A 41,992-nucleotide genomic window follows, 5' to 3' on the forward strand; every position below is an offset into this window, starting at 1 on the left:
GGCGGAGGCGGGGCATGCCCCGCCTCTTACACCACATCTCTGCGCGCTACCCGCTCGGCCGCCTCGATCACGTGTTTGGCGAGGATCGCCGTCGTCACAGCGCCCACGCCGCCCGGCACGGGCGTGATGGCGTTAACAACCGGCTCCGCAGCATCAAAATCGACGTCCCCGACCAGCTTGCCAGCGGCCTCGTCCCAATTAATGCCAACATCGATGATCGTCTGGTCCTCGCGAATGGCATCCACGCCAATCGTGTGCGCGCGTCCAACGGCGGCAACCACAATGTCGGCAGCACGGCACTCGGCAGCAAGGTCGCGCGTATGCGTATGGCACGTCGTCACGGTCGCATTGCGCGCCGTAAGCATGGCGGCAACAGGACGCCCGATCACCAGCGAGCGCCCGACCACAGCAACCTTAGCTCCATCCAGCTCAACGCCGTAATGATCCAGCAAAGCAAGCACGGCTTCGGCTGTGCAGGGGGCAAAACCCTCGCCGCGCCCCGAAAGCGTGGTGAGCAGCGAAGCCGGCGTCATGGAGTCAACGTCTTTGGCAGGATCGAGTGCCGCGGCAACCGCGTCCTCGTCAAGGCCGGCGGGCAGCGGGCGGAACATCAGGCAGCCATGAACAGACGAATCGGTATTGATGTCCTCGATGGCCGCCAACAGCTCGTCCTGCGAAACATCGGCGGGAAGCAAAACGCGGCGAGCTTCAATGCCAACCTTCTCGCAGCGCTTGAGCGCACCGCGCTCGTAGGATAGGTCGTCCTCGCGTTCACCCACACGCACGATAGCCGACGTCGGAACAACGCCCCGCTCGCGCAGGGCTGCGCAGCGAGCAGCAAGTTCCTCAGTCAACGCGCGGGCGACGGGAGCACCCTTCAGTAGCTCAGCCATGGCTATCCCCTCTTCCTTGCGGCGTCGGCGGCGCGGCGCGCCAGCGCATCGGCGCGCGGCAACCACATGTCGAGCAACTCATCACACGCCGTCTCGAGCTCCTCAGCACGAGCGCGATCCTTCATAGACGTGGTGTTCGCAAAGAGCGTCAAGCTCGCGCCCTGCATAGCAGAACGGCAGAACACGGCGCCGCACGCCACATCGGACAGCAGCTGACGCGAACCCTTGTCGGCCATGTCCTCGAGCAGCGCCAGTGCACGCCCGCAGGCATCCATAATGCGATACGGCGGCATAGCGGCCACATGCAGCGCATCCTGAATCGCGGTCGCTCGAGCCGGATCGTCACGCGGAATACCGTACGCCGCGGACACCTGCCCATAGGCACGAACGTCCTCGGCAACCAACTCGACAAGCTCCTGGGCCAGCTCATCAGCATGGGCAAACGCACGCGTCAGGTCATCCGCACGATCAGCAAGCGCGGGATTGGTCGCACCGTAGCGGGCAACCATTCCGCACAGCGAGGCGCCCAGCGCGCCCACAAAGGCGCTCGCGCTGCCACCGCCGGGAACCGGCTCGCGCGCGGCCAGCGCCTCGGCAAACCCGCGGCAGGTCTTGTCCATCATCTCTTGGCTCATGCACATGCACCTTCAAGTCATATACATCGGTCGGGTGGCAACCGCCGACCGACCGCATCGATCACGTAATGGTGCTAAGTCTAGCCCATAAGCACATGGGCGTCAGCGCACCTGGCCATCGCGGATTTCTATGGCACACGATAGGCGGCAGCGACACAAACATGGGACACATGGCCCACCTTTCGAGACTCCCGGGCAGCACAAGCTGGGGCATATCTATAAGTAAGGAACCCGTTGGGGCACGGCCGGGCAACGGCCACAAGCAATGAACGGAGGCATAAGCCGCACAGCACACAGAGACATCCGCCGCCAGCGCAATCAGTACCCCAACAGCATGCGGCGCCGTGATGTCATCGGCAGACAAGGAGGACGCCACCATGAAGAAAAAGACCCTATCGATTCTTTCCCTTTGCATCGCCCTCTTTGCCGCATTTGCCCTTGTCGGCTGCGGCGGGAGCGCATCGGGCGGAAGCGGCAGCACCGCCAAGAGCGAGAGCAAGGAAAAGGCCCCCGTCGCCAAGAAGACCGACTTTATCTGGTTTAAGGTCGAGATGCCCGAGGGCGTCGGCGTAAGCGACTCCGCCGGCAAGAATGCCGACAGGGTCCAGCTCACCTTCCCCGAGAACGAGAACACCACAGTCGACCGTTTCATCCCCGTTTGGCAAGAGAAGATGACGGCCGAAGAGTCCTTTGCAGAGCAGGCCGAAAGGCACACTGGAACGTTCCAGTGGGAGGATGGCGACCCCGTCGAGTATAACGGCAGGACGTGGCTCGTCGGAACGTACGAGGACAACAGTGGCATCACAACCCTCCTCTTTACCGACGTTGAGCCGGGAAGCATCTATGTCCTTATCTCGAACTTCGACCTGCACAAGAAAGAAGCCGAGGCGCTCCTCAACTCCATCGAATTCCCCGATGACATGGCAGAGGCAGTTTCCGAGGCGCGCGAAGTCGAGATTTCGAGCATCGAGCTCAAGTAACGGGACACCCGCACGCGCCTACGCGCACCTGCGCACATGCGCCCCATTAAAGCAACGGGCACCCAACCCCGGGGAGGGCCGACAGGCATCGGCCCTCCCCTCTTTTGGACCCGCGCATATTGCCACTTGTCGGCGCAAATCCGGCCCTCAGAATGGGACACATGGCCCACCCTAGCGAGCCGTCCACGCGTACAGTAAAGGCAGGTAATCCATGGGCGGTTACAGATCGAGGAGGACACGACCATGAAAAAGAAGGCCTTTGCGATTCTCACACTCTGCATTAGTCTCCTTGCCGCGGTTGCCCTGGTGGGTTGCGGCGGAAGCGGCGGCGCTACCGGCAGTGGCGGTGGCGGCGGCGCAGAAAAGCCAGCCGTGGATATGAGGACCGACTTCATTTGGTTTAAGGTCGAGGTCCCCGAGGGCGTCGAGATTACCGACGTCGCAGGCGACACGGCCGACAGGGCCCAGTTTAGGTTCACCGAGAGCGAGCACGTCAGCGATCGCTTCATCCCCGTCTTCGACTCTGACAAGAACGCCGACGAGCTGTTCGACTACGAGGCAAAGTGGAATGCCAGCTTTGAGTGGACCGAGAATGACCCCGTCAAGTACAACGGCAAGACTTGGCGCAACGCTTCCTATACACACTCGGGCGGCGTAACGACCGAATACTTCACCGACGTTGACGGCGGCAGTGTGTATGTGCGTATCGACAACGTCGAGGAGCACAAGGACGCCGTCGAGACCATGATGAAGTCTCTGGAATTTGCCGACGACATCGCCGAGGCCAAGACCGAGGCCATGGACGTCAAGCTCGACGATATCGAGATCAAGCGCTAAGCGACTGGCGAGCGCAACGGGAAACACGGTCGCAGTGCAAACAAGCGACGGTACCCCAGCGCTTCGTACCCAGGGAGGGCCGGTAAACCGACCCTCCCTTTCTTATGCCTGTAGCCGACGAACGCGAGGATGCCGGACGCCGGAACCGCCCCAAATGTGGCAACAGTACGAAAACGACAAACACCCCAACACGTCCGCCCACCGATTTATTGCGCCGCGCAGACAATTAAACCAGCATCTTTAAACATCTGGGCAGTATAGTGACCAAAACTATCGCATAACCGCACCCTGCGAATGGAGGAGTCATGGCCGAACATCATGCCATCAGTCGCCGAGCGTTTACGCTGGGCTTAGGTCTTGCGGCACTGTCGCCGCTTGCAAGCCTGCCAGAAACCGCGGCACCGGGCATTCCCCTGCGAGCGGCATTTGCAGACGACACGCCCAAACCGGCGGAGCACCTCGGTAATTTCGTCATTCGCCTTCGCCCCGCGGGCTTTTTTCGCACCGCGAGCGTCAACCAAGACGGCAACGTTCGCGGCAACGTCTGCCACCTGTTTAACGACGGCACGTCCAGCAAGCTCATCCTTGAGAACGTAACGACCAAGAATGACGATACAAACTGGTATGCTATCCGCACCTTGCTCAATTTCGAAGAGCATAAAAAGACGGGCTACAGCATTTGGTCGGTCGACGACGACTCTGACAAAGATGGAAAGGTCATCCACGTATGGGGCGGCGAGTATGACAACAAGCCCAGCCGCGCTTTTGCGTTCGAGCGTCAATCAAACGGAACCTATATCATCCGAGACCGCACGGTCGAGAAAGAAACCGAGAAAAAAGACATTAAGTACCTGGCAATAGAATCGAACGGCGAAGACCAGGACAACAATAAGATCTGCCATAAGAGTAAGAGCATTCCGTGGGAGCTCGAACTTATCGGTTACGACATGAAAAAGAACGATGCCACGGTTAGCAGCCTCGACTGGATCACGTACAGCAGCTACGTCGATGGGCCATGTTGGATGAAATACGTCGACGACAACAAGTTCCTCGACGAGCTGAGCATCCCGGGTACGCACGATTCGGGCACCTGCAGCGTGGACAACGACACTGAGCCCCAATCCTCGCAAGTAAAATGCCAGCAGGATTACATTCCCACGCAGTTGCTCGAAGGCATTCGCTATTTTGATATCCGGCTCGGAAAGGGCGACGACCCCGGTATCGACCACGGGGATTACTACCTGCTCAAAAAAGACGCGTACTTTATGCATCTTTCCGATGTCATAGGCTACTTCAAAACGTTTTTGAACGAAAACCCGACAGAAGCGCTCATCATGCTTGTATCACAAGGCAACGACGAGGCTACCGACGAAAGTGTTACGACGGCTTTCGCCAAGGTTTTGGACGACAACCCCAAACTGTTCTATACGTCGAGCCGAATCCCCACGCTACACGAGGTGCGCGGAAAGATCGTTCTGCTGCGTCGATTTAGGCTCGCCGGCAACAGTGTAAGCGGCCACACGTGGGGCCTCGACCTTACCGAATGGGATGACAAGATCAAGGCTCACTCCGACAGCGCCACTATGTGTCTCGTCCAAGACGCGCGGGGCTTTGAAGCCGCGGGGGAAACAGGCGACAAAGAGCCCTATTGCACCAAGGTATACGCCCAGGACAAGTACAAACTCACGGGAACCGACAAGCTCAGCTGGGTCGATAATGCGCTGAAGGAAACGACCGGGCGCACGCGCAACAAGGTGGACGTCGTGGACGATGACGGGGCCAAGGTGCAAGCCCGTGCAGCTGGTCTATCAACTACACCAGCTGCACGGGCTTGTCGCACGGAGGCAATCCTTTTACCTCGGCACGAGTAGTCAACGAGCATCTGTATAAGAGCCCGTACATCAACCCCAGCGGCACCGAGGATACAAAGTCAGATTACCTCAAGCACATTGGCATCATCGCATCCGACTTTGTTGATGCGGCGCTGGCCCGGAGCATCTACCAGCGCAATTACGATACGGAGCACAAGCAGACGGCTTCGTACTATCTCCCGTACTATCTCCCGACCCGCATGCGCATGACGTACGGCGACTCGCTGAGCGATGCCTCATTCCAGGATGGCAAGACCGTTGGCGAGGGTCATTTCCGCCTTGCCGACAGCAGCAACGCGCTCAACGCGACAGCTTCGGGCCATGCGTTTGCCATTGAATACGTGGATGTCGACGCCCTGGGCAACGAGACCGTTACGGGGCTGCAGGGCTCTGTGCCCATCGATATCGATCCACGCGCGCTGACGCCCCATTTTGAGGGACTCGAAGGCCTTAAGGCCGGCGAAGACGTGCGCGCCAAGATTGCGGCATCACTCGAGGGCAAGCTCGAAACCGATGCCTGCACGGCCCAGCTCGAGTTTGTGCACGACGCGGACGGCGCTCCGGGCACGGCAATGGCCGAGGGCGAAACATTTGCCGCAGGAACGTACTGGGTGCGCGTGAACGGTCTCTTGGGCGACGCGGCGCAGAACTACACGCTCGCCAGCGACGGAGCCGCAAGCTTTACCGTAGCGGCCTCGGGCAGTGCGGGCGGCACCGGCAGCGACACGGGTTCCAACGCAGGCGGCGCCGACAAGAACGGCAAGAGCAACAAGAGAGACCAGGGCAAGAGCTCGGGCGAAAAGCTCGCCAACACGGGCGACGGCTCTGGCGTTGCCGCCGGGCTCGCTGCCGCCGCCGTGGCGACAACGGTCGCAGGTGCAGCAATGCTTGCCAGTGACCGCGACAATACCGAGGACGTTAACGAATAGGCAAGCCAGTCTTTTGGGCGCATTAACTCAATCGGGGCGCAGAATACCGTTCTGCGCCCCGATTTTTACCTTGGCCCGAACGCCGCTATCGGCTACATCACCATGTTCAGAGCTTTCACAAATTCCTGGGCCTTCGCACGGCTACTCAGGCTAAAGACGCAAGCGGTTAACAGTCGATTGCGCAGAAAAACATCGCGGCCTTTGATTCTATTGACGCCCGTAATGTCCTTAAGATAGACAATCTCGGTGTGCTTGCCGCCAAAAGTGCCCTTCTTAAGCACCTCAATGCGGTTAGGGTAGATCTTGACGTCTTTAAACCTACCCGAACCTTTGTCCTGGAATAGCAGCGTGTTATTGTCCATACGCGTCACTCCCGTGGGGTTCGCTAAAACTGTCTCTATTGCCACATTTTAGTCACCGCAAGGCTCCCATGCGAAGGTGCCAGACAGCACAGCAATTCGTGTCCGCGCGAGGCTTTAAACTAGATGCAATATAGATGCATTCCACAAGAGGAAAGTGGGGCGACAGTGATGGGCGAACTGGTAAACCGCGAGGAATCGACAATCGTGCCAGAAGTTTTTTACAAGCAGGTTTCCTCGATCCTCAACGCCGCTCGCGACAAGGCCTATACCGCCGTTAACTTTGCGATGGTTGAGGCATATTGGGAGATCGGCAAGAGTATTGTTGATGAGCAGGGCGGAGAGGAGCGCGCCAAGTATGGAGAGGCGCTGCTCAAGGCCCTCGCAATCAGACTTACCAAAGATTTTGGTAAAGGTTTTGAAGCAAGAGAGCTGCGTAAAATGCGTCAGTTCCATCTTGCATTTCCAATTCGGGACTCACTGCGTCCCGAATTGAGTTGGACACATTACCGCAGGTTAATACGCATTCCTGACCCCGAAACTCGAACATGGTACATGAACGAATGCGCCGATTCTCGTTGGAGCACGCGTCAGCTCGAGCGCCAGATCAACACCATGTTCCGCGAGCGCCTACTTGCCAGCAAGGACAAAGAGGCCGTCACCCAGGAAATCCAAAAGAGCGCCCCGGCTCGTCGCCCCGAGGATATCATCCGCGACCCATATGTACTGGAGTTTTTAGGTTTCTCGGACGATGCTACGTTTCGTGAGAGCGATCTAGAGCAGGCGCTCATCACGCATCTTCAGAAGTTCCTGCTGGAGCTTGGCCGTGGCTTCGCTTTCGAGGCGCGCCAAAAGCGCATCACCTTTGATGGGCGCCATTTCTATATTGACCTTGTTTTTTACAACTATCTGATGCGCTGCTTCGTGCTCATCGACCTTAAGACCGATGACCTTACGCATCAGGACCTGGGCCAGATGCAAATGTATGTGAACTACTACACGCGCGAACTCATGAACGAAGGCGACAATCCGCCCATAGGCATCGTGCTCTGCGCGGACAAAAGCGATTCGATCGTCGAGTACACGCTGCCCGAAGACAACGACCAAGTGTTTGCCGCCAAATACCTGCCATATCTTCCAAGCAAGGAAGAGCTGGCGCGCGAGCTGAGTGCCGAGTACCGCGCCATCAACGAAGCGACTAATGGCGAAGCGCAAGGGTAGCGGCACGTTGCGACCGATACCCCCGACGGCGCTCCACATCACCCGGGATAAGAGGAGCTTTCCATGACAGACAGACCGAAAACAACACTGCGCGACTGCATCTATGGGCTTGCCGTCGGTGACGCGCTGGGCGTTCCCTACGAGTTCAGGCCCCGCGGTACGTTCGAATGCACGGACATGATCGGCTACGGCACGCATGGGCAACCCGCCGGCACCTGGAGCGACGACACATCTATGACGCTTGCTACCTGCGACTCGATTAGGGAGCTCGGGCACATCGACACCGCGGACATGCGCGACAAGTTCGTAAGCTGGATTGCCCGTGGCGAGTATACGATCGACGGCGTTTTCGATTACGGCGGTACGACCGCCCGCGCCCTGCGCACCGGCAAAGGAGGCTCCGGCGAGCGCGACAACGGCAACGGATCGCTCATGCGCATCGCTCCCCTGGCGTTCACCGATGCGACAGACGAAGAGGTCAGCAAGGTCTCCGCGATTACGCACGCCCACAGAACGTCGACCGACGCATGCATCATATTTGTCGAGCTGATGAGGGATGTGATGAACGACGTGCTCCCCTCGTGGGCGCTCCATCTGAAAGGCGTGCCTGAGCAGGAGATCAGGTCGGGTGGCTTCGTGCGCGACACGCTTAAGGCAGCCACCTGGTGTTTCGTCAACACTAACAGCTACGAAGATTGCGTGCTTGCCGCCGTCAACCTAGGCGACGACACCGACACCACCGCAGCCGTCGCCGGCGCCCTCGCCGGCACGGCATACGGTCTCAAAGCCATCCCACAGGAGTGGATCGACACTCTGCGCGGCAAAGAGCTGATTGAGAGCTGCCTGTTTTAAGGCGCCATTCAAGAAATAAGGCAGGAGGCATCATGGAGAGGAAGATCGCGAATATCGATGAGTTCCAAATGGGCGAAAACGAGACCCCGATACTCCCAACGGGACTGATGGAGGAAGAAAACCTTTACGTCCTTCCCGACGGGCGCTACCTCCCCTGCGGGGTCTACCGGACCGAAGATGGCGGCTCACTCATTTATGAGCCATCCGGGCTCAGCTTCTTCGGGCAGATGCTTGCTCAATTCAAAGAGAGCTAAAGGCTTGATTGCCCGTCAGATCGACACTGCTCCAAACCAGGGGGTGGATAGGATGTCTCCCACCGCGGCCCGTGAGGTAGAATTATGCCTGCCGCGGAATCCGCCTGCGGGCAACGCTCTAATCTCTGATTGGGGTGAAGCCTATGAACTTGTTTCTTGAAATCCTGCGCCTCTCGATGTATGTAACCGGCATCGTCCGGAACCTCTACTCGATCTGGCGGGAATATAAGCAGTAACGGATAGCGAAGGGAGTCATGCAAAGGGCCGGTTGCACCCGGCCCTTTAGACGATAATACCTGCGTTGCCCGCGCTTCCAAAGTTGACCGACTGAGGAGCGGGTTCCGCGGCACATCCTGATTTTACCCAGTGGCAAGGCTCTTTTACAGCCGTTCCACCGTTTATTTACATCTGCCAATCAAGACGAGACTACTACGCACCTTTATTACACACGATATTTTCAGCCTGGTATAACCAAGTTCAATAATAGAATGCAAATCCAACCACCGTGTCTGATTACAAAAAGATTTTTGCCTTTTCTGCAGCAAACTCTTCCTCGGTAAGCACTCCACTATCACGCAGCGTTGCAAGCCTCTCAAGCCTTGCAACTACATCAATCACTATCCGCCAGCGTCTCAATAGTCTGTGAAACCTGCGGATACCGCTCAAGCTCCTTCGATAGGGCATCGACTATCTCGGCAATATTCTTTGCATTTTTGCCCCCGTTTAATACGTTTGCCCTGACCTTAGATGACGACTTGACAGTAACGCCAGATCCGCCTTCAACTGGAACAACCGAAATACTGATATTTTCGCCCCAAGACCAAAGGCTCATACCAATCTCGGCTGCAACTGTTCTTGTTGTGGGCGATGCACTATCAACTTTTACTTTAGGCAGCTTTTCCATAGCTGCCTTCAAGGCATTAAACGTGTCGTCAGGAGAATACGGTACCTGAAGCTGAAGCTGCTGATCCGCAAAACCCATAATCTGGCCTCCGCTTCTTACAAGATTAAGGCTATCGACAATGGTAGCACGTTCCCAGCAGTCTTAAATTCGTCTCATGACCTTGCGATGCCGCCCGACGCCCCGGCTCCGCTTCCCTACTTCCCAAAGATCGCAGCGAACAATCCCTTGCGCTTGGGTTTTTCTTCTCGGTAGGAACCCTCGGCAGCCGCTGCCACCTGACGTGGCTGCTCGTCGCCTCCACGGCGTACGATCTGGTATAGAAACGGCGATTTAACGTATTTGACCTCGACGGGCGTGGCGTGAACGGTGCTTTCGCCGGACAGATGCAGGCTCGGATTGAGCGGCGCCACAATATGCGTCTCGCGCTTGTCGCTAAACACCACCGCCGCCGCACGGCCCGTCTGGCCGTTCACGGCAATGCGCACCTGCTCGCCATTACGTCCATCCGACGCGGGACGATCGACAAAGTAGACCGGCACCAGAACCAGGCCGTCCTTGTGCTTGCGGGCCTTGCGCGTCCAGGTGCGGATGCTCTTTTTATTGAGCCCCAGGAAAGTCTCGGCATCGTTGCCAACAATGTCGAGCGCCAGCTTGTCAATGACCACCTGGTCCTTGGTGGACGCATCGACGGAGACAACGCGGAAGTCGCCTTCCTGCATGGCCGGGTCGAACGACCCAACCTTGGCAAAGTCCCATGGCTCCAGAATGCCCATAAGGCGAACGTCCAGGTAGTTTGCCCTGGGATATGCCCAGTCGAGCACCTCGTAGTACACCAGGGTCTCCTTGCTCAGGCCCTTGCCCGGGAAGGACGCCATCATGCGCAGGTCCGCGAGCGCCATGGGGAAGTAGAAGAGCATCATGTCGTTTTGAATCGCGTCTTCCACATCGTGACCGGCAAAGGCGTCTGGATATCGGCGCACCAGCTCAAGCGCATTGGCGCGCGCCTGCTGCGGCGTTATCTCGCAGGGAATACCCTGCTCGGGCACATATTCCGCACCAACGCCCATGGTCAGGCGCTTGCTAAACGTCCCCGGCTTGAGCAGGTCGGCGACACCGATCTTATTGCCGCAGGACGGGCACTCAAACACGCGCTGGGTCGACTCGCCCTCAAAGGACGCTCCGCAGAAGGGACAGGGGATGCTCACGTGCGTGGCCTCTTGGAACTCCTGGGCCGTGCCGCGGTCTTCCCACAGCAGATGCTCCAGAACCGACTGATTGCGCCAGTGCTCATTAAAGAAATACCAGTCGGGGTCCACCGGGCGCTCGAGCTGCGACACATGCGTGAGCTTAAGCAGCCCATCGACAACCGTCAGTGGCGTATGGCGAATGCACAGGGCGCTCTTGGGCTCCCCCGCATCGGCCTGCCACGGAACGACCGTGCCGCAATAGGCGCACTCAAAGCTGCGTTTAGCCTGGTGTGAGTACATAGGGCCGCCGCAGTTTTGGCATTTAATGGCAAACATCTCGTCCATGAATACGTCCTCCTTTGCACTGGGGCTGTCGACATTAAGTATGTCGGGCAGGTAAGCACGTGCCCATACCCATGTGGCCCAAAATCGAGCACCCAGGCAGACGAGAAGGCTCGCTCGTTAGCACCGGCAGACTATTGCTGCATTTTCTGAGCATCGGTGCACGGCGCCCCCGCGCGAGCTACACTATCCCCTTAAACATGATTGTGAGGACGACCGCTATGCTATTTGTAAATCGGCTGGTACATACGCTTGTTCCCGGCAGCGAGGGCGAGCCGGTCGATACCTCCCGCCGCACCAACGCGGGCTTCGCCGCAAGCCTCATCTGCATTGGCCTCAACATCACCTTGTGCCTGGCCAAGGGCATCGCGGGCCTGCTCGCTGGCTCCGTCTCCCTCATCGCCGACGCTTTCAACAACCTCTCCGATGCCTCGAGCAACATCGTGAGCCTGCTCGGGTTCCGCCTCGCCAGCCGCCCGGCAGACGAAGGCCACCCCTATGGCCACGGCCGCTACGAGTACCTCGCCGGCTTGTTTGTCGCCGTCCTGGTTTGCGCCGTCGGCATCAACCTGATCCTCGAGTCGGTCACCAAGATCATCAAGCCTTCCCCCACCGCTTACACGCTCGTTTCCCTTGCGGCACTGGCTACATCCATGCTCGTTAAGCTCTGGATGGCCGCATTCAACCGCGCGCTGGGCAACCGTATCGATTCCGAAACACTCATTGCCACAGCACAGGACTCCAAAAACGACGTCATCACCTCGGGCTCGGTCTTGGTGGCGGCGCTTATTTCGCAGACGACCGGCTTTGACCTCGATGGCTGGGCAGGCCTGGGTGTGGGCATCTTCATCTGCATCAGCGGCATGGGCCTAGTGCGCGACGCCATCAGCCCGTTGCTGGGGCAAGCGCCCGACCCCAAGCTCGTCCAGGCAATCCGCGACAAGATCATGTCCTATCCGCAGGTCTTGGGCACACACGACCTGATGGTGCACGACTACGGCCCCGGTCGTCAGTTTGCCAGCGCTCACGTGGAGATGCCCGGCGAGGGCGACGCATTTGAGCACCACGAGATCCTGGACACCATCGAGCACGACATCAAGCGCCAGATGGGCATTGGCATCACGCTGCACTGCGACCCCATCGCGACAACCGGCGATGATTTGCGCGGCTGGGTCAAGCGCGGCGTTATGCAGATCGACCCCGCGCTCTCCATCCACGACCTGCACGAGCACGACGGGTTCGTTTCGTTTGACCTGGTGCGCCCCGACGGCTTTGACATATCCGACGAGGAGCTGCTGGAGCTCGTCACGCGCATCGTGCACGAGCGCCGACCCAATGCCTCATGCGTCGTTACGTTTGACTCGGGCTTTAGCTCGCCCGACCGTCCGGCTGAACAGCTGTAGCCCGCTTAACAGCTAGTTTCCCTGCGCGCCCGAGATGCCGTTTTGCAGTGCATTCCAGGCACCCGTCGCCATGTCGCCCAAGTTCTGCGCGGTGTCGCCCAGGTTTTGTGCCGTATCGCCCAGCTCTTGCGCCTTGTCTCCCAACTCCTGTGCCTTGTTGCTCAAGTCCTCCAGCGTATTGGAACTCGAGCTGTCGGTACCGCTTTGGCCGTCGGGCGAGTTGCCCGAGCTATTCTTGTGCGTGAGTTGAATTTCGAGGTTGCCGCTGTCGTTATAGTAAGCAGAAGTAACGACCCAGTTGGCATCGATGACGGGCGTTGAGCCATCATCAGTCAGGACCACGGCATTCGAAAGATTGGCGCCGCGCGACTTGAGAAGTTTCTTGGCGTTGGACCAGTACTGCCCCGGGATATCGCTCAGATCGACGGTGCTAGACGAGGCGGACTCGGTTTGCTCGGCAGCGGTATCAGCCGTTGAACTCCCTCGCTTGTTGAGCATGCCCGACACAATGGCAAACACAACCGACAGCGCAAAGAAGATCGCCAGCACGATGAGGATCTTCTTGATCACGCTCGACGAACGCGACGGCTTCTTCTCCTCGTCCTCGCCATATTGCGGAATCGACTTGGGGTACTCGCGATACGGCTCGCGCGACTCGTAGCGAGACTGCGCCGTGCGAGGCATATACGTCGTCTGCTGAGGCTGCGGAATGGGATTTTGCGGCAGGTCATCATAGGGATTCGGCGTCGAGGCGGCATAAGAATCCTGCGGCGCGTAATCAAACGGGTCCGGAGCTGCGTTGCCATAGGGGCCTTGCGAAGATACGGCATAAGAATCCCGCGCTGTGTCGCCATAGCCCATAACCCGGGTTGGCTCGGCAGAAGGCTGCGTCGCGGCGGGGTCGGTATAACCGGGGTTGGGAACAACGCGGGTCGCATCGGCGCTATCGCCAGCCTGCGCGGAACCGTAGCCGCCCATCACGGTTGTCTTGTCCTGATCCATGCAACGATTCCTTTCCGTCGCCCGTAAGCATCAAGTTATCCATGCATTCTACCCGCGCAAAAGCCCGTGACGGACAGAGCCCGTCCATATCTACAAGACAAGCGCGGCTAGAAAACAAAAGCCCCGCCGGGCCTTGGTAGGCGCGACGGGGCGGGCAAGCAGCTATGGGCAACAAGCTTAGAACAGGCCGGTGATGTTGCCGTCGTTGTCGACGTCGATGTTCTCAGCCGCGGGGACCTTGGGCAGGCCCGGCATGGTCAGAACACTGCCGGTCAGTGCGACCACAAAGTGGGCACCGGCGGAAACCTTGAGCTCACGCACCGTGATGCGGAAGTTCTCGGGAGCGCCCAGGGCCTTGGCGTTGTCGCTAAAGCTGTACTGCGTCTTGGCCACGCACACCGGCAGGTTGCCAAAGCCGTTCTCGCGCAGCTCGGCGAGCTGGCGCTTGGCGGCCGGCGTAAAGTCAACGCCATCGGCGCGGTAGACCTTGGTGGCAATGGCCTCAAGAGCGTCGGCGACATCGGCGCCGTCCTCATAGGCAAACTTGAGCTCGCTCGGCTGCTCAATCAGACGCATGACCTCATCGGCAAGCTCGAGCGCGCCCTCGCCGCCCTTGGCCCAGACCTCGGAAAGCTTAACGTTGACGCCGAGCTTCTGGCACTCGGACTCGATGAGCGCAAGCTCAGCCTCGGTGTCCGTCGGGAAGCGGTTGATGGCGACCACACAGGGCAGACCATAAACGTTCTGGATGTTGTCGACGTGACGCAGCAGGTTGGGCATGCCGGCCTTGAGTGCCTCGAGGTTCTCCTCGTTGAGGTCGGCCTTGGCGACGCCACCGTTGTACTTCAGCGCACGAGCGGTCGCGACGATCACGACGGCGCTGGGGCGAACGCCCGTCATGCGGCACTTGATGTCGAGGAACTTCTCGGCACCCAGATCGGCACCGAAGCCGGCCTCGGTAATGGCGACATCGCCAAAGCGCATCGCCATACGCGTGGCCATGATGGAGTTGCAGCCGTGGGCAATATTGGCGAAGGGACCGCCGTGGACAAACGCGGGCGTACCCTCGAGCGTCTGCACCAGATTGGGCTTGAGCGCATCCTTGAGCAGGGCCGCCATGGCACCCTGAGCCTTAAGGTCACGGGCGCGAACGGGCTCGCCGGCATAGCTGTAGCCGACAACAATCTCGCCCAGGCGCTCCTTGAGGTCATTGATGCTCGTGGACAGGCACAGGATTGCCATGACCTCGGAGGCAACGGTGATATCGAAGCCGTCCTCGCGCGGCACGCCCTGGGCCTTGCCGCCAATACCGTCGATGACATGGCGCAGCTGACGGTCGTTCATGTCGACGACGCGCTTCCAGGTGATGCGCTTAACATCGATACCGAGCTGGTTGCCCTGCTGAATATGGTTGTCGAGCATGGCGGCCAGCAGGTTGTTAGCGGCACCGATAGCGTGGAAGTCACCGGTAAAGTGCAGGTTGATGTCCTCCATGGGGATGACCTGCGCCCAGCCGCCGCCGGCGGCACCGCCCTTGACGCCAAAGACGGGACCGAGCGAAGGCTCGCGCAGGGCCACGGCACTCTTGACGCCGCGACGACGCAGGCCATCGGCCAGACCGATGGTCGTGGTGGTCTTGCCCTCGCCCGCAGGCGTTGGGTTGATAGCGGTCACGAGGACGAGCTTGGCCTGGTGATCGGTCGGCTCGTTGAGCAGTGAATAGTCGACCTTAGCCTTGTCGAAGCCGTACGGAATCAGGTGCTTTACGTCGACACCGGCGTTCTTGGCCACCTCGGTAATGGGCAGCGGTGTGACGGAACGTGCGATTTCGATGTCAGTAGGCATGGACGGTCCTTTCGTTACCGGATGAGAAAAAGACCAATTCAGCATAGCACGGGCGCGCAATAGTAAAACGCCCATAACCGATGAACGGCGATATGTTTACCCGATGCCCGGCGATAGCCCAACAGCCCGCCAAAACAAAGCGCCCTAAACGGTAGGTTCAATCCCCAGGTGCTCAAAGGTGCGAAGGGTTGCCTGACGGCCCTGCGGCGTACGAATCATCAACCCGCACTGCAGCAAATAGGGCTCATAGACATCCTCGAGCGTGCCCGGGTCCTCGCCCACCGCGCTGGCAAGGGTCGTAAGTCCCACGGCACGACCGGAGAACGTCTTGGCAAGCGTCTCCAAGATACGAATATCCATCCAGTCCAGGCCGAGCTCGTCGATCTCGAAGAACTCGAGCGCCTGACGGCAAATATCGAGCTCGATGGGGCCGTTGCCACGCACCTGCGCATAGTCGCGCACGCGCTTGAGCAAACGATTAGCCAAGCGCGGCGTGCCACGCGAGCGTGAGCCGATCTCGAGCGCGCTCGGATGGTCTATTGTCACACCCAGGATGGACGCCGAGCGCGTCACAATCTGCGCGAGTTCTTCGACCGTGTAGTAATCCAGGCGATATGAAATGCCAAAGCGGTCGCGCAGCGGGCCAGTCAGCATACCCGAGCGGGTCGTTGCCGCCACCAGCGTAAACTTGGGGATATCCAGGCGAATCGATCGTGCGGCCGGGCCTTTACCGATCACGATATCGAGGGCAAAGTCCTCCATCGCGGGGTACAGGACCTCCTCGACCGAACGGTTGAGGCGGTGGATCTCGTCAATAAACAGCACATCACCCGGCTGCAGGTTGGTAAGGATAGCCGCCAGGTCACCGGTGCGCGCGATGGCAGGGCCACTCGTGGTCTTGATCTGAGCGCCCAGCTCGTTGGCGATAACGGTGGCCAGCGTGGTCTTGCCCAGGCCCGGAGGACCCGAGAAGATCACGTGGTCGAGCGTCTCGCCACGGCTCTGCGCCGCTTCGATCAACACGCGCAGGCTCTGCTTGATGTGCTCCTGGCCACAGTAGTCGTCCAGGCGCTGGGGGCGCAAAGTGCGGTCGACATCGAGGTCCTCGGCCGTCAGCTCCGAGCCCACCATGCGCTCGCCGTGCGCCATGGATGCCGCCGGCGAGTTGCCGGGCGTCGCCCACAGGTCCTGAGAGTCATCGGCTTCCCACATCACGCATCCATTCCGAGTCGCTTAAGCGCCGCGCCGAGCAGATCCTCGACACGCATATTCTGCCCATCATACCCGCTCAGGGCAACATCGGTCTCCTGCGGGCTAAAGCCCATGGAAAGGAGCGCCGCACGGGCGTCATCGATGGCCGAGGGAGCGGCAGCGGGCACGGGCATCGCAACCTGGCCGGGAATCACGTCGACCGGCACAAAGCCCTTGTCCTTGGCAAAGGTGCTCTTGAGCTCCAAGATGAGGCGCTGGGCGGTCTTTTTGCCCACACCGGGCACCTTGGCCATGCCCTTGTCGTCCTCGGCCATCACCAGCGAATACAATTGCCCCACGGTATAGGTGGAAAGCACGGCGAGCGCCAAGCGCGGGCCAACGCCCGAGACAGACACGAGCCGATCGAACATCGTGCGCTCATCCTTAGAGGAAAAACCGAAAAGTGTCATGGCGTCCTCGCGCACCTGCATACGCGTGTAGAGGCGGACCTCGCCGCCGGGCGTCGGCAACGTGGCCGCAGTGCTGCCCGAGATGCCGAGCTCAAAGCCAACGCCCGACACATCGACGACAGCAGAGCTCATCGTGGCCTCGACAAGCGTTCCGTGGAGCTGGGAGATCATCAGTATCCGGTTCCTCTCTGTTGATAGAACTCGCCGCCGGTAAGCGCCCGGGTACGGCTGAGGTTAACGTGGCAGATGGCGCAGGCCAGGGCATCGGCGGCATGGTCGGGATGCGGGTCGTGATCGAGCTGCGTGAGCGTGCGCACCATGTAGGCGACCTGCCGCTTATCTGCGGCACCGGTACCCACCACAGCCTGCTTGATCTGCATAGGCGTGTACTCGCCGATCTCGAGCGCGCACTCCGAAAGCGCCACGAGCGCGGCACCGCGGGCATGTGCCGTGGGGATTGCCGAGCGGACATTAGCGCCAAAGTAGATGCTCTCGATGGCAGCGGTATCGGGTCGATAACGCTCCACGACACCCTTGAGGTCGCGGGCGATATGCGACAGGCGCACCGCGAGCGGACTGCCTGCGCTGGTCTCGATGCAGCCATAGGCACGGCAGCGAACCTCGCCACGCCGCTCCTCGATAATCCCCCAACCCGTATGAGCCAAACCGGGGTCGATGCCCAAAATAACCAAGCCAACCTCCCCTCGTCTTTTACCAAGCGCAAGGCAAGGCCCCGCGCACTACTCACGAACGTCTGTTCTAGAATAACACAACGGGGTCAAGATGCTTAGTTGAAGTATCGGGGTTGAGAGCGAATCCCATCCCCAGTTTAGTTCTGCGAGAAGAATGGGAACTGTCGGGGATCAACCGACGGATGCGGCATCGGGCCACCCTGGGGCCCACCCTGCGGGCCACCCTGGCCGCCCATCATCTTTTCGATGGCGTCCTGGACCTCGCCCTCAAACTTCTTCATGCCCTCGTGCAGGCGGCGCTGGCCGTCCTCGGAGCGCAGCTCCTCCATCTGCTCGGGCGAAATACCCAGCAGCTCGCCCAAAATGCCCATCATCTCGCCACGCATGCGATCGCTTGTATCCTCGTCGGCAAAGCGGCGCACCTCGGCGCGCGCCAACGAATCGACCGTCATGCGCTCCTTGCCGCTCAGCCCCAGGTCGGACCACGCGAGCATGTACGGCCAGGCGCGCTCGACAAACGAACGGGCCGAGACGATCGGCGCCGCCGGCAGCTGGCGGCGGGCCGCCTCTCCCTGGCGCACGAGCATCAGCAGCAACGAACACGCCTCGGGCTTGCCGGCAGCCATTGGGATGTCGTCGAAGGGTCGGTTGCGGTCCACGTGCGACTCAAGCGCACCATCGACCTCGCCCGGCTCAAGCCCGCCGAGCAGCTGCGCCGCGCGGTCGAGCATGTCGACCGGACCGTCAAGCGTCGAGAGCGCTTGCGCCAGCACGCGCTCCATGCAATCCTCCACCGCGTTGAGCGTCACGAGCTCCTGCGGCACCACGGCAGACGTACGGTTGCGCACGCGCGCCACAAACTCGAGCGTCGACAGGTATACGTCGCCAAAGGGCGCGTAATCGCCCTGGTAGCCACCGCAAAGTGCCGGTGCCGCCAACGCGTACTCGGTCTTGGAAAGCGGGCTCAACGCCATCGCACCCAGCTCGAGCGCCGTATCCTCCAGCATGAGGCCCAGCGTGCGAGAGCGCAGGCGCTCGGCGTCGCCCGCCGACACATCGCGGTCGAGCACACGCGCGGCATCCGGCGCATCGCGCTCAACCGTGCGAATATGCAGGCGCTCGGCAATCGCGCGGACGGCGGCACAGCGAGCAGCCTCGGCCTCCTCCTGCGCCGGCGTAAAGATGCGGTTGCGTCCCAGCACCAGGCCGACCACATTGCGCGGACCCAGGGCGTCGACGGCAAGCGCCGCCAGCAGGGACGACGGCAAGTCGCCCTCGAGCGCCACCACGGCACGCGACGTACCGCGGGCGCAGGCATTGTCGCGAACGGCAAGCACCAGCGCCTGCCACAGCCATTCCTCGGAGCGAAACTCAGGCAGCTCGTGGTCCTCCAAGGCATCGAGCATTACACCGCGCTGAATCTCCTGAACCAGTAGGCTCTCCTCAAAACACGGCGCTTGGGCCACCACGCGGCCGCAGTCGTCGAGCACAAACGAGCCGCCGGTATACACCGACTCGTCGTACGCACCGACCGGCGCCATGCAGGCAAACCACACGCTGCGCTTGGAGGCGATCTTGCGGTAGGCTCCGCTGCGCACGGCGGCGATCGCGACGGTCTCGCGGTCGGTCATATCGAATGCGTTGAACTGGAAATACGCAATGAGGTCGACGCCGGTCGGCAGCATCTCGAGCTCGCGGTCCAGGTCGAAGATCACCGCGATGCGCACGCCGTCCACGTCGAACACCGGCGGCGCCCAACGCGCGTCGTTGTTCTCGCCACGCTGCAGGGCAATGCTCGAACGGGCCGGTACCACATGGCCGTCCTTGAGCATCATGTAGTCGAGCAGGGGCTGGCCCTCAAACGAAACCGCCGCGGGCACGATGCAGATCATATCGAGCTCCTGGATGCGCTCGGCGACACCAGTCAAGCCGGCAAGCATGTCGTGCTCAAAGTCGGCAGCGCCCACCAGGCCACCGGGCATGGCGCCCATAAAGAGCGGAGCCGGAACGCACAGCACGCGCGCCCCGCGCTCGTGGGCCAGACGAGCCTGGTCCTCGATGCGGCCGCAAATGCCCTCAATATCACCCAGGCGCATATCGATCTGTGCAAGCGCGAGCTTCATGGCTCAGCCCTTTCCGTCGTAAACCATCGAAATCGTAGTAAAAGCGCCGGCCGCATGATGCAGTCGGCGCTCGCATGTGCATATGCTAGCTATGATACCCCGAGCGGGGGCGCGCTCCTAGAACGTCGCGGACCACAGCCCGTGCAGGTTGCAGTAGGCATAGACGGTACCGGTCTTGGAACCGCCGGCAAAAAACGTCGCGGGCTTCATGCCGGGCTCAAGGTAATGGACCTCTAAGCGGCCCTCGGCCTCAAGGGCGATCCACTCGATATAGTGCTCGGGCAGGCTGGGGTGCTCGACCGAGCCAACGCGTGCGCGAATCACGTGACCGTCGCGCTCGGTCTCGACAACAGGCACGTGCTTCTCGTGCGCCGCGTCCTCAGTGTTTGCGGTCAGTTCCGTGCAACCGGCAGGGGTTGCAACGTCGTTGCCAAGGGCGGCAATGAGCTTACCGTCGGGGTCCTTAAAGAATTTCGCCATGATGTTCTCCTTTGCTGACGTGCCAATGTTCTTGATGGTTCTTATGCCCAAAGGCAGACAAACCATCCACGGCATTGCAAACGAACACATAACGGGCGGGGACGATGGGGCAGCGTGCGCTATCCGCCCTGGCGGCCCCACCCGAGCGGGTTAGCGCCCGTCGCCGCCCAGCAGCGCCAGAACATCTTCGCGGGTAAACAGCGCCGACGAGATGCCGTCGCCGCCGAGCACGCTGTTGACCAGGTCGCGCTTGGACTCCTGCATCTGCATAATGCGCTCCTCGATCGTGTCCTTGGCGATGAGCTTGTACACGGTCACGGTATGTTGCTGGCCAATACGGTGCGCGCGGTCGGTCGCCTGGTCCTGCGCTGCCACGTTCCACCACGGGTCGTAGTGGATGACCACGTCGGCCGCCGTCAGGTTAAGGCCCACGCCGCCCGCCTTGAGCGAAATCAAAAAGACCGGAACCTCGCCCGCTTGGAACTGCGCGACCATCTTGGCGCGGCTCTCCTTAGACGAAGCGCCCGTGAGCTTAAGGAAGGCGATGTCCTCCTTGGCCAAGCGCTTACCGATGATATCGAGCATACCCGTAAACTGGCTGAACAACAGGATGCGATGCCCGCCGTCGAGTGCGCCGTGCACGAGCTCCATACACGTATCGAGCTTGGCGCTCCCCGCCTTGTAATCCTCGTAGTGTAGACGCGGGTCGCAGCAGATCTGGCGCAGCTTGGTGAGCTCGGCGAGCACCTTGAGCTTGTCTTTCTTAAACTCCCCAGCCTCGCGGTGCTGCACCTGCTGGGCGATGCGGTCCTGGTTGGCCAGGTAGAGCTTGCGTTGCTCGCCGGTAAGCTGTGCCATGACGGTGTCTTCGATCTTCTCGGGCAGGTCGGCCACCACGTCTTCCTTAACACGGCGCAGCACAAACGGCGACACGAGCGCCTGCAGGCGAGCGGCGCTATCGCCCTCGGCATGCTCGACGGGGCTCTCAAAGCGCTTGGCAAACGACTCGCGTGTGCCAAGCAGGCCCGGCATCAAAAAGTCGAAGATGCTCCAGAGCTCGGACAGGCGGTTTTCGATGGGCGTGCCCGTCAGGGCAAAGCGCACGCCGGCCGGCAGGCGCTTGGCGGCGCGCGCTACCTGCGTGAGCGGGTTTTTAATGTACTGGGCCTCGTCGAGCACCACGCGGGCAAAGTTCTGCTCGACGTACTCGTCGATATCGCGCCGCATAAGGTCATACGACGTCACGACCACGTTATGCTCGGCCACGCCGGCAATCTGCACGCGGCGCTGAGCCTTGGCGCCCACGACGGCGCACACATCGAGCGACGGGGCAAAGCGCTCCAGTTCGGCGGTCCAGTTGTACACAAGCGACGCAGGGCACACCACAAGCGTGGGCTTAGTGTCCCCCGCCTCCACGCGCGCCAGGATATGTGCGATCATCTGCAGCGTTTTGCCCAGGCCCATATCGTCGGCCAAGATGCCGCCGAGGCCCAGGTGTTCGAGCGAGCCGAGCCACTGGTATCCGTCGACCTGGTAGCCGCGCATCGTTGCCTTGAGCGATGCCGGCACCGTAAAGTCCATCTTGCCGAGCGTGTCCAGGCGCTCGACGGTACGGCGGAACGCAGCGTCGCGATCGGCCTCGAGCGCCGGCGTGCGTGCGAGCATGCTGTCGACGAACAGGGTGCTCGACGCGGGAAGCGACACGCCGTCGAGCAGGTCGACGGCATCGACACCCAGGTCCTCGGCAAGGCCAAACGCGGCGCGCGCCCCCTCGTCCAGGCGAATGATGTCGCCGGACGTAAGGCGCGCAAACGTTTGATGGCGCTTGTACGAATCGAGATAGACGGCAAGGTCCGCGGCCGAAAGCCCGCTCGCGCCCAGCTCGACATCGAGCAGATTGCTCTTAACGGTCGCACGAACCGAGAGCTTGGGCGCGGGGCGGACCGAGATCTGGCGCAGACGGTCGCTGAGCATGACCTCACCCAGTTCGGACAGGGCGGACAGGCCCTCGGTCAGCAGGCAGAACAAGCGGGCGTCATCGCGCTCCTCAAACGCCAGACCGCCCTCGTAGAAATCGAAGTACAGGGCCGCCGTATCCATAACGCGAAACTCCGCCACCTCGTCGCGGGGCGGCACACCGGGGCGCTGCTCTTCGAAGGGGCTGCCCGGAGCGCCCAGGCTAAAGAGATCCGCCGACCAGTCGCCGTAGGTAACCGTAATTTTGCAGGTCACGAGCCCATCGTCGACACCGATCGCCATAGCAAAGCTCGGCTCGGGTGCCACGGTATCGAGCGCGGCGGGCGCGGTGAGGTCGGTGTAGTCGCGCAAAATGGGCAGCGCCATACGGCAGAACTCACCCACCTGCTCGGCGGCAATATGGGCGGGCGTGCGGCACGGCAGCAAGCGCGACAAAAAAGGTGCGGCATGCTGAGCAAATGCAGCGTCGGTACGGCGCGCGCGGCGCGTGTCAACCAAGTAGGCGGCATCGCCCGACGCAAAGCAATACATATCGGCGGGCAGGCGCAGGTCATAGCTACCACCAGCCGCCGGCGCGATTTTGGCGGCAAGCAGCGGTGGGCGCTTAGCGGATGCCTCGTCCTCCCCTTGCGGAGACAGCTCAACCGCCACGTCGTAGGTGCGATGCGTCGTCATCCCCCGCGACCAGGCGGGCTCAAAGGAGATGGTCTGGCCGCGCAGCAGGTCCAGCACATATACGATGCTATGCTCGGACAGCGGCAACTGACGCTCGGCAACAAAACCACTGCGGGCAAAGTCGTACGACGCCGAACGCGAGCTTGTGATGTCATCGAGATAGGCAACTGTCGTCGCAACAAGGTTGAACAGCTTTGCCGATGTTTCGTCAAAGGCCTCAGGTGAATGGACAAACGTGAGCTTCTTGCCATAGGAGAACGTGCCGCCGCGCACGTAGGCATCGGCCATGCCGTCGATGTCCTTGACCACGTAGGAGACCGATCCACAGCGAATGCGGAACTCGAGCGCCCAGCTAAAGCGGTCAGCGAACAGCGGATTGTAGTACGGCACCAACGAGGGCTCCAATGCCGCTTTGGGGGCGTCGGGATCAACGGCACCGGCAAGCTTGCGGCGCATGCTCGCCAGCTCATCCATGCGCGCGTCCGAAAGATCGGAGAGCGCCGCCACAAGGCTCGGGCTCGTGGGGACGGGCGCCGGGAAGGGAAAGTTGGGGTTGACGGCCGGCGCGGCGGACGTGGCGCGCGCGGGCTGTTTCGGCTGCGCCGTAAACGTGCGAACCGGCGTGCGCAAACCTTCGACGGGCTCGGCGCCGCTGGCATCCAAATACGCCAGCGCCGTGGCAATAGCGTGCTTACACATACCGGGATAGCGGTATGCGGCGGGGCAGTCGCAGTCGTAGTCGATAACCTCGTGCTCGTCCATGTCGAGCGCCACGTGCGTCTTGTACAGGTCACCGCGCGAGCCGCGCACCGTGCCCTCGACCGTCACGTTTTTGGAGAAGCGCGAGCCGCTGTCCTCGATCGACAGCACGGCACCGTTGAGCATGAGCGAACGCCCCTTCATAAAGGTGCCGCTCAACGCCGCCTCTTTGCGAAGCGCCTGCACAAACGTCCCCTGCGCCATCACTTCCTCCAATCTCACCCGGGGTAGCTTAGATCACCGTCACGCGGCCCTGGTTACCCACAATGGCCTTGGCCTCGGCCAGCAGCGGAATCGAACGCGCGTTGACCTTGGCAGGTACCTCGGCACGCAGCACGCGCCCGTCCACCTGCTCGATAAAGATCTCCACGCGGTCGCCGCCCGGGTTAGCGGTGAGCACCGTGGCCAGGCGCGCCATATTGCCCTGGCTAAAGCGGCTGTTGGGCACCATGACCTCAAACACCTTGGGCTTGTTGTTCTCCTCGTTGAGCTCGAGCGGCACGATCTCCTGCGCGATGATCTGGTCGCCGCGGTCCGAGCGCTCGAGCTTGCCCTTAATGCGCACAAAGGCATCGGACAGCTGCGCGCCGGTCTCGGGATCGACCTCGCCGTACAGGTACCCCTCGGCCTCCTTGTAGGTCTTGGGGAACACGACGACGGTGGCCTCGCCTTCCATGTCCTCGAGCTGCACGATGCCCATGGGGTCACCGTTTTTGGTCACGCGCTTGGACACGCTCGAGACCATGCCGGCCCACCACAGCGCCTTGCCCTCGGGAATTTCCTGGTTGATGGTGCCGCCCGTAGGATTCTGAACTTCGTAGCCGGTGTCGATCTGCGAGAACGAGAAGTCGCGCGCCTTGGCTAGTGCATACTCAAACGGGCGCAGCGGGTGGTCCGAGACATAGATGCCCAGAACTTCCTTCTCCTGGCTCAGCTTAAGGTGGCGGTCCCATTCCTGGCCATCCGGATCGGGCACGCTCACCTCAAAGCCCGAGCCCTCAACGTCGCCAAACATGTCGAAGAACGACGTCTGGCCGCTCGCGCGATCCTTCTGGCGCTTCACCGCGGCATCGATGATGTTCTCGGGGTTGTTCTTATCCACAAAGTGCATCATCTGGCGACGCGGATACCCCGTGGAGTCGAAGGCGCCTGCCTTGATGAGCGATTCGATCACGCGGCGGTTGGCCTGGCTCGAGTCCACGCGCTCGACAAAGTCGTGCAGCGTCTTAAACGGGCCGCCCGCCTCGCGCTCGGCGATAATCGCCTGCGCCACGCCGGTGCCCACGCCGCGGATGCCGGCCAGACCAAAGCGCACGCCCTCCTTGGTAGCCGTGAACTCGGTACCGGACTCATTGACATCTGGCGAAAGCACGGGGATGCCGTCGTGACGGCACGCCGAGACGTAATGAACGATCTTGTCGGTCTTGCCCGTGTAGGACGTCAGAACGGCCGCCATGTACTCGTGCGGATAGTGCGCCTTGAGCCACGCCGTCTGCATAACCAGGATGGCGTAGCCGGCGGAGTGCGACTTGTTAAAGGCGTAAGATGCGAACTCGAGAACATCGTCCCAAATCTTCTGGGCGACCTCGCGCGTGTAGTTGTTCTTGATAGCGCCGTTCATCCAGTGGTCGTAGGTGGTCTCGTCCGAGCCATCCTCCCAGTGCAGCACCGTCGACGTGAGCAGCTTGATCTTTTTCTTAGCCACGGGTTTACGGATACGCGAGTCCGATTCGCCCTTGGAGAAGCCGCACATCTCGACGGAGATGAGCATAACCTGCTCCTGGTAGACCATGGTGCCGTAGGTTTCGCCCAGGATGTCGTCCAGGCGGTCGTCGTAGGAAACCGCCGGTTCCTTGCCGTTCATACGGTTGATGTAGGACGAGACCATGCCGGCGCCCAGCGGGCCCGGGCGGTACAGAGCGATCAATGCCACGACGTGCTTGTACTCGGTGGGCTTCATGTTCTTGATCGTGGCCGTCATGCCGGCGGACTCGACCTGAAAGACGCCGGCGGTGTGGCCGGAACCCATGAGCTTAAAGATCTCGGGGTCGTCAAAGGGAATCTCTTCCTCTTTGATGTCGATGCCGAAGTTCTTCTTGATGTTTGCCTTTGCCTTGGAGATAACAGTCAGCGTGCGCAGGCCCAAGAAGTCCATCTTGAGCAGGCCCATGTCGGCGACGGTATGGCCCTCGTACTGGGTAATCTCGACGCCGCCCTTGGTGTCGAGCTTGGTGGGCACGTGCTCGTTGACGGGGTCGCGGCAGATCAGAACGGCGCACGCGTGCACGCCCTCGCCACGGGTGAGGCCCTCGATCGAGAGCGCCGTGTCAATGATGCGGCGGGCGTCGTCGTCCTTTTTATAGGCCTCGGCAAAGTCGGGGTTAAACAGATCCTCTTTGCCGGGTTGCTTGTCGAGCACCTGCTTGAGCTTGACCTTGGGGTCGCTCGAGACCATCTTGGACAGGCGCTGGCCCATGTAGACCGGGTAGTCCAGGACGCGCGCGGCGTCGTTGATGGCCTGCTTGGCCTTGATGGTCGAGTAGGTGATGACGTGGGTGACCTTCTCGGGGCCGTAGAGCTGGCGAACGTGCTCCACGACCTCGAGGCGCCGCTCATCGTCGAAGTCCATATCGATATCGGGCATCTCGGTACGCTGCGGGGACAGGAACCTCTCGAACATCAGGCCGTTCTCGAGCGGGTCGAACGCGGTGATGTTCATGGCGTAGGCGACGATGGCGCCGGCGGCCGAGCCACGGCCGGGGCCGACGCCGATGCCGTTGTCCTTGGCCCATTGCACGTACTCGGCAACGATCAAAAAGTAGGCGGCAAAGCCCTTGTCGCAGATGACCTTGTATTCGTACTCAAAGCGCTCTTTGATATTGACGCCGCCGATCTCGCGCGTGGCCCAGTCGTCACCATAGTGCTGGCGCAGGCCCTTCTCGCACTCGCGGCGGAACTGGCTCTCGTGCGTCTCGCCGGGGTCGAGCAACGGGAAGCGCGGCAGGATGATGGAATCCCAGTCCAGCTCAACGTAGCACTTATCGGCGATCTCGAGCGTGTTGTCGCAGGCCTCGGGGCAATACGGGAACATCGCCCGCATCTCCTCCTCGGTCTTCATGTAAAACTCCGAGCCGGTCATGCGCATGCGGTTGGGGTCGTCGACCTTGGCGTTCATACCAATGCACATGATGACGTCCTGCACGGGCGCGTCCTCGCGGCGCAGGTAGTGGAAGTCGTTGGTGGCGATGACCTTGACGCCTACCTGTTTGGCGATGTCGATGAGCGTGCGGTCCATCTGCTCGTCGGTCAGGCCATTGTCGGTGGTGATGCCGTGTTCCTGGATCTCGATATAAAAGTCGCCAGGTTCGAAGGTATCACGGAAGGTCTCGGCCCACTTGATGGCGCCCTCCATGTCACCGCGGTCGATGTATTTGGGAATGATGCCCGCGATGCAGGCGCTGGTGCAGATCATGCCCTTGGCGTGGCGGCGTAGGTTGTCGAGCGTCACGCGCGGCTTGTAGTAAAAGCCCTGCACGGCGGCCTCGGAGACCGTCTGCATCAGGTTGACGTAGCCCTCCTGGTCCTTGGCAAGAAGGATCATGTGGTAGAGCTCGGGCTTATGGTCGCGAGCAAGGGTCTCGTCCGGCGTAAAGTAAACCTCGCAGCCAAAGATGGGCTTGATGACCAGGGGCGGCTTGAGCTCGTCGATGTTGCCCTTCTCGTCCCACATGGCCATGTCCTTCACATACTGGGCATGCTCGCGCGGGCTTGCCTCGGGGTCGGGCTCCACCAGCTCGTCGCGGCGATCCTTTTCCAAGAAGGCCTTGTCGTGGCTCCAGGTTTTGTACTCGGGCGTGTTGTGGTTGACGGCGTCGCAGGCCAGCGCCAGGTCGGGCACGCCATACATGTAGCCGTGGTCGGTAATGGCCACGGCGGGCATGCCAAGCTCAACGGCACGGTTGACCATATCCTGGATACGGGTTGCGCCGTCGAGCATGGAGAAAACAGTGTGATTGTGCAGATGGACGAATGCCATGTGATGAGCTCCGATGCGGGTTCGTGTTCTGACTGAACGATTTTACCCCACGGCACGGACAGCACCCGAACCTAGCCAAACCAACACGGCTACTCACGCAGTTGCGGTGAAATACGGACTGTTTGGCGGCTTTTTTGGCCAAAACAGTCCGTATTCCACCGCAAGTTATTGAGGGCTAGAGGCTGTAGGTGACCACCTGAGGCTCGCACGGGTTGGCGGGGTCGACTTGCTCCACGCGGACGAACTTGACGGTCACGGCCTCAAAGCCCGCCTTGTGCAGAACGTCGGCGTAAACGCGCGCCTGCAGGGCGTGCTTCTCCTGCAGCTGTTCCGGCGTCTCGTCCGGTGTGCCACCCGTCTTGTAGTCGATGACCAGTGCGCGTGATGGATCGGCCGGGTCGGTCGCCAGTGCATCGATGGCGCCCTCGGCATAGGCACCGTAGCGAGCGATGTCCTCGTCCTCACAGCCCAGTGAGAAGAACGGCACTTCGGCACGGACGCACGGCCAGGCAAGCAGCTCGGCACGGACCGACGACCTGAGCCAGCGATTCAGAGCGACATCGAAGCGCCTGCGCTGCTCCGGCGTCAGGCACCACAGGCGCGCCAGCGCATCGGCACGCTCAGCGGGCAGTGCATCGGCACCCATCTCGATGAGCCACTGGCATGCGGCGTGGAAGGCCGAACCCAAGGCCATGGGATTGCCGGCGGGCTCGACAGCAGCCACGTCCGCATCGGCCATCTCCGAGCCATCCGACTCGGCATCATCGCCAGCCTCGTCCATGGGCACGTGTGCCTCGGCGGCACGGTCCTCGGACTCGGCATGGAGCGCCGCGGCAATTGACGAGTAGCTATACGAGTCACGCGCCGGGAACGGACAGGCGCCCATGCGCACGCCCACCGCCTGGGGATACACGAGCTCAAACGCATCGGGCTCGGGGTCGGCAGGACCGGGAACGGCGGCGCGGGCATCTGCACCGGCACCCTCCGGCTCCGCATCGCCGCGGACAAGCCTGCCCTCGGCATCCAGTAAAGCGTTGGCCTCAAACGCCTGCTCGCCAAACGTAAAGTCAGCCAGCGAGATAAGCTCGTAGTCGCCCGGCTGGGAGTTGTCGAACACCAGGCGGTCGGCATCGAGCTGTGGCATGTCCAGGCCGTCCGTCGGCAGAATACGGCGCAGCACGTCGTAGGTCAGATCCATCTCGACATCGAAGGTCGGCGCACACAGCTTGCCGCGGCTCACGCCGGCATCCATCGCCAGAATGACCAACTCGCGCGCTCGCGTCATGGCGACGTAGAGCAAGCGGGCCCGCTCCTCGAGCGAGAGCCGCAGGTCATCGTTGCGCAGGCGAACGAATGCCTCGGCGGGAGAACCCGTCGCACAGACGTCCTCCATGAGCTCCGGCGGCAGCCACAGCGACGTGCCCTTGCCCTTAAACGCATGCTCAAACTGCTTTTTGACGTCGTCGCCCTTCACAAAGGTTCCGTCGGCGAGCTTAACGCCGTCGAAGCGTGCCGGCAGCGCCACGACTTGCGCCCCACCGTCGACGCGGCCCATCTGTGCCGCACCGGACGATTTGCGCACGCCAAAACACTCGGACACCGCGACGACCGGATACTCCAGACCCTTGGATGCATGCACGGTCATGATGCGTACCGCGCCGTCACCCTCCTCGTTGAGCGCGCCCGGCGCCTCCTTGCCCGCCAAGAAGCGGTCGAAGGCGAGCGCGATGGAACGCGGCGAGTTGCCGAACTCGGCCTCCGCTTCGGCCACGGCGTCGAGCGCCTTGAGCACGTTGGCGGCAATGGCCTTGCCCTCGGGACCACGCTGCGCCAGACGCACAAACCAGCCGGAGGCGTTGACCACGTCGCGCGCGATGGCGGCGAACGAATCGCGGCCCACGCGACGAAGCGCATACCGCAGTACCTCGCGGGCGCGCGTCACCAGCGGCAGGTCTTGCAGGCCCGGCACATCGGAATCACTCATGATGCCCACGTCGATGTTGCGGCGCGAGGTCTCCCCCGTCTCGCTATCGAGCTTGGTCGCCAGCGCCAGGAACTCCTGGGCGCCGAGCGCAAACATCGGCGATGCCAGCAGCGGCATAAGGCCCTGCGCCGTATCGGCCGGATTGGCGAGTGCACAAACCAGGGCGCGCACCGTCTGCACCTCGGCAGCTTGGGCAAAGACTGAGCCGCCTGCGATCACGCAGTCGAGCCCCTGGTCGCGGAAAGCCTGGGCGTAGACGTCGGCGTTGGTCATGCGGCCCAGCAGCAGCACCATGCCACCCTGGGGCTGGCCAGCATCGGCAAGCGCGCGGAAGCGCTCGGCGATCGCACGGGCCTTGGCCTGTGTGCGTTCCTGCGTACTGCCGCCGGCAACAAAGAGGGCCTGGCGACGCGAGGCGTCTGCCACCAGCGTGTCCTTGCGGCCGTCGCTCGCCTCGAGATCCAAAAAGCCCTGCATCAGACCGCCGTCATCGCCGTCGAAGACGCGCGCCACGTAACGCAGCACCTCGTCATGGCTGCGGAAGTTGCGCACGAGCTTAACGAGCTCGCCAGAAGGGGCGTCGGCAGCAGTGCCAGCGACGGCCGCCGCCTCGGCCGTCCCCGAGGCGCCCACCTTGCGCTCCTGGCGGCGGAAGACCTCGACCTCGGCACCACGGAAACGATAGATCGACTGCTGCGCATCGCCCACGGTGCACAGCGCACGCTCCCCCGCACCGGTCAGGTAACGAATCAAATCGACCTGCATCTGGTCGGTATCCTGGAACTCGTCGATCATGACCATCTTAAAGCGGCCCTCGTATGCCGCTCGAATAGCCGGGTAGTCGCGCAGCGCCTCGTACGCCATGCGCAGCAGGTCGTTGTTATCGAGCGCGGACTGGCCGGCCTTCAGCGCGCGATACTCGGCCTCCACGGAACGGGCCAGGCCCACCAGTGCATCGAGCGCGGGGGCACCGCAGGCAAGCACGATATTGATAAATGCATCAGCAGCCTCGGCCTTGAGTAGCTCCACCTGCTCCTTAGAAAACGCCTTGCTCGCGCGCGGCATGGTGCACGACATCATAAGTCGCGCCGCATCGACCATGGTCTTGCCGCTCGCCTCGAACGCGTCGATGGCATCGAGCGCCGTCTGCGCCTTCTCGGTCGCGGCCTTGCTTGCGCCCAGCGCCGCGCGATAGGCATCGGCGAGCGCTGAGGTATCGGCCTGGCCGCGCGCCACGCACACGTCGTCCATACCGCCCGGCAACTGACTCGACAGCTCCAGCAGGTCGCGCACCAGACCCTTGATGGTCGTGCCGGCGCCAAAGGGACCGCCCTCGCCCGCCATGGGATACCAGGCGTAGAGGGCCTTGAGCGATGCCGCGAGCTCGGGGACGGCATCGGGCGCCGTCGCGCGGGCCAGCACATGCTCAACAGCCTGGTCCATAAGCTCGTCGGTATCGGTGAGCACCGTGAACTCGGGGTCGATGCCCAGCTCCAACGCGTGTGCGCGCAGGATGCGCGAGCACATGCCGTGAATGGTCGAGATCCACGCATCGTCGACGGTCAGGGCCTCCTCGTCCATACCCTCTTCGATAAGCGCGCGACGCACGCGGTCGCGAATCTCGGCCGCGGCATCTTTGGTAAAGGTAATGGCGAGTACCTGATCCAGATGCTCGACAAACGGACCGGATTCGGGCGAGAGCGCGTAGACGATGCGGCGCGTGAGGGTAAAGGTCTTGCCCGAACCGGCGCCCGCCGAGACAAACAGCGGACGGTCGAGCGTTTTGACGACTTGCAGTTGTTGCGGCATCAAAGTCGAAAGATCCATGGTCTACACGTCCCTCCTTACAAACGTTCCTTCGTGGTTATACGAGCAGCGCGCATGCGCGGCCTGAGCCGACGTCGGGTCGACGGCGGCAACGTCGCCTGCCTCGAGTTCGTGCAGGCGCTCGGCGATGCCGGCCTCCACGCGATCGAGCAGGGCGTCGAAGTCCATGCTGCCACCCTCGCCGGGAAAGCCCTTCTTAAGCCCCGGGATGCGGCCGTCACCACGCTCCTCCTCGAGCAGCTCGGCACTCGCGGCGCCGCGCAGCGCCGGTTTGCCGCCCTTGGTCGAAAAATAGAGCGCCGCACGGGCATCCAGATCCAGCGCCCGGCGCATGGCCTGCGCATAGATAAGCGTCTGGGTATGGGGCGGCAGCCACCGCGGGTCGTCGATGGCGGCCTCGCCCGATTCCTCGTCGCGCACCGTGGGGTCGGCGAGTTTAAACTCCTCAACGCCCGTGCGATGCTTGTAGTCGATTACCACGGCGCGATTCTCGGCATCCACATCCACGCGGTCGATGCGCCCGCCGAGCGGCCAACCGGCATACTCGACCTGGAGCTCGTTGAACGCAAACTCCAGGTAGCGCGGAGCAAAGGGGGTGAGCGCCTCGGACTCGTAGGCAAGCACGCCCTCCAGCTGCGGCAAGATCTCAGCCACCTGGCGCTCCTCCACTGGAGAGAGCGGCACCAGCGGGCCCTCGGTACCGCGCTTGCCCGCATGCTCGGCCAGGGTCTCGGCAAAGACCTCGCGCAACAGCCCCTGCGCGCGCGGCAGATTCATGGGCGTCACGCGCTCCATGCCCTCCTGCGGAAGACGTGCATGCAAGTGCTCCAGCACGTCATGGACAAAGTTGCCCTTCTCCATGTTGCCAAAGCCCGCATCGATGGACTGAGGTTTGACGCGATACGAGACGAACCAGCACAGCGGGCAGGTGGAATAGGCCTCGATCTGCGAGGCGGACGTCAGGCGCGGCACGAGCGGCGCGCCCTCGCCCTCGCCATCGCGACGGCGCAGGACCAAATACGGCACGGCCTCGGCACTCAGATGCTGAGGGGCTTCACAGGTCACGCGCTCGCGCTTGAGACCTTCGCCTGCCGCGGGATCGAAGTCCCTTACGATATCGCCCTCACCCACGCACTTCGCCTTGTCGGCGTCAGCGGCCTTAGCGTCACCAGTGGCCTTAGCATCGTCAGCGGCCTTAGCATCGTCAGCGGCCTCGGCATGCGCCCGCAACTCGGTCCACACGGCCGCCGGATAGCACTCGCGCGCCTGACGATCGTGGGTCACACGGGCGAGCGTAACCGGACCACGCGACGCTTGTATCGCGCGGCCAAAGCGTGCGCGCAGCAAGGCCGCAGGCTCAAGCGTCACACCGCTGCGATCTAACTCTGCCGTCAGCGTTGCCAGCGGGCCCTCCTCATGTGAGAGCGGATAACTGTCCAGGTCGACGTCGGCAAACAGCACGGCATCGTAGCTGCCGGGGCGCAGGGCCGCCGCATCGGCAAGCGAAGCAAAGCGAACCTGGGCGCGTGGCGCACGGTCAACCTCGTAGGTCTCGTAATCGTAGGCGGCGCTACGCTTGTCCACCTTGGTGCGAATGTCATCGAGCACGGGCACGGTCGCGGCCTGCGACACGTCGAGCGCACGGGCGCCATTCATAAGGATGTCGATGACGTGGCGCAGCAGGGCCACCTCCGCCTGGCGACGGGCCTGACCGTCGAGACCGCCAAGTGCGCGATCGGGCAGTGCCTCGGCAACGGCAAGCATGGCCTTGAGCGCCGTCACGGGTTTGTCGCGCCACAGCGCCTGGAACACGTCCGAGATCACGCACGGCACGTTCTTAAACCAGTTCTCGTCGCTCGCCGCTTTACGCGCGCCCCTCACCTGGCCCTGCACGCTCTGCAGCAGGCTCTTGACGCCCGCAGTGGTCTTGCTGCGCGACAGTCGCATATTCTTGTCGAACGTGCGCGCGCTGGCGGCGTCGGCACCCGAAAGCGGGCTGTAAATCCAGTCGGTAAGCTCCGGAGCGGGCCACCACTCAGTCTTAGAAGCTGCCCCTTCGTCGGCGGCCTTCATACGCTCGATCAGGTTGGCGAGCGCCGTGAACTGCCTGCCCGCAATGGATTGGGAAAACGCCGTGAACTCGGCCGTCTCGGCAGCAACGTGGCGCGCCGCCAAACGAGCGGCAAGCTCGCCGAACAGCTGGGGTGCCCGGGCAGAAACAACGAGCACGCGTACGGGGTCGGCGGGTGTTGCAGCAACTTTATCGTCCTTGGACTCCTTGTGCGCTTTCACCAACTTATCGATGACGTCCGCATAAGCATGGGCACGGGCATGGGGGCCGGCGACCTCAATAAAGGCAGGCTGAGCAGCGGACTTGGAGGCAATCTGGGGCGCGGCGGCGCCCTCCCCCAGCGGCGCGATCTCAAACAGCACACCGCGGACATCAAATGCCGCGGCAAGCTCCTCGCGCATCGCCGCTTGCTCGCGGGCAAGCAGCACGACAACCTCTCCCCCGTTGTTTGCCACGGCGGACAGCAGCTCGAGCAGGCTATACGTAAATGACGTGACGCCGCGCACGCAAACGGCGCGGGCGCACCCCGGCAGGTTGTCGGCCAAAGCGCCGGCCATAATGTCAGCCGCCTCGCAGGGCTCGACCATATCTCGACGGTCCAAACCGCGCGCATAGGCGCACAAAAGTTCAAACACGCGAGCCTCGGCGTCGCTCTTGGGATCGGGCTGGCAAACGTCGCCGCAGCGGCGCTCGGCCGTCGTCCCCGCCACACCCGGCAGCACATCGCGGGCCATGCGCGCGAGCATGCGCACCGTGCCCTGACTGCACGAAAGCGGCTGCAGGTCGGCATCGTCGCGGCGGGCAATCATATCCGAAAACAACATCTGGCGCTGCAGGTTGTCCACAAAGCTGCGGCCATCGCCCAAAAGCTCCCACAACGAACGGAGCCACGACGAAGGGGTCTTGTAGTCAACACCCAGGGAAGCGCCGGACGCAGCGGCATCGTGACGGCACAGATCGAGCTCGGCAAACGTAGGCGCCAGCAAAACGGCACGTCCATGGCGGGCAACAAGGTCGCTCAGCAGCGCCGCCTCGGCATCGCTCAAATCCGCGCCGGCGTTGGTGGTATAGATTCGAACAGGCATGGTCCTCCACTCAAACCGTTCGCAATATTCAATGCCTCCATCCTACCCGCCCGCGCGGACAGATTTGCCCCACGCCAACAGATTTGATCCCTTGGAGACGGAGGAAAATGGATCACCGAGGAGGTCAGTCTAGCCCAGTGATCCGTTTTCCTCCGTCTCCAAGGGATCAAAAAACCGCCCCCGGAGGGACGGTTCTTCGTAATTCATTGTTGTCGCTGGCCTACTCGCCATCCTCCAGCTTGATGAGGATCTTGCGATAGCCGCCGTACTCGCCGTTGAGTGCCTTTGAAACGCGGCTCACCGTAGTGGACGAAGCGCCGGTGCGGGCCTGAACCTCAACATAAGGCTCGCCCTCATCCAGATAACGCGCAACCTGCAGACGTTGCGAAAGATCGCAGATCTCGCGCGGCGTGCAGATATCGGTCAAAAACGCCTGGATATCCTTCTCGTCATCCAAAAGACTAAATGCGTGGACCAGCTGCTTGACATCAGGCTTGTCAAACATGTTCTCGATATTCATCGATCACCGCCAAACCCGCCAAAAGGCATCGAAGTTGATACTGACATCGGGCATCGTTCGCCCGTTCTATGCAATAGGGCAACGCCTGTGGCTTTTGCCCGTAGCAGTTTAGCACACCACCAAACTAAAGCGACAAAACTCTCTGCCAGCGGCGCGTTTTCTAGGACGAACGCCGTTTTGAAACCGAATGCGCACGTAAGCTCCACGAATATCTGAGACAATAGGCGGCCGAACAAGGCGGCACACCCGAGCGGCCGTCCAAGCTGCCGCAGCAAACCGCTTCACGCGACACCGACGCACCCTGCGCAAGAAAGGATTCACACCATGCGCTTTATGCTTAACTGGCTCTTTACCTCGATCGCCATCGCGATTGCCACGTTCCTCGTTCCCGGCATCCAGCCCTTCGGTTTTGCCGAGGCCTGGGTCTGTTTCGCCTTCGTGGGACTGTTCCTGAACATCGTCGATTCGCTTGTCAAGCCGTTCCTGACGGTCATCTCGCTGCCACTCACGATCATTACGCTGGGTATTTTTCAGCTCGTAGTCAACAGCTTTATGCTCGAGCTGGCCAGCTACCTGTCGGTCAATCTGCTGGGCGCGGGCATCTCCATCGCCAGCTTTGGATCGGCCTTTATGGGCAGCATCCTGGTATCCATCATGCGCAGCATCCTCGACAGCATCGCCGAGGGCTAAACGGCCATTCCGGCCGTGCCCGTCTCAACAGCCCAAAACGAAGGCCGCCCATCGCAAAAAAAATGGGCGGCCTTCTTATTTGCCAAGTCTCAAAGGGCAAGAAAATCTACCATTTCTACCCCGTCCCCGCATGGCAGGCGTGGGTTAGATGACGTAGTCGTAGCCCTCGTTGGGGGCGACGAGCGCATCGAGCGTCACGCCGTCGAGGTAGTCGTTGATGAGCTTGTCCAGGTTCTTCCACACGTCGAGCGTGGGGCACTCATCAGATCGCGAGCAACCCTTGCAGTCGCCATCCAGGCAGGCGACCGGCGCCAGGCTGCCCTCGGTCAGGCGCAAGATCTCGCCCACCGTGTACTGCTCGGGCGGGCGCGTGAGCACATAGCCGCCGCCCTTGCCGCGCATGCCCGAGAGCATATTGGCGCGCACGAGCGTAGCCAGAATATTCTCGAGGTACTTCTCCGAAATACCCTGACGCGCCGCAATCTCTTTAAGCGGGATACGGCCTGTCGCCTGGTGCTCGGCCAGGTCGACCATAACGCGCAGGGCATATCTGCCCTTTGTGGAAACCAACATATATATAGCTGCCTTTCGGTCTTTTAATTCGTAGAAATTCTAGCCGAAAAATTGGTTTTGAAAATACCTATTCCCGTCAAGATGGTTAATCGACTCGTAATAATCTTCTATTTCCTATTGCGTTACTAGGCTTTACTGTCTACTATGCTTGCCAACAGCAAAACGAACAACCTATAAGGTTTGTGGGTTTCGCTGCCACACACACCGTAAAACCACACGGTATCCAGTCATTTGAACACTTTGGAGGTTCACCATGAGCAATGTTTACACGTCCATCGATCAGCTTATCGGCCACACCCCGCTTCTGGAGCTCACCCACTTCGAGGCCGACGAGGACCTCAAGGCCCGTGTGCTCGTCAAATTGGAATACTTCAACCCCGCCGGGTCCGTCAAAGACCGCGTCGCCAAGAACATGATTGACGAGGCCGAGAAGGCCGGCAAGCTCGTGCGCGGTGGCGACTACACCATCATCGAGCCCACGAGCGGCAACACCGGCGTCGGCATCGCCTCGGTGGCGGCGGCCCGCGGCTACAAGGTGATCATCACTATGCCCGAGACCATGTCCGTCGAGCGCCGCAAGCTCATGCAGGCATACGGCGCACAGCTCGTGCTCACCGACGGCTCCAAGGGCATGAAGGGCGCTATCGCCAAGGCGGAGGAGCTGCAGAAGGAAACTCCCAACAGCATCATCGCCGGCCAGTTTGTGAACCCCGCGAACCCGGCCATTCACAAGGCCACGACCGGCCCCGAGATCTGGGACGACACCGACGGCAAGGTCGACATCTTCGTCGCCGGCGTCGGCACCGGCGGCACCGTGACCGGCGTGGGCGAGTTCCTCAAGGAGCAGAACCCCGAGATTCAGGTCGTCGCCGTCGAGCCCGCCACCTCCCCGGTGCTCTCCAAGGGCCAGGCCGGCCCGCACAAGATCCAGGGCATCGGCGCCGGCTTTGTGCCCGACGTCCTTGACACCCAGGTCTACGACGAGATCATCCCCGTCGAGAACGACGACGCCTTTGCCACCGGCCGCGCCGTGGGCCACAAGGAAGGCGTGCTCGTGGGCATTTCGTCCGGTGCCGCCGTGTGGGCCGCGCTGCAGCTGGCCAAGCGCCCCGAGAACGAAGGCAAGACCATCGTGGCCCTACTTGCCGACACCGGCGAGCGCTACCTGTCCACGGCGCTCTTCCAGGACTAGAGCTTCTCGTTCTTAGAACGAGTCCAAGGCACGCCGGTCTCCCCTCTCTTCTGGCAGCCTGAGCTCATCCCAACAGGATGCCCCACGAGACGTCCGAACTTGCTACAATGTCTGCGGCGCGGAACCAGCCTCCCGCGCCGCTTTTCTTTTTTGGCCACATGCCACCAAGGAGAACCTCCTCATGCACAACAAGCGCGTGCTCGTCGCCATGAGCGGCGGCGTCGATTCCAGCGTGACCGCGTATCTGCTCAAAAGCCAGGGCTACGAATGTGTCGGCGCCACCATGCGCCTCACCTGCCCCGCACCCGACCCCGCCACGGGCATGAGTAAGGTCGACCGCGACATCGCCGACGCAGAGGCCGTCGCCGAGCGCATAGGCATTCCCCACCATGTGCTCGACTTGCAGCAAACCTTCGACCGTAACGTAATCGAGCGCTTTGTGAACGCCTACCAGGAGGGGCTGACGCCCAATCCGTGCATTATCTGCAACCGCCACATTAAGTTTGGCGCGTTGCTGGATGCGGCGCTGGATATGGGCTGCGACTACATCGCCACGGGCCATTACGCCAAAACAAGCCAAGCGGCAGACGGCACCCGGCAGCTGCACCGCGGCGAAGATCCCAAAAAGGACCAAAGCTACTTTTTGTATTCGCTTACGCAGGAGCGCCTGGCGCACACGATCTTTCCGCTGGCGGGCCTAGACAAAGAGCGCGACGTGCGCCGCATAGCCGCCGAGCAGGGCTTTACCAACGCCCAGAAGGCCGAGAGCGAAGATATCTGCTTTATTCCTGACGGCGACTACGCGGGCTATATCGAGCGTCGGTGCGGACATCCCGCTGCACCGGGCAACATTGTGTGGCGCGACGGCAGCGTGGTCGGACGCCACAACGGCGCGTTGCGCTATACCATCGGCCAGCGCAAGGGCCTGGGCGTCGCGATGGCGCATCCCGTGTACGTAACGGGCGTCGATGCCGCCAACAACATTGTGCATCTGGGCGAGGCGGAAGATCTGACCGCCGCGGCGCTCACGGCCAACGACTGGATCTGGAGCGCGCCGGCAGAGTGCATGGAGGCCGAGCTCGATGCCGGCGGCATTCGCGTGGGCGCCAAGTACCGCTACCGACAGAAAGACCAGGCAGCGACCCTTACGCGCGGCGAAGACGGGCAAATGTTGCTGACCTTTGACGAGCCGCAGCGCGCCATCGCCCCCGGACAGGCCGTCGTCGTCTATCGGGGCGACATCGTCCTGGGCGGCGGCACCGTGACCGGCGCGCTTAAGTAGCCGCGGGTTTATCGCTGCACGTGTCGAAGTACCTCAACAGCGGCACCAACCTCGATTACGCGACGCTCAAGGCCGCGGTGAATGGCCTCGAGTCGACCCTCCGCCGTCGCCCACTCGCTCTGCGAAAGAATCTCGATCGCTTCATCAACAAATCCGTTGAGCCGCGATGAATCGAACCAATCGAGCAAATCCGCAAGCGCCAACTGGACGGAAGGGTCGGGCCCAAACGGCTTAGCGGAAAACCCAAACTCCCCAGCTGCGAGCACGGCAGTTGGTACGTTGTACCACAGGCAGTTGCCGCTATCGAACAGCGGAGCAGGTTTTATCTCCAGGGTGTCGACATTGCGGATGATGCCGAAGTTTCGCCAATGGCGGTCGCTGTTGGCCAAAAGGGCATCGCAGACAATCATCTGCGACATAGACTTTCTCACAGCGGCCTCATCGGCACCATGCTTGCCAAGGCAGCGACAGTATCGATCGTATGTCGAGTTTCCCCGCTGGCCACCAAGTGCGCCCTTAACGTAAACAGCCGGAACGTATTCCTCGCGGCCGTCAAGAAAATCCTCGCACAGGCACGCAGGGCCATCGAACATCCGCTCAACCGTATAAGGAACAAACTCGCCCTCCGACAGCAAGCGACGATGCAGAGCCGTTGCAACCGCCTCGTTAAAGGGCCGTTGGTCGTCCATGCCGCATCCCTTGACCAGAACGCGAACACCGTTGCGAATCATCCACGATTTAGGGAGCTCGCCCTCGGACGTGTTATCAGGATTTTTAAGACCGATGCCTTCCAGCCAACCCGAACGCTCTTCGGGCGCCGATCGCTCAAATTCGTTCTCAAAGTAATTGATGTTTTGCCATTTGAGTTCGGCGCAATCGGCCGGCCGCAGCCAATAGCAATCCGAAAGCGATAGGCCCAGGCACTGAACCGGCACCTCAATGCCACTGGCAATTCCCAGTTCACGATAGTGCGAGACGAGTCCGGGGCGGACGTCAGGCACCGACCGATGGCTCCACCACACGTTGAGCTCCCGTTTATTCACCGTAGGAGAAGAACTCGAGCACGTGCCAAACGGCATCCTCTGCGCATCGAGCACCTCGGCGATTTCGAAGGGAAACTCACGTGTCGGATCAAATGAGACATGCGCGACCTCATGGTCGGCCGACATCAGCGTAAACTTGCGCCCCACATCGGCCGCAGGACGGCGTCCACGTTTGCGGACCTTTTGATAAGCGAGCGCAGAATCATACTCAACCATCTTCCGTCCGCCCACAATATCGCACGCGAGCGTTCCCGATGCGGCAAGTTGCGATATGCGGGCTTTCGTAACGCCCAACAGGCGGGCGGCATCACCCATAGATAAGTACTCAGATGTATTCATATGCTGCATCACCTCGTTAAGTAATTTACGCGTTTAGTTAACATATTACATACATCATAATACTAAACGACCTAAGGCGAAAAAAGGCCCGAGAAATCGGGCCTTAGCGATTGGTCAGCCGAGTCGCAAACTACTTCCCTAGCGCTGGACGTAGGCGCGAACGAGCTCGTAGGTGTTGCGCACACCGTCGATGTGGCTGCGCTCGTAGTTGTGGCTCGCGTACACGCCGGGGCCGATCAGGCCATGGCGAATGTCGTAGCCGGCCGAGAGCGTGGCCTCGACGTCGGAGCCGTAGTGCGGGTACACGTCGATGGCGTAATCGAGCTCCAGCTCGCGCGCGATGTTGGACAGCGTGGTCACCAGGTCGTAGTTGTACGGACCGCCCGAATCCTTGGCGCAAATCGAAACCATGCGCTCGGTGCAACCCAGGTCGTCGCCCACGCAGCCCATGTCCACGCTGATCATCTCGCGCGTGTCGTCCGGCACAAAGGCACCGCCGTGGCCGACCTCCTCGTACACCGTAAAGAGCAGCGATACCTTGCGCGAAAGCGTCACCTCGCCGCCAGCAACGGCGCGGGCCAGGCCCAGCAGAATCGACGCCGACAGCTTGTCATCCAGGAAGCGGCTCTTGATGTAGCCGCTCTCCGTCACCGTGGTACGCGGATCCATAGCGATGATGTCGCCGGTCTGAATACCCAGCTCGAGTACATCGTCCTTGCTGTCAACGTTCTCGTCGAGCAGGATTTCCATGTTCTTCTCGATGGTCTTGACCGGCTCATCGGCCACATGCGCCGAAGGCTCGGTATTGAGGACCACGCCCGTGTAGACATTGCCATCGCGTGTGTAGACGGTACAGTTCTCGCCATCGGCCGTAGACCACTGATGCCCGCCGAGCGTCGTGGGACGCAAGCGACCATTGTCCTTAATGGAGCGTACCATGGCGCCCAGGGTATCGACATGGCTCGCCAGTACGAGCGGCTCACCCTCGCCACCAAGCTCAACGAGCACGTTGCCCTTATTAGAACGCTCGGGCCCAAACCCCATATCGCGCAGGGCCTCCATCAGATAATCAGTCGCCGCACGGGTATAGCCCGTAGGCGAAGCAATCGAGGTAAGCGCCTTCAACTGGTCAGTAATATAGGAGAGCGTAGAATCCATCTTGGACACCAAAGTCACCCTTTCATATCGAATTAAACCCACAGCAACGATACCACCGCGAACCATCTTTTTACCTAGCGAGATGGCCCATCGAGCTCTTCAGAACTGCGCCCGCCACGATAAGCAGATACAAGGCGCCATCCAACAATGCGCCCCTCACATCCCGCCTTTCCGGCACCCCGGCATCTGAGAAAAGAACGCAGGCGATCCCGGGCTTCCCTCCGGGCGCATTCCGCAGGACGTAAAAGACCCCGCCGCGCAATGAACTGCGCCCCAATTCTTGGACGGGCTAATAAGCGGCCTACGCCGCA

General features: G+C 61.4%; 32 protein-coding genes. 11 read left to right on the forward strand and 21 right to left on the reverse strand.

The features are described 5' to 3' along the window. Positions 1-26 precede the first annotated feature (26 nt). Both DWV43_RS06610 and DWV43_RS06615 read right to left on the reverse strand, forming a co-directional pair. Complete coding sequence (locus DWV43_RS06610; RefSeq protein WP_117817503.1) at positions 27-893, reverse strand: bifunctional 5,10-methylenetetrahydrofolate dehydrogenase/5,10-methenyltetrahydrofolate cyclohydrolase; 867 nt, start codon at positions 891-893, stop codon at positions 27-29. Between the two features lie 2 nt (positions 894-895). Beyond that, a complete protein-coding gene (locus tag DWV43_RS06615) occupies positions 896-1,528 on the reverse strand; it encodes a cyclodeaminase/cyclohydrolase family protein (protein ID WP_158549281.1) in 633 nt (210 codons plus the stop codon). Positions 1,529-1,905: 377 nt separating this feature from the next. Between DWV43_RS06615 and DWV43_RS06620 the strand changes: the two genes are divergently transcribed. The 4 genes from DWV43_RS06620 to DWV43_RS06635 all read left to right on the forward strand — a co-directional run bounded on the left by DWV43_RS06620 (position 1,906) and on the right by DWV43_RS06635 (position 6,145). After that, positions 1,906-2,508 carry a hypothetical protein gene (locus tag DWV43_RS06620; protein ID WP_117817505.1) on the forward strand — a complete coding sequence of 201 codons (603 nt, stop codon included), beginning with the start codon at positions 1,906-1,908 and terminating at the stop codon, positions 2,506-2,508. Between the two features lie 243 nt (positions 2,509-2,751). Continuing rightward, entirely contained in the window at positions 2,752-3,345 is a 594-nt protein-coding gene (locus DWV43_RS06625) for a hypothetical protein (protein WP_117817507.1), read from the forward strand. Positions 3,346-3,650: 305 nt separating this feature from the next. Continuing rightward, a complete protein-coding gene (locus DWV43_RS06630; protein ID WP_117817509.1) occupies positions 3,651-5,216 on the forward strand; it encodes a phosphatidylinositol-specific phospholipase C domain-containing protein in 1,566 nt (521 codons plus the stop codon). Further along, positions 5,177-6,145 (forward strand): hypothetical protein, encoded by a 969-nt coding sequence (locus DWV43_RS06635; RefSeq protein WP_117817511.1) that lies wholly within the window; start codon positions 5,177-5,179, stop codon positions 6,143-6,145. The genes DWV43_RS06630 and DWV43_RS06635 overlap by 40 nt, the downstream gene beginning before the upstream one ends. 92 nt (positions 6,146-6,237) lie before the next feature. Here DWV43_RS06635 and DWV43_RS06640 read toward each other — a convergent pair whose 3' ends face one another. Then, positions 6,238-6,507, reverse strand: coding sequence for a hypothetical protein (locus tag DWV43_RS06640; RefSeq protein ID WP_117817513.1), 270 nt, complete (start codon positions 6,505-6,507; stop codon positions 6,238-6,240). A gap of 168 nt (positions 6,508-6,675) precedes the next feature. Between DWV43_RS06640 and DWV43_RS06645 the strand changes: the two genes are divergently transcribed. From DWV43_RS06645 to DWV43_RS06655, 3 genes are all read left to right on the forward strand, one after another. Further along, entirely contained in the window at positions 6,676-7,725 is a 1,050-nt protein-coding gene (locus DWV43_RS06645) for a YhcG family protein (protein ID WP_117817515.1), read from the forward strand. Between the two features lie 63 nt (positions 7,726-7,788). After that, a complete protein-coding gene (locus tag DWV43_RS06650; protein WP_117817517.1) occupies positions 7,789-8,577 on the forward strand; it encodes an ADP-ribosylglycohydrolase family protein in 789 nt (262 codons plus the stop codon). A gap of 32 nt (positions 8,578-8,609) precedes the next feature. After that, positions 8,610-8,831: a hypothetical protein gene (locus DWV43_RS06655; RefSeq protein WP_089572148.1), complete on the forward strand. Its 222-nt coding sequence runs from the start codon at positions 8,610-8,612 to the stop codon at positions 8,829-8,831. 513 nt (positions 8,832-9,344) lie between these two features. Here DWV43_RS06655 and DWV43_RS10545 read toward each other — a convergent pair. From DWV43_RS10545 to DWV43_RS10270, 3 genes are all read right to left on the reverse strand, one after another. Then, a complete protein-coding gene (locus DWV43_RS10545) occupies positions 9,345-9,515 on the reverse strand; it encodes an SHOCT domain-containing protein (RefSeq protein WP_089572150.1) in 171 nt (56 codons plus the stop codon). Next, entirely contained in the window at positions 9,442-9,813 is a 372-nt protein-coding gene (locus DWV43_RS10065; RefSeq protein ID WP_147338930.1) for a DUF1499 domain-containing protein, read from the reverse strand. The genes DWV43_RS10545 and DWV43_RS10065 overlap by 74 nt, the downstream gene beginning before the upstream one ends. A gap of 116 nt (positions 9,814-9,929) precedes the next feature. Next, positions 9,930-11,267: a hypothetical protein gene (locus DWV43_RS10270; protein ID WP_199569391.1), complete on the reverse strand. Its 1,338-nt coding sequence runs from the start codon at positions 11,265-11,267 to the stop codon at positions 9,930-9,932. A gap of 218 nt (positions 11,268-11,485) precedes the next feature. Between DWV43_RS10270 and DWV43_RS06670 the strand changes: the two genes are divergently transcribed. Beyond that, positions 11,486-12,667 carry a cation diffusion facilitator family transporter gene (locus DWV43_RS06670; protein WP_089572153.1) on the forward strand — a complete coding sequence of 394 codons (1,182 nt, stop codon included), beginning with the start codon at positions 11,486-11,488 and terminating at the stop codon, positions 12,665-12,667. Positions 12,668-12,679: 12 nt separating this feature from the next. On the opposite strand, the gene DWV43_RS06675 is transcribed toward DWV43_RS06670, so the two are convergent. From DWV43_RS06675 to DWV43_RS06730, 12 genes are all read right to left on the reverse strand, one after another. Beyond that, positions 12,680-13,669, reverse strand: a complete 990-nt coding sequence (locus tag DWV43_RS06675) for a hypothetical protein (protein ID WP_089572154.1) — start codon at positions 13,667-13,669, stop codon at positions 12,680-12,682. A gap of 177 nt (positions 13,670-13,846) precedes the next feature. Further along, complete coding sequence (locus DWV43_RS06680) at positions 13,847-15,514, reverse strand: formate--tetrahydrofolate ligase (RefSeq protein WP_117817519.1); 1,668 nt, start codon at positions 15,512-15,514, stop codon at positions 13,847-13,849. A gap of 144 nt (positions 15,515-15,658) precedes the next feature. Continuing rightward, positions 15,659-16,726: a Holliday junction branch migration DNA helicase RuvB gene (gene ruvB / locus DWV43_RS06685; protein WP_117776913.1), complete on the reverse strand. Its 1,068-nt coding sequence runs from the start codon at positions 16,724-16,726 to the stop codon at positions 15,659-15,661. Next, on the reverse strand, positions 16,726-17,346 hold the full coding sequence (ruvA, locus tag DWV43_RS06690) for a Holliday junction branch migration protein RuvA (RefSeq protein ID WP_055310211.1): 621 nt from the start codon (positions 17,344-17,346) through the stop codon (positions 16,726-16,728). The genes ruvB and ruvA overlap by 1 nt, the downstream gene beginning before the upstream one ends. Continuing rightward, positions 17,346-17,867, reverse strand: coding sequence for a crossover junction endodeoxyribonuclease RuvC (ruvC, locus tag DWV43_RS06695; protein WP_035137351.1), 522 nt, complete (start codon positions 17,865-17,867; stop codon positions 17,346-17,348). Before ruvC ends, ruvA begins: the two co-directional genes overlap by 1 nt. A gap of 137 nt (positions 17,868-18,004) precedes the next feature. Further along, on the reverse strand, positions 18,005-19,990 hold the full coding sequence (locus DWV43_RS06700) for a hypothetical protein (protein ID WP_117817521.1): 1,986 nt from the start codon (positions 19,988-19,990) through the stop codon (positions 18,005-18,007). Between the two features lie 117 nt (positions 19,991-20,107). Beyond that, positions 20,108-20,470 carry a desulfoferrodoxin family protein gene (locus DWV43_RS06705; RefSeq protein ID WP_089572163.1) on the reverse strand — a complete coding sequence of 121 codons (363 nt, stop codon included), beginning with the start codon at positions 20,468-20,470 and terminating at the stop codon, positions 20,108-20,110. Between the two features lie 150 nt (positions 20,471-20,620). Next, positions 20,621-24,085: an SNF2-related protein gene (locus DWV43_RS06710; protein ID WP_117817523.1), complete on the reverse strand. Its 3,465-nt coding sequence runs from the start codon at positions 24,083-24,085 to the stop codon at positions 20,621-20,623. 28 nt (positions 24,086-24,113) lie between these two features. Beyond that, positions 24,114-27,917 (reverse strand): DNA polymerase III subunit alpha, encoded by a 3,804-nt coding sequence (gene dnaE, locus DWV43_RS06715; RefSeq protein WP_117817525.1) that lies wholly within the window; start codon positions 27,915-27,917, stop codon positions 24,114-24,116. Positions 27,918-28,092: 175 nt separating this feature from the next. Beyond that, positions 28,093-31,728, reverse strand: coding sequence for an exodeoxyribonuclease V subunit beta (locus tag DWV43_RS06720; RefSeq protein WP_117817527.1), 3,636 nt, complete (start codon positions 31,726-31,728; stop codon positions 28,093-28,095). Positions 31,729-31,731: 3 nt separating this feature from the next. Next, on the reverse strand, positions 31,732-34,884 hold the full coding sequence (locus DWV43_RS06725) for a PD-(D/E)XK nuclease family protein (RefSeq protein WP_117817529.1): 3,153 nt from the start codon (positions 34,882-34,884) through the stop codon (positions 31,732-31,734). A 220-nt stretch (positions 34,885-35,104) separates the two neighbouring features. After that, positions 35,105-35,404, reverse strand: a complete 300-nt coding sequence (locus DWV43_RS06730) for a YerC/YecD family TrpR-related protein (RefSeq protein ID WP_022094855.1) — start codon at positions 35,402-35,404, stop codon at positions 35,105-35,107. 324 nt (positions 35,405-35,728) lie between these two features. Here DWV43_RS06730 and DWV43_RS06735 point away from each other — a divergent pair, with 324 nt between their 5' ends. After that, complete coding sequence (locus tag DWV43_RS06735; RefSeq protein ID WP_055250947.1) at positions 35,729-36,094, forward strand: phage holin family protein; 366 nt, start codon at positions 35,729-35,731, stop codon at positions 36,092-36,094. Between the two features lie 144 nt (positions 36,095-36,238). Here the strand turns inward: DWV43_RS06735 and DWV43_RS06740 are convergent, their stop codons facing one another. Further along, positions 36,239-36,667 (reverse strand): Rrf2 family transcriptional regulator, encoded by a 429-nt coding sequence (locus tag DWV43_RS06740; RefSeq protein WP_117817531.1) that lies wholly within the window; start codon positions 36,665-36,667, stop codon positions 36,239-36,241. 253 nt (positions 36,668-36,920) lie between these two features. Between DWV43_RS06740 and cysK the strand changes: the two genes are divergently transcribed. Continuing rightward, entirely contained in the window at positions 36,921-37,859 is a 939-nt protein-coding gene (cysK, locus tag DWV43_RS06745) for a cysteine synthase A (protein ID WP_055250951.1), read from the forward strand. A 181-nt stretch (positions 37,860-38,040) separates the two neighbouring features. Then, the gene (mnmA, locus tag DWV43_RS06750) at positions 38,041-39,141 is read left to right on the forward strand and encodes a tRNA 2-thiouridine(34) synthase MnmA (RefSeq protein ID WP_117817533.1); all 1,101 of its coding nucleotides are present in this window, start codon (positions 38,041-38,043) and stop codon (positions 39,139-39,141) included. 8 nt (positions 39,142-39,149) lie between these two features. Here mnmA and DWV43_RS06755 read toward each other — a convergent pair whose 3' ends face one another. Continuing rightward, positions 39,150-40,523: a DNA-binding protein gene (locus DWV43_RS06755; protein WP_147346269.1), complete on the reverse strand. Its 1,374-nt coding sequence runs from the start codon at positions 40,521-40,523 to the stop codon at positions 39,150-39,152. 138 nt (positions 40,524-40,661) lie between these two features. Next, a complete protein-coding gene (locus DWV43_RS06760) occupies positions 40,662-41,681 on the reverse strand; it encodes a M42 family metallopeptidase (RefSeq protein ID WP_117817537.1) in 1,020 nt (339 codons plus the stop codon). Between the last annotated feature and the right edge of the window lie 311 nt (positions 41,682-41,992).

The organism is Collinsella sp. AF05-9 (genome assembly GCF_003465595.1).
Taxonomy (GTDB): Bacteria; Actinomycetota; Coriobacteriia; order Coriobacteriales; family Coriobacteriaceae; genus Collinsella.

Coding starts and splice junctions, on each gene's coding strand:
- DWV43_RS06610 (WP_117817503.1), bottom strand. CDS start 893: ATGGCTGAGCTACTGAAGGGTGCTCCCGTCGCCCGCGCGTTGACTGAG.
- DWV43_RS06615 (WP_158549281.1), bottom strand. CDS start 1,528: ATGAGCCAAGAGATGATGGACAAGACCTGCCGCGGGTTTGCCGAGGCG.
- DWV43_RS06620 (WP_117817505.1), top strand. CDS start 1,906: ATGAAGAAAAAGACCCTATCGATTCTTTCCCTTTGCATCGCCCTCTTT.
- DWV43_RS06625 (WP_117817507.1), top strand. CDS start 2,752: ATGAAAAAGAAGGCCTTTGCGATTCTCACACTCTGCATTAGTCTCCTT.
- DWV43_RS06630 (WP_117817509.1), top strand. CDS start 3,651: ATGGCCGAACATCATGCCATCAGTCGCCGAGCGTTTACGCTGGGCTTA.
- DWV43_RS06640 (WP_117817513.1), bottom strand. CDS start 6,507: ATGGACAATAACACGCTGCTATTCCAGGACAAAGGTTCGGGTAGGTTT.
- DWV43_RS06645 (WP_117817515.1), top strand. CDS start 6,676: ATGGGCGAACTGGTAAACCGCGAGGAATCGACAATCGTGCCAGAAGTT.
- DWV43_RS06650 (WP_117817517.1), top strand. CDS start 7,789: ATGACAGACAGACCGAAAACAACACTGCGCGACTGCATCTATGGGCTT.
- DWV43_RS06655 (WP_089572148.1), top strand. CDS start 8,610: ATGGAGAGGAAGATCGCGAATATCGATGAGTTCCAAATGGGCGAAAAC.
- DWV43_RS10545 (WP_089572150.1), bottom strand. CDS start 9,515: ATGCCCTATCGAAGGAGCTTGAGCGGTATCCGCAGGTTTCACAGACTA.
- DWV43_RS10065 (WP_147338930.1), bottom strand. CDS start 9,813: ATGGGTTTTGCGGATCAGCAGCTTCAGCTTCAGGTACCGTATTCTCCT.
- DWV43_RS10270 (WP_199569391.1), bottom strand. CDS start 11,267: ATGGACGAGATGTTTGCCATTAAATGCCAAAACTGCGGCGGCCCTATG.
- DWV43_RS06670 (WP_089572153.1), top strand. CDS start 11,486: ATGCTATTTGTAAATCGGCTGGTACATACGCTTGTTCCCGGCAGCGAG.
- DWV43_RS06675 (WP_089572154.1), bottom strand. CDS start 13,669: ATGGATCAGGACAAGACAACCGTGATGGGCGGCTACGGTTCCGCGCAG.
- DWV43_RS06680 (WP_117817519.1), bottom strand. CDS start 15,514: ATGCCTACTGACATCGAAATCGCACGTTCCGTCACACCGCTGCCCATT.
- ruvB (WP_117776913.1), bottom strand. CDS start 16,726: ATGTGGGAAGCCGATGACTCTCAGGACCTGTGGGCGACGCCCGGCAAC.
- ruvA (WP_055310211.1), bottom strand. CDS start 17,346: ATGATCTCCCAGCTCCACGGAACGCTTGTCGAGGCCACGATGAGCTCT.
- DWV43_RS06700 (WP_117817521.1), bottom strand. CDS start 19,990: ATGAAGCTCGCGCTTGCACAGATCGATATGCGCCTGGGTGATATTGAG.
- DWV43_RS06705 (WP_089572163.1), bottom strand. CDS start 20,470: ATGGCGAAATTCTTTAAGGACCCCGACGGTAAGCTCATTGCCGCCCTT.
- DWV43_RS06710 (WP_117817523.1), bottom strand. CDS start 24,085: ATGGCGCAGGGGACGTTTGTGCAGGCGCTTCGCAAAGAGGCGGCGTTG.
- dnaE (WP_117817525.1), bottom strand. CDS start 27,917: ATGGCATTCGTCCATCTGCACAATCACACTGTTTTCTCCATGCTCGAC.
- DWV43_RS06720 (WP_117817527.1), bottom strand. CDS start 31,728: ATGGATCTTTCGACTTTGATGCCGCAACAACTGCAAGTCGTCAAAACG.
- DWV43_RS06725 (WP_117817529.1), bottom strand. CDS start 34,884: ATGCCTGTTCGAATCTATACCACCAACGCCGGCGCGGATTTGAGCGAT.
- DWV43_RS06730 (WP_022094855.1), bottom strand. CDS start 35,404: ATGAATATCGAGAACATGTTTGACAAGCCTGATGTCAAGCAGCTGGTC.
- DWV43_RS06735 (WP_055250947.1), top strand. CDS start 35,729: ATGCGCTTTATGCTTAACTGGCTCTTTACCTCGATCGCCATCGCGATT.
- DWV43_RS06740 (WP_117817531.1), bottom strand. CDS start 36,667: ATGTTGGTTTCCACAAAGGGCAGATATGCCCTGCGCGTTATGGTCGAC.
- cysK (WP_055250951.1), top strand. CDS start 36,921: ATGAGCAATGTTTACACGTCCATCGATCAGCTTATCGGCCACACCCCG.
- mnmA (WP_117817533.1), top strand. CDS start 38,041: ATGCACAACAAGCGCGTGCTCGTCGCCATGAGCGGCGGCGTCGATTCC.
- DWV43_RS06755 (WP_147346269.1), bottom strand. CDS start 40,523: ATGAATACATCTGAGTACTTATCTATGGGTGATGCCGCCCGCCTGTTG.
- DWV43_RS06760 (WP_117817537.1), bottom strand. CDS start 41,681: ATGGATTCTACGCTCTCCTATATTACTGACCAGTTGAAGGCGCTTACC.